Annotated in this window: 53 protein-coding genes and 6 pseudogenes (2 of these 59 cut by a window edge); 22 read left to right on the forward strand and 37 right to left on the reverse strand. The window is 68.1% G+C overall.

The annotated features are described in order from the left end of the window. From fxlM to ACGFY9_RS03180, 4 genes are all read left to right on the forward strand, one after another. A protein-coding gene (gene fxlM, locus ACGFY9_RS03165) for a methyltransferase, FxLD system (RefSeq protein WP_393751376.1) crosses the window boundary here: on the forward strand, nt 1-649 show its 3' end. 1,640 nt of this gene lie to the left of the window's left edge; 649 of the gene's 2,289 nt are visible here — the last part of the coding sequence; its start codon lies off the left edge, out of view; its stop codon occupies nt 647-649. Nucleotides 650-795: 146 nt separating this feature from the next. Beyond that, nucleotides 796-1,479, forward strand: coding sequence for a class I SAM-dependent methyltransferase (locus ACGFY9_RS03170; protein WP_393751378.1), 684 nt, complete (start codon nt 796-798; stop codon nt 1,477-1,479). Between the two features lie 86 nt (nt 1,480-1,565). Then, entirely contained in the window at nt 1,566-2,390 is an 825-nt protein-coding gene (locus ACGFY9_RS03175; protein ID WP_393751380.1) for an endonuclease/exonuclease/phosphatase family protein, read from the forward strand. Nucleotides 2,391-2,642: 252 nt separating this feature from the next. Further along, nucleotides 2,643-3,341 carry a hypothetical protein gene (locus ACGFY9_RS03180; RefSeq protein WP_393751382.1) on the forward strand — a complete coding sequence of 233 codons (699 nt, stop codon included), beginning with the start codon at nt 2,643-2,645 and terminating at the stop codon, nt 3,339-3,341. Here ACGFY9_RS03180 and ACGFY9_RS03185 read toward each other — a convergent pair. Continuing rightward, a complete protein-coding gene (locus ACGFY9_RS03185; protein ID WP_393751384.1) occupies nt 3,338-3,826 on the reverse strand; it encodes a hypothetical protein in 489 nt (162 codons plus the stop codon). The genes ACGFY9_RS03180 and ACGFY9_RS03185 overlap by 4 nt on opposite strands. 451 nt (nt 3,827-4,277) lie before the next feature. Continuing rightward, nucleotides 4,278-4,799, reverse strand: coding sequence for a hypothetical protein (locus ACGFY9_RS03190; protein ID WP_393751386.1), 522 nt, complete (start codon nt 4,797-4,799; stop codon nt 4,278-4,280). 388 nt (nt 4,800-5,187) lie between these two features. Between ACGFY9_RS03190 and ACGFY9_RS03195 the strand changes: the two genes are divergently transcribed. Then, nucleotides 5,188-5,649, forward strand: coding sequence for a hypothetical protein (locus ACGFY9_RS03195; RefSeq protein ID WP_393751387.1), 462 nt, complete (start codon nt 5,188-5,190; stop codon nt 5,647-5,649). A gap of 345 nt (nt 5,650-5,994) precedes the next feature. Here the strand turns inward: ACGFY9_RS03195 and ACGFY9_RS03200 are convergent, their stop codons facing one another. The 4 genes and pseudogenes from ACGFY9_RS03200 to ACGFY9_RS03215 form a co-directional block, all read right to left on the reverse strand. Continuing rightward, nucleotides 5,995-6,600: a hypothetical protein gene (locus tag ACGFY9_RS03200; protein WP_393751389.1), complete on the reverse strand. Its 606-nt coding sequence runs from the start codon at nt 6,598-6,600 to the stop codon at nt 5,995-5,997. Nucleotides 6,601-6,949: 349 nt separating this feature from the next. Further along, nucleotides 6,950-7,219: pseudogene (locus tag ACGFY9_RS03205) on the reverse strand (DUF6417 family protein); the annotation flags it as partial. A gap of 576 nt (nt 7,220-7,795) precedes the next feature. Continuing rightward, the gene (locus ACGFY9_RS03210) at nt 7,796-8,527 is read right to left on the reverse strand and encodes a hypothetical protein (protein WP_393751391.1); all 732 of its coding nucleotides are present in this window, start codon (nt 8,525-8,527) and stop codon (nt 7,796-7,798) included. Nucleotides 8,528-8,541: 14 nt separating this feature from the next. Further along, nucleotides 8,542-10,482: an Hsp70 family protein gene (locus tag ACGFY9_RS03215; RefSeq protein ID WP_393751393.1), complete on the reverse strand. Its 1,941-nt coding sequence runs from the start codon at nt 10,480-10,482 to the stop codon at nt 8,542-8,544. 117 nt (nt 10,483-10,599) lie between these two features. On the opposite strand from ACGFY9_RS03215, the gene ACGFY9_RS03220 reads away from it, so the two are divergent. Further along, the gene (locus ACGFY9_RS03220; protein WP_393751395.1) at nt 10,600-10,863 is read left to right on the forward strand and encodes a hypothetical protein; all 264 of its coding nucleotides are present in this window, start codon (nt 10,600-10,602) and stop codon (nt 10,861-10,863) included. Nucleotides 10,864-11,055: 192 nt separating this feature from the next. Here ACGFY9_RS03220 and ACGFY9_RS03225 read toward each other — a convergent pair whose 3' ends face one another. Both ACGFY9_RS03225 and ACGFY9_RS03230 read right to left on the reverse strand, forming a co-directional pair. Next, the gene (locus ACGFY9_RS03225; RefSeq protein ID WP_393751396.1) at nt 11,056-11,379 is read right to left on the reverse strand and encodes a hypothetical protein; all 324 of its coding nucleotides are present in this window, start codon (nt 11,377-11,379) and stop codon (nt 11,056-11,058) included. A gap of 10 nt (nt 11,380-11,389) precedes the next feature. Beyond that, nucleotides 11,390-11,782: pseudogene (locus ACGFY9_RS03230) on the reverse strand (NUDIX domain-containing protein); the annotation flags it as partial. Between the two features lie 224 nt (nt 11,783-12,006). Here ACGFY9_RS03230 and ACGFY9_RS03235 point away from each other — a divergent pair. Continuing rightward, complete coding sequence (locus tag ACGFY9_RS03235; protein WP_393751398.1) at nt 12,007-13,203, forward strand: NUDIX hydrolase; 1,197 nt, start codon at nt 12,007-12,009, stop codon at nt 13,201-13,203. A 126-nt stretch (nt 13,204-13,329) separates the two neighbouring features. Here ACGFY9_RS03235 and ACGFY9_RS03240 read toward each other — a convergent pair whose 3' ends face one another. The 6 genes and pseudogenes from ACGFY9_RS03240 to ACGFY9_RS03265 all read right to left on the reverse strand — a co-directional run bounded on the left by ACGFY9_RS03240 (nt 13,330) and on the right by ACGFY9_RS03265 (nt 25,696). Then, entirely contained in the window at nt 13,330-14,163 is an 834-nt protein-coding gene (locus tag ACGFY9_RS03240) for a DUF4240 domain-containing protein (protein WP_393751400.1), read from the reverse strand. A gap of 19 nt (nt 14,164-14,182) precedes the next feature. Beyond that, on the reverse strand, nt 14,183-20,311 hold the full coding sequence (locus ACGFY9_RS03245; protein ID WP_393751402.1) for a DNRLRE domain-containing protein: 6,129 nt from the start codon (nt 20,309-20,311) through the stop codon (nt 14,183-14,185). A 669-nt stretch (nt 20,312-20,980) separates the two neighbouring features. Continuing rightward, nucleotides 20,981-21,514: a DUF6262 family protein gene (locus tag ACGFY9_RS03250; RefSeq protein ID WP_393751404.1), complete on the reverse strand. Its 534-nt coding sequence runs from the start codon at nt 21,512-21,514 to the stop codon at nt 20,981-20,983. 29 nt (nt 21,515-21,543) lie between these two features. Next, on the reverse strand, nt 21,544-24,003 hold the full coding sequence (locus tag ACGFY9_RS03255; RefSeq protein WP_393751406.1) for a tyrosine-type recombinase/integrase: 2,460 nt from the start codon (nt 24,001-24,003) through the stop codon (nt 21,544-21,546). Then, nucleotides 24,000-25,178, reverse strand: coding sequence for a tyrosine-type recombinase/integrase (locus ACGFY9_RS03260; RefSeq protein WP_393751408.1), 1,179 nt, complete (start codon nt 25,176-25,178; stop codon nt 24,000-24,002). Before ACGFY9_RS03260 ends, ACGFY9_RS03255 begins: the two co-directional genes overlap by 4 nt. 189 nt (nt 25,179-25,367) lie before the next feature. Continuing rightward, a pseudogene (locus ACGFY9_RS03265) lies at nt 25,368-25,696 on the reverse strand (nucleotidyltransferase domain-containing protein). Nucleotides 25,697-26,135: 439 nt separating this feature from the next. Here ACGFY9_RS03265 and aspS point away from each other — a divergent pair. Beyond that, nucleotides 26,136-27,458, forward strand: a complete 1,323-nt coding sequence (aspS, locus tag ACGFY9_RS03270) for an aspartate--tRNA(Asn) ligase (protein ID WP_393751410.1) — start codon at nt 26,136-26,138, stop codon at nt 27,456-27,458. Between the two features lie 69 nt (nt 27,459-27,527). Here aspS and ACGFY9_RS03275 read toward each other — a convergent pair whose 3' ends face one another. Next, complete coding sequence (locus ACGFY9_RS03275; RefSeq protein ID WP_393751412.1) at nt 27,528-28,184, reverse strand: restriction endonuclease; 657 nt, start codon at nt 28,182-28,184, stop codon at nt 27,528-27,530. A gap of 379 nt (nt 28,185-28,563) precedes the next feature. On the opposite strand from ACGFY9_RS03275, the gene ACGFY9_RS03280 reads away from it, so the two are divergent. Beyond that, a complete protein-coding gene (locus ACGFY9_RS03280; RefSeq protein ID WP_393751414.1) occupies nt 28,564-29,019 on the forward strand; it encodes an NUDIX domain-containing protein in 456 nt (151 codons plus the stop codon). 30 nt (nt 29,020-29,049) lie between these two features. Here the strand turns inward: ACGFY9_RS03280 and ACGFY9_RS03285 are convergent, their stop codons facing one another. From ACGFY9_RS03285 to ACGFY9_RS03300, 4 genes are all read right to left on the reverse strand, one after another. Then, complete coding sequence (locus tag ACGFY9_RS03285; protein WP_393751415.1) at nt 29,050-29,907, reverse strand: hypothetical protein; 858 nt, start codon at nt 29,905-29,907, stop codon at nt 29,050-29,052. Nucleotides 29,908-29,948: 41 nt separating this feature from the next. Beyond that, nucleotides 29,949-30,932 carry a phosphotransferase family protein gene (locus ACGFY9_RS03290; RefSeq protein WP_393751417.1) on the reverse strand — a complete coding sequence of 328 codons (984 nt, stop codon included), beginning with the start codon at nt 30,930-30,932 and terminating at the stop codon, nt 29,949-29,951. A 175-nt stretch (nt 30,933-31,107) separates the two neighbouring features. Further along, nucleotides 31,108-31,308: a hypothetical protein gene (locus ACGFY9_RS03295; protein WP_393751419.1), complete on the reverse strand. Its 201-nt coding sequence runs from the start codon at nt 31,306-31,308 to the stop codon at nt 31,108-31,110. A gap of 685 nt (nt 31,309-31,993) precedes the next feature. Then, the gene (locus ACGFY9_RS03300; protein ID WP_393751421.1) at nt 31,994-32,818 is read right to left on the reverse strand and encodes a helix-turn-helix domain-containing protein; all 825 of its coding nucleotides are present in this window, start codon (nt 32,816-32,818) and stop codon (nt 31,994-31,996) included. 312 nt (nt 32,819-33,130) lie between these two features. On the opposite strand from ACGFY9_RS03300, the gene ACGFY9_RS03305 reads away from it, so the two are divergent. The 12 genes from ACGFY9_RS03305 to ACGFY9_RS03360 all read left to right on the forward strand — a co-directional run bounded on the left by ACGFY9_RS03305 (nt 33,131) and on the right by ACGFY9_RS03360 (nt 44,496). Beyond that, nucleotides 33,131-33,808, forward strand: a complete 678-nt coding sequence (locus tag ACGFY9_RS03305) for an SDR family oxidoreductase (protein WP_393751423.1) — start codon at nt 33,131-33,133, stop codon at nt 33,806-33,808. Between the two features lie 1,005 nt (nt 33,809-34,813). Then, nucleotides 34,814-35,137 carry a transcriptional regulator gene (locus ACGFY9_RS03310; RefSeq protein ID WP_393751425.1) on the forward strand — a complete coding sequence of 108 codons (324 nt, stop codon included), beginning with the start codon at nt 34,814-34,816 and terminating at the stop codon, nt 35,135-35,137. Nucleotide 35,138: 1 nt separating this feature from the next. Continuing rightward, a complete protein-coding gene (locus tag ACGFY9_RS03315; RefSeq protein ID WP_393751426.1) occupies nt 35,139-36,158 on the forward strand; it encodes a hypothetical protein in 1,020 nt (339 codons plus the stop codon). Beyond that, the gene (locus ACGFY9_RS03320; protein WP_393751428.1) at nt 36,158-36,865 is read left to right on the forward strand and encodes an ATP-binding protein; all 708 of its coding nucleotides are present in this window, start codon (nt 36,158-36,160) and stop codon (nt 36,863-36,865) included. Before ACGFY9_RS03315 ends, ACGFY9_RS03320 begins: the two co-directional genes overlap by 1 nt. Before the next feature lie 157 nt (nt 36,866-37,022). Continuing rightward, nucleotides 37,023-37,589: a WhiB family transcriptional regulator gene (locus tag ACGFY9_RS03325; protein ID WP_393751430.1), complete on the forward strand. Its 567-nt coding sequence runs from the start codon at nt 37,023-37,025 to the stop codon at nt 37,587-37,589. Next, nucleotides 37,586-38,644: a DUF2637 domain-containing protein gene (locus ACGFY9_RS03330; protein ID WP_393751432.1), complete on the forward strand. Its 1,059-nt coding sequence runs from the start codon at nt 37,586-37,588 to the stop codon at nt 38,642-38,644. Before ACGFY9_RS03325 ends, ACGFY9_RS03330 begins: the two co-directional genes overlap by 4 nt. Before the next feature lie 101 nt (nt 38,645-38,745). Further along, nucleotides 38,746-38,970, forward strand: a complete 225-nt coding sequence (locus ACGFY9_RS03335) for a hypothetical protein (RefSeq protein WP_393751434.1) — start codon at nt 38,746-38,748, stop codon at nt 38,968-38,970. Beyond that, nucleotides 38,967-39,623 (forward strand): plasmid mobilization protein, encoded by a 657-nt coding sequence (locus tag ACGFY9_RS03340; protein WP_393751436.1) that lies wholly within the window; start codon nt 38,967-38,969, stop codon nt 39,621-39,623. Before ACGFY9_RS03335 ends, ACGFY9_RS03340 begins: the two co-directional genes overlap by 4 nt. After that, nucleotides 39,623-41,392, forward strand: a complete 1,770-nt coding sequence (locus tag ACGFY9_RS03345; RefSeq protein WP_393751438.1) for a relaxase/mobilization nuclease domain-containing protein — start codon at nt 39,623-39,625, stop codon at nt 41,390-41,392. Before ACGFY9_RS03340 ends, ACGFY9_RS03345 begins: the two co-directional genes overlap by 1 nt. A gap of 104 nt (nt 41,393-41,496) precedes the next feature. Beyond that, nucleotides 41,497-41,898, forward strand: a complete 402-nt coding sequence (locus ACGFY9_RS03350) for a hypothetical protein (RefSeq protein ID WP_393751440.1) — start codon at nt 41,497-41,499, stop codon at nt 41,896-41,898. Nucleotides 41,899-42,401: 503 nt separating this feature from the next. Then, a complete protein-coding gene (locus ACGFY9_RS03355; protein WP_393751442.1) occupies nt 42,402-43,091 on the forward strand; it encodes an HNH endonuclease family protein in 690 nt (229 codons plus the stop codon). A gap of 232 nt (nt 43,092-43,323) precedes the next feature. Further along, nucleotides 43,324-44,496 carry a PIN domain-containing protein gene (locus ACGFY9_RS03360; RefSeq protein ID WP_393751444.1) on the forward strand — a complete coding sequence of 391 codons (1,173 nt, stop codon included), beginning with the start codon at nt 43,324-43,326 and terminating at the stop codon, nt 44,494-44,496. 206 nt (nt 44,497-44,702) lie between these two features. Here ACGFY9_RS03360 and ACGFY9_RS03365 read toward each other — a convergent pair whose 3' ends face one another. The 5 genes and pseudogenes from ACGFY9_RS03365 to ACGFY9_RS03385 all read right to left on the reverse strand — a co-directional run bounded on the left by ACGFY9_RS03365 (nt 44,703) and on the right by ACGFY9_RS03385 (nt 46,032). Continuing rightward, nucleotides 44,703-45,032, reverse strand: coding sequence for an esterase (locus tag ACGFY9_RS03365; RefSeq protein WP_393751445.1), 330 nt, complete (start codon nt 45,030-45,032; stop codon nt 44,703-44,705). 91 nt (nt 45,033-45,123) lie between these two features. After that, complete coding sequence (locus ACGFY9_RS03370) at nt 45,124-45,336, reverse strand: hypothetical protein (protein WP_393751447.1); 213 nt, start codon at nt 45,334-45,336, stop codon at nt 45,124-45,126. 53 nt (nt 45,337-45,389) lie between these two features. Further along, nucleotides 45,390-45,650, reverse strand: coding sequence for a hypothetical protein (locus ACGFY9_RS03375; RefSeq protein WP_393751448.1), 261 nt, complete (start codon nt 45,648-45,650; stop codon nt 45,390-45,392). Between the two features lie 34 nt (nt 45,651-45,684). Then, nucleotides 45,685-45,768 (reverse strand): annotated as a pseudogene (locus ACGFY9_RS03380) (DUF317 domain-containing protein); the annotation flags it as partial. A 24-nt stretch (nt 45,769-45,792) separates the two neighbouring features. Beyond that, a complete protein-coding gene (locus tag ACGFY9_RS03385) occupies nt 45,793-46,032 on the reverse strand; it encodes a hypothetical protein (protein ID WP_393751450.1) in 240 nt (79 codons plus the stop codon). Nucleotides 46,033-46,251: 219 nt separating this feature from the next. Here ACGFY9_RS03385 and ACGFY9_RS03390 point away from each other — a divergent pair, with 219 nt between their 5' ends. Continuing rightward, nucleotides 46,252-46,518: a hypothetical protein gene (locus ACGFY9_RS03390; RefSeq protein ID WP_393751452.1), complete on the forward strand. Its 267-nt coding sequence runs from the start codon at nt 46,252-46,254 to the stop codon at nt 46,516-46,518. Nucleotides 46,519-46,522: 4 nt separating this feature from the next. On the opposite strand, the gene ACGFY9_RS03395 is transcribed toward ACGFY9_RS03390, so the two are convergent. The 13 genes and pseudogenes from ACGFY9_RS03395 to ACGFY9_RS03455 form a co-directional block, all read right to left on the reverse strand. After that, complete coding sequence (locus ACGFY9_RS03395) at nt 46,523-47,011, reverse strand: hypothetical protein (protein WP_393751454.1); 489 nt, start codon at nt 47,009-47,011, stop codon at nt 46,523-46,525. Nucleotides 47,012-47,080: 69 nt separating this feature from the next. Beyond that, a pseudogene (locus ACGFY9_RS03400) lies at nt 47,081-47,967 on the reverse strand (DUF317 domain-containing protein). Between the two features lie 177 nt (nt 47,968-48,144). Then, nucleotides 48,145-48,990 (reverse strand): winged helix-turn-helix transcriptional regulator, encoded by an 846-nt coding sequence (locus tag ACGFY9_RS03405; protein ID WP_393751456.1) that lies wholly within the window; start codon nt 48,988-48,990, stop codon nt 48,145-48,147. A gap of 56 nt (nt 48,991-49,046) precedes the next feature. Continuing rightward, entirely contained in the window at nt 49,047-49,589 is a 543-nt protein-coding gene (locus tag ACGFY9_RS03410) for a hypothetical protein (RefSeq protein WP_393751458.1), read from the reverse strand. Between the two features lie 23 nt (nt 49,590-49,612). Next, nucleotides 49,613-50,440, reverse strand: a complete 828-nt coding sequence (locus tag ACGFY9_RS03415; protein ID WP_393751460.1) for a large ATP-binding protein — start codon at nt 50,438-50,440, stop codon at nt 49,613-49,615. Then, nucleotides 50,437-51,105, reverse strand: coding sequence for a hypothetical protein (locus tag ACGFY9_RS03420; RefSeq protein ID WP_393751462.1), 669 nt, complete (start codon nt 51,103-51,105; stop codon nt 50,437-50,439). Before ACGFY9_RS03420 ends, ACGFY9_RS03415 begins: the two co-directional genes overlap by 4 nt. Next, on the reverse strand, nt 51,102-51,578 hold the full coding sequence (locus ACGFY9_RS03425) for a hypothetical protein (protein WP_393751464.1): 477 nt from the start codon (nt 51,576-51,578) through the stop codon (nt 51,102-51,104). The genes ACGFY9_RS03420 and ACGFY9_RS03425 overlap by 4 nt, the downstream gene beginning before the upstream one ends. After that, complete coding sequence (locus ACGFY9_RS03430) at nt 51,575-52,360, reverse strand: glycosyl hydrolase (RefSeq protein WP_393751465.1); 786 nt, start codon at nt 52,358-52,360, stop codon at nt 51,575-51,577. The genes ACGFY9_RS03425 and ACGFY9_RS03430 overlap by 4 nt, the downstream gene beginning before the upstream one ends. After that, a complete protein-coding gene (locus ACGFY9_RS03435) occupies nt 52,357-52,959 on the reverse strand; it encodes a DUF4913 domain-containing protein (RefSeq protein ID WP_393751467.1) in 603 nt (200 codons plus the stop codon). The genes ACGFY9_RS03430 and ACGFY9_RS03435 overlap by 4 nt, the downstream gene beginning before the upstream one ends. Before the next feature lie 93 nt (nt 52,960-53,052). Next, complete coding sequence (locus tag ACGFY9_RS03440) at nt 53,053-53,952, reverse strand: DNA cytosine methyltransferase (RefSeq protein WP_393751778.1); 900 nt, start codon at nt 53,950-53,952, stop codon at nt 53,053-53,055. 115 nt (nt 53,953-54,067) lie between these two features. After that, nucleotides 54,068-54,370, reverse strand: a pseudogene (locus ACGFY9_RS03445) (hypothetical protein); the annotation flags it as partial. Then, complete coding sequence (locus tag ACGFY9_RS03450; RefSeq protein ID WP_393751469.1) at nt 54,252-54,833, reverse strand: hypothetical protein; 582 nt, start codon at nt 54,831-54,833, stop codon at nt 54,252-54,254. The pseudogene ACGFY9_RS03445 and the gene ACGFY9_RS03450, both read right to left, overlap by 119 nt. Before the next feature lie 49 nt (nt 54,834-54,882). Next, nucleotides 54,883-55,757: the 3' portion of a DnaB-like helicase N-terminal domain-containing protein gene (locus ACGFY9_RS03455; protein ID WP_393751471.1), read on the reverse strand. It continues 286 nt past the right edge of the window; the window shows 875 of its 1,161 coding nt (coding positions 287-1,161); its start codon lies off the right edge, out of view; it ends in the stop codon at nt 54,883-54,885.

Here is a 55,757-nt window from a genome sequence, read left to right on the forward strand (position 1 = left end):
CGCCATCACCTTCCAGAAGCACGGCGGCGTGCTGCATGCCCGCGGCTTCACGTTCTGCGGGTTCGTACGGGACCGCGGCAGCGCATCCCGCACCACCCCGGTCGCCGAGCTGCGCGGCGGGGAGCTGCAACTGCGCTTCGAGGACGGCGAACCGGCCGATGTGTCCGGCATCGAGGACGCACTACAAGGTGCACGGCACGAGCTGCCCACCGGCGTGACCGTCGGACCGCAGGAGTCCTTCGAAACCCTCCAGCTCTATCTCGCCACCACCCTGCCCGGCTTCTGCCGCCTCGCACTCGACCGCGCTCGGGACACCGCCATCGCCGCCGTGCCCCGCGGGGCAAACGCCCCCGCCGTGCTCGTCGACGGTTCCCTGGCCTACCTCACCCACGTCCCGGTCACCGGCACCGCAAGCTCCGACGAGGGATGGGCCGAGTTCATCGCCCACGCCTACGGCCCCGACGGCACCCGCCTCGCCGAACAGCTCGCCGCCGCGGTGCGCACATGGGACCAGCACTTTCGTGGCACCGGCTACCCCGAACTGGCCGTGTTCCCTGCGGGCACCGCCGACCAGGACCTGCCCGCCGGGCATGTGCTGGACAAGCCGCACAGCCGCCTCGTCTTCACCTGGAACACCGAGGGTTCCTGAGCGGATCGGATCACATACCTAGCCCCGGCCCAGGAGTTGGCCCCGCGTTCTCCATCCCGGCCGGCCAAACCAGGACTCACCCACTACGGCCCTGGCAGTCGGCAACCGCAGCACCACCTCGACCACGTCGGAAACGGAGAGTGCAGATGAACGGCGAGAAGATGAATCGTCAGGCGTGGACGGTCTACGGCCAGTACCAGCTGGACCGGGGATTCCGGACTCCGGATCCCGTCCAGATCCACTGGGGTACACCTGGTGATGCGGGGCCGGACACCGGTGTGCTCGGCGGCATCGGCGGCAAGCGGCTGCTCGACCTTGGCTGCGGCGGCGGCCACTACGCCGCCCACCTCGCCCGCGACCACCGCGCTGTCGTCGACGCCATCGACGTTGCGCCCACTCAGTATCAGCGTGCCCTACTCCAGTACGTCGACGTCCCCGGGGTCTGCTTCCTGCTCGGCGACGCCGTCGATCACCTGCGCCGCTGCGAGCCGTACGACCTGGTGTATTCGGTCCACGGCCTCGGCTACCTCCACCCCCACCGCAGCCTGCCCGCCTTGCACCGCGGACTGCGACCAGGTGGACGGCTCGTGTTCTCCGTCCTGCACACCGACCTCCACGGCCAGCCGCCCTCCAGCAGCCTCGAAACACGACAGCTGACGGTGCAGCTGAAGGGCCTTGAGCCGCAGGACGTGCATTTGTGGGTTCTCTCGCCCCAGTTGTGGGAGGACGTGCTCATCGACCACGGCTTCACCGTCGAGGCGATCGACCTTCTCCACCGCCAGGGCGACGACCCGGTCGTCGACCAGCTCATTCAAGCCCGCCGCGCCTGAACGGCCTCGACACCCCGAGCGCCAGGGCCGCTGGCCCACCATCCTTTCGCTTTCAACTCATTGGAGCTTGCGTGATATTGGACCTGATGAGCCAGAACTGCCAGATCGGTGCCGGCGATGACGGTCGGTGGGAGGGTCTGGTCCGCATCATCCGCGAGGTCGACCCTGACGTGCTGTTGTTGCAGGAGGTCGACTGGCTCACCGACGCCGACGAGGCGGAGGCCGCCCGTGAGGCGCTCGCGATGGACTTGTTCGTCGCGCCTTCCCGTCAGCTGAACACGGCGGTCGCCTGGAAACCGGACCGGCTGGAACGCGTGGGTTCCGACACCCGCTACAGCACAACGGACCTTCACCACGGCTACTGCGGAATCCAGTTCCAGCCACTGAGCCTCACCACGCCGTGGCCGGCGCCGCTTACGGTGATCAGCACCCACCTGACCCCCTACTCCACCGAGGCCGCCGCCATCGAGGCACAACTCCTGGTGGCCCGCGCCTACCGATTCGGAGGCATCGGCCTAATCGGTGGGGACATCAACCACCCACCCCTGGGCGACGAGGAGCCGCCTTGGTCCCTCGTCCCGGCCCACAACCGGGCCGCGCGCTGTCTCCCCCGCGAGAACCCCGACGACCCGTGGTTCGGCAACCCGGCCGTCGGCCGCGTCTTCCGGGAGGGGGACATGACCGATGTCGCGGCCCGCCTCGCCGACCGGCGCGAGGATCCCCAACTGCGGCTGCCGACCGGCAAAGTGGGCCGGCTGCGAGTGGACCAAGTGCACGTCACCCCCGCGCTCGTCCCCACGATCACCAACTACCGGCGGGTGGATCCAGGCGAGCACGCCGACCACTTCGGCACCCTGACCACCCTCGATCTGGCGCGCACAGACCTGTCGGCCGCCCACCCCTACGCCTGACCACGCTCTCCGATGCCCGGACTTCACCTGTCGAAGGGCCCTGAGGTGTGTACTCCGCCCGGGGCGTCTGGGTGGCCCTGACCCGTTCGGCGAACGCCTCACCGACCTGATCTTTACCACTCGTCGGGGCACTCGCGCCGCGTAGGCGTACAGCGTTCTCGGCAGGACGGCCGAGCCGGCTGGAGTCGACCACCGCGTCACCTGGGTCACCCACGAGTTCGCCGCATTTTCCACGAATGAGGAGAGAGGCCGATGAGACGGTTCATGAGCGAGGGACGGCTGTGGGTCCCGGAGGGCGGGCCCGAGGAGGACCGGGTCCGGCCGCACGTTCTGTGGCTGCCACACGGCCAGCCCCCGGTGCTGGACTATTTCGCCCGCATGCGCAAGATCCTCGCCGGTTACCCCGATGTGATCACCCCGGTCGTCGAGGCCGATCTCCACATGACGGCGCAGAAGATCGAGTACGTCGACAGCGGTGGCCGGCGCGTGGATGAGCAGCGGCTCCAGGAGGCCGCCCCATATCTTCAGCGAGAACTGGGCGCCCTGGCGCCGGTGGAGATCGAGATCGGCCCGCCTCGCGCCTCGGCGTCCGCCGCAGTGGCCGACGTGTGGCCTGAGCTCGGGTTGCACGAGTTCTACCTCCACGTCCGGGTCGGCCTGCTCACCGCCGGACTGAAGCTGCCGCCCACCGATCCCTTTTTCTGGGGACATGTGAGTGGCGGCTACGGACTTCAGAGCACCGATACCCCCGAACTGGCTGCGCGTTCGGACCGGCTCGCCTCCGAACTCGGACGCGGCCTTCGCCCCGGCAGCCGAGTCTGGGCCACCATTGCCTCCGTCTGGCTCGTCCTGGAACGACAGGACCCGGTGGCGAATCGCTACACGTTCACCCGTGTGTGCGAGGTCCACCTAGGCACTGGTGCGCCCGCCTCTGCGGATCCCCTCGGCTAGGCATCCTGCGCATGGGCGGGGAGCCCTAGGTCCAGCCACTCCAGGGCGGGTGCCAGCCGCATGCGGACATCGGGTGTGTCCATCGACGGCAGTTCCGCCGTCGCCCAGCCCTCCATCGTCTGGGATGTCGTCAGGGAGGTGATCAGGCGGCTGAGCGGTCCGCCGTCATCGGGCAGGCGGTCGGTGAAGAGCGCGAGCGTGGCAGCCACAACGTCCGTGGTGTGGAGGTATTCGGTGCCCGGCGTGTGCACGTACGGAGCGAGGGCGCTGAGCACCGCCGGATCGTCCAGCTGTTCATCGCGGTCGAGTGCAAAAAGGATCAGTGCCAGGCTCTGCAGGGCGTACGGGCGCTTCCACTCCCATCCCTTCCTCAGCCACTGCGGCTCGATGAGCCGCGCGGCCCGGGCAACGGCGCGCTTCCACCCAGGCTCGTCCCGGCCGATCGCCGAAGTCTTTTCCACGGACTCGCGCAGACTCGATTTCATAGGAAGCACGGTATTGGTTCAACGGCCGCCTCAACACGGTGCCCGGCAGATCCCGCAGTCGGCGATCGGGACCAGCCACCCCGCGGCCAAGGCAGAGGTGGACTGCCGCAATGCGCTGTGACGATGCCCTCGACATCCGCTACGACACTATCGGCATCGAGCGCTGCTGGGCTACCCGAGGACCACCGCTCAGTCCGTCCGCGCGACAACCCACGCCCCTGCCGGCACTCTGCGGGAACTACTTGGCGGGCCCGGCAGCAGCACTACCGTGGAGCACGGTGGCATCCGGCTGCGGATTCCCCTCACCGGCCGTCCCGAGGTCGGCAAGCCGCGCTCTGCGCGACCGTTCCGCCGTCCCCGGTGTCCTGAAGCGCGGCACCTTCCGGATCGTTATCGGACGGGCCGCCGCCCCGCTGGCCGCAGCACTCCGCTTCCCTGAAAGTCAAAGCCCTTAGGCCAGCACGGGTGCGCTGCTCAGCGCCTTGCGGGCCAAGGCGATGAATCGCTCTTCCCACTCCTCGTAGAGTTCGATGGCCTCGCCCGCCCATTGGGTATCGCCCTCACCTTGCGCAAGGAATGCGACCTCGCGGTGCCAGCCGGACATGGCGGAGGCCAAGTTGTCGGCCGCGCGTGCAATCTCCTCCGGCCCGTGCAGCTTGACGAGGCTCACGATTTCAAGGGCGGACTCGACGGCCAGGTTGAACTCCTGAAGCCTCTCCGCAACTCCCGGGGAAGGAGCTGCCCGACCGTGGGTGTCCTGGACCGCCACGTGCACGGCGTAGCCCAGTCTGTAGGTTCGGCTGCACGCACTGACGAGCTTCGTATAAGCCGTGGTCCTCTCCTGTCTTGCTGATTGATCGTTTTGAGTGCGTCTCTGTTCCGTTCCACCGAGACGGGTGGTAGCCAGCGTTCCGACCACCCCGCTCACCGCACCCACAACGGTTGCGACCAACCCGACGACCGCAGTGTCCATGCCCCTATTGAAGCCGAGGACGGGTGCGAGACGTCCGGATCCTCGGTACTTGGCCTTCCCAGTGGGTGCATCCTCCGTCCAGGTCGCCCTCTGCCCCGACGACTCTTCAAGGGGGCTGGGTCGGCGCCGAACAGTCGCCATCGCCGGTCCCTCAACTGGCCAACCCCCAGGGCCTCTTCGTCAAGCTCGTGGCACCGCTGGAATGATCACTGTGCTGCAATGGTCATTGGGGTCCAGTCTTCTCGCCGGTGCGCTGCTGTGATCCCCGTCGATATTCCGGGCTACCGGCCCAGTGGCCGGTCCGGATGACGCCAGGGAGCCGAGCACGCACGGTACGGCGCGAAAGCGATTCCCGGCGCCCGGCTGCGCGTTCTGGCAGGATCGGACAATGGGGTTCGGGGAAGTTGCACTCATCGCCGCGGTGGCGGCGGTAGCCGGCGGTCTGCCCGTTATCTGGTTTGCCAGACCTCTGCGGCACCGGGCAACGAGCGTGGCTGAAGTGCTTCCAGACGTGTTGCAGCTCATCGGATCAGCCGCGAATGAACAGCGGCAGCACGATGTCCGGCGCCCGGCGTATCTGGAGTTCCTCTTTCGCGTCGAGAAAGCGCTCGGCGCCGCCAGTCCCAGTGGGCCTGCTCCGCTCGACAAACGCCGGGCTGTCAGCAGCGCTCTGGACGCCCTGCGACTGGTGGGCCCCGACGATGTTGTCGACGCCGCACAGCACCTGGCGACGCTGGTACAGGACGATCAGCGCTGCCCGGCTGACGACATGGACCGGGCGAAGACTGTGTTCCTCGCTGCCGCACGCAGCGCCCTCGGTGTGTCTGCCGGTGGGCTCGCGCGCGAGTGATGCCGTGGAGACAACGATCTCGAAGCCGCCGGTCCCCTAGGATCCTTGGTGGCGCAGCCCTCGATCATCCGCACCGCATCTCCGGGGATCCCCATCACGGCGGAGGAGGCGGGGTTGTCGCCGTTGCTTACCTCATTGATCGTCGGCGGGGCGGGGATTGGGGCATGACCAGCGTTTGTGCGGTCAGGGCCGCGCGCAGGTTCCTCGCTGATTCCGTTGAGGTAGCGGCGGGCCCGCTGCCGGATCACCCGCACCCGCGCGAACTGAAGGCGCCGGTGTCCGGCCCGCAGCCTGCCGGCCGGGATTTGCCGGACGGGTCGCATCCCGCTGTCGGATATGGCACGGTCATGCCATGCGTGGCCGGATGATCAGGAGGGGAACGTAGTGACCAGCAGCCATCATGGTGGAGCGCACCGCCCCCAGATGGTTCCAGGCAGGCCCCATCTCCTCCCAAAGCAAGCACCGAGGAGACTCCTCCTCCCAGCTGGCAGCGATCCCGAACCGCAATTGAGCAGCGACATCCCCTGCCGAAGTGCCCGAATATCTGGTGCGGTGGGCGATTTCATCAGCGGTCGGCTCGGGCAGAGCCGCCGTGCGCCAGGCGGCCAGTACCGCGTCCGCGTGCCGCACCACCGGCTCCGCGCCCTGGATGTACAGGTTGACCAGCTCGGCCATGGGCGAGCCGTTGGGAAGGCGTTCGCGCCACTCGGGCAGGAACTCCCCTTGTAGCACGGTGACTTCGTCCGCCAGCGCGGCGACGTTCTCTGTATGCAGTCGCGGCGTCCACGGCTGTGTACTCCGGGGGAAACCGTGATCCTTCTCCTCCATGTTCTTCGCCAGCTGAAAGAACGCAGCGCCGCACTCGGCTTCCTCATCTACGGGCTGCCACTCGTAGCGGTTGAGTGATCGAGCGATCTCGATCAACCTGCGCTGGTCCGGGGTCTCGGTCATGGCCGTTACCGTACGAGCACGTACAGGACGGTGCCAACGCCAGTCCGTGGTACTGGTGTGCCGTGACGGCTCGTCGAAGTCGCCTGCGAGAACTGCCGGCAAGAGAGGCCCACACGCACCGGTGTGGACGGCTCAGGTCATCACACCGCCCGGTTCGCTCTGCCAGCCGGAGATCCCCGCCGCCACTGGAGTACCGGCACGGGAGCCAGCGGAGGTGGAAAGCACCGGCGCGTTCCTTCCGGCAAGACTTCCCGAGCCTCCTCACTAACGGACGGGTTCGCGACGCTCGCATCGCGCTACGCCACTGCGGACCATCCCGCTGCCGAACGCTGTGCCCAAACACCCCGGCTCATTCGCCGAGCGGACCTTCACCTGCTGTCCGTACCCGGGCGTGCCCGCTCGGCGGATGCGCGGATCTGCCCGCCACGGGATCGTGCCGACGTGAGGCTCGCGCAAGGACTGGTGTCGGCTCGCCTGTGGTCGGGGAGGGGCGGTAGACCACGCCGTAGTCGCGGCCGAATCGGTTGGCCTCGGCCGCCGACCCGCCCAGCCGATGAAGATAGAAACCGTAGGCGGCGGACGTGATCTGTTCCTCATCAGGTACAAGTGCCAGCGGTTGTCCACGGGGTTGAAGCGCGCGCTGCGGACCCGTTCGGCGAGACCCTCGGCCGGCGGGGTCGCCAGCTCGCGGGTGAGGGTGGTGAAGATCCGCAGGGCACTTATCTGTGCAGGTCGCAGCTCGATCAGCTGCTCGCCGGGCGCAGGGTGCGTGGCCTCCGGCTCGGGCTGCGGCCGAGCAGTGGCGTACACCAGGACATCACGGCCGTGTCCGGTAAGGCGAGCTGCCCAGTGCACCGGACGAGCCGCGTAGGCGGACAGTTCGGCGCGGGTGTCGCGATCAGCCAACACGGCCAACCATTCTGCAGCCACGGCCTCTACGCCCTGCCGAAAGGCGGCGAGTCCCTCGTCCTCTACAACCCAGCCGTGCTGAGCTACGCGCTGACGCGCGTCGAGACCCTCCAGCACAGTGATCCTCTTCTCCCAGTTCCTCATCCTCATCCCACCTGCTTAAACGGCCTGGTCCGTTGCGCCGTCGTCCGGCTCATCACGTCACGGTGCCTGAAGCTGGGGCTGTTCAGGTGGGAATCGGGTAATGCCCGACTGTCTTGTCCTGGAGGGATGTGGAGGCGGTCGTCTACCGCGTGGTGAAGACGAGTTGTGGGCAGTAGATGCGGCCGTTGACGAGGTAGGCGGGGGACATGACGAAGCCGACGGGGGCGCGGGCGTCACAGGTGGTCCAGACGTCTTGGCGTGTGGGGTCGGCTGGAGCGCCGCTGGGGGCGGCAAAGTCCCAGGCGTGGTCGAGGCCGGCGCGGTGGATGCGGGTGGCGAGGTCGGAGCAGTGGCCGCGCAGAGTGGTGATGGCGGTTTCGATATGCCCGTCGCCTTCCGGCAAGCGCAGAAAGCGGATGGTGTCCCGGCTCGCGGGGAGTGCGTCGGTGAAGAACTGCTGGCTGAGCAGGCTGATCAGCCGGGCGGTCTGCTCTGTGGCAGGTCGGTCCAGGACGCGGTCGCACCGGCTGGAGTAGCGACGGGCGAAGGTGAGGAAGTTCTGTTCGATGAGGGTGCGGAATTTGCGGGCGAGGGTCTGGTGGTCGCCGTGCGGGGCTGCGGCCAAGTCGTCTCGTCCTTCCAGCCGGGCGGCGAGCAGCACACCCAGCTGCCGTTCCAGGCGCTCGATGGAGCGACGCATCTGGGTGTGCTGCTGTTCTCCGGCCTTGACGGCCTGTTCTAGCTGGCCGATCCGTCTGAGGGCCTGCTCCAACGGGCCCTCAGGAAAGGCGTCGTAGGTGGCGCGTCGCGCGGAGGGAGGTGCGAGGCTGTTTCGCGCCTGTTCGTCGTGGCTGAAGATGTCGCCGAAGTCCATGGATCCTCTACCGGTTAGTAGTTGGAGTGGAAGCGGACCTGGGTGGCCACGCTCTGTCCGCCGTGGACGAGTTCGGCCCGGACCTTGATCTCGGTCTCGCCGAACTTCATGAAGACCTTGACCGACCGTTCCCGGCGCGGGAACCGCATGACGGAAGAGAGGTCCACCGTTACCGTGCCGATGAGATCGCAGCCCGGGTCGGTGACGTAGCGGGGATCGGCGTCGATGGTGGCGTAGATGTCGAAATCCATTTCATCGACGTCGTCCTCCAGCGGGATGTAGCTGTGCATCACCTCGGCCTCGGTGGGGATGGATTCCCCGGCGCGGGCGAAGATGGAGAACCGCTCACGGCAGGTGACCATGCCGTAGGAGGTCACATGCTGCTTGCCCTCGGGGTCGATGCCCTCCTCGAACCTCTCGTTTACTTCGGTGCCGTAGGTGAACCGGCTGCGGCGGGCGCGGGTCTGCGGGTCGTAGCAGAAGTGCGTGGCGCCGAACAACACGGCGATATCGGGGTTGGGGGGCACCATCACCAGGGCCCGGTCGCCGAAGCGTTCCTTGACGGCCTGCTGTAGGTAGGGGGAACTGCTGAAACCGCCGACGAGGAGGATGACGTCGGCCCGGGTGTTCTCGCCGCGCGTGGCGGCCATGGCCTGGAGCTGGGTGTCGATCAGGTCCAGGGTGCCGGGGACGACGGTGTCGAACAGGGCGTGGATGTGTGCCGGGGTCAACACGATGGCGTCGTTGACCTTGTTCTGGCGCCGGGCCAGACGCTTGCGCACGGCCGCGCCGATGCGGCGGTCGATGGCGGAGGGGATCAGCAGGTTGATGCTGTCCTCTTGTTCGAGGGTGACGTGCAGTTTGGCGCGCTCCCATTGGTCGATGAGGTTGAGTAGGGCGTCGGGGCAGCTGTCCCGGATCTCGTCCAGGATGTCCGTGTCGCCGAGGCACTCGGTCAAGTGGCTGGTCTCGAAGGCCCGGTTGAGGAAGTCGGAGCCGAAGCGGTCGCCGATGGAGCGGCCGATCTCGACCATCTTCCCGTCCGTGTCGTTCTCGTAGGCGGTGATGTCGACGGTGCCGCCGCCGCAGTCCACCACCATGAAGCGGGCCCCGGGCGCCATCAGGTCCTCGCCCGTCTCGTCGTCCTCGCCGATGACGCGCACGCCGCTGACGCGGGCATAGTGCGCCGCCGATTCCGGCTCCAGGGACAGCAGCACCCGTCCATCCTCGCCGGGAAGGCCGGCGTTCTTGGCGACGTCCCGCATCACCGCCTTCTGGTAGTCGCTCCAGCAGGCAGGGACGGTCAGACACCAGCGAACATCGTCCTCGTCGTAGCCGCTGGCGGTGATCTGGCCCAGCGTCGTTGTCACCACCTGGCGCAGCAACGTCGACAGCAGGTCCGGCGCCACCTCGTCGACGCCTAGGCCGGCAGTCTGCGTCGTTGGCAGCTCGCTCTCGCTCTCGGTCGCGCTGCGATCGGTCCCGTCCTCGTCCTGTGGGCCCGGCACCAGATGCGCGCCAAGATCCATTTTGAACCCTTGGTGATAGCGAGCACCCTGCTCGTGGAGTTCAGCTCCCCGAGTCAGCCACAGGCGGCGGGCTTCGTACCCCCAGGCGATCAGATCTCCGTTGGCGTCCAGCAGGAGAGCGGACAGGTTCTTCGCGGTCGGCGCGGGCTGGGACTCCCATTGATTTGAGAAATGGATTTTCCGGCTGGCCGGGTCGGCATTGGAGTCTGAAATGACACACCAGGAAGAACCGATGGCGTGCGTACCGACATCAATGGCCACGACAAGGCGAGGTGAGAACACGGGACTCATTTCGATCAGAGACGGGCATGCACGGTCTCCGCTGGCGGCCTGGTATCCCGGAAGTGCTTTGCAGAACTGCACAGGAAGCCGGGCCGAGAGTGCGGCGGCAGTCACAGATCTGACAGAAATACGCGCCTCGCTCAAGCATGTGAGCCCACAGCGGGCCGATAGCCACCCGAACGGAGCAATGTCCGTGTGCAATCTTGAACACGGGTGCGCAGAACTGCACATCCACAACACGACACGGGTTAGCGTGCCCGCATGCACACCGACGCAAAGAGACGCTCCCACCTCATCAGCACCTGCGATACGGGAGATCCCGGTGCACACCCGGCACAGGATCCCGGTCCCTCAGAAGATGAAATGCGGGAGCGGCTCGCTGAATACGGACGTATGCGTGCTTCGCGAGACCCCCTGGTAACCGGCGCGAAGGAAGCAGGATTGACCGAGGTGGAAATCGCCCAGCTCACCGGGCATTCTCGGAATACCGTTCGCGGTATTCTCAAGCGAAACGAGGCGGATTGAACACAGGTGATCTCCGGAGGGGAGCGGGATTCGGATATCCGGTGTCACCGCTTGCCGGGTCGTGATGCACGAGCAATTTGCATACTTCCTGACATGCGAGGCCCCGCGTGGTGTTCAGAGTGACACGGTGGATTTCATGCATCACGTGTCCTGCGAACGGTACGGCACGGGGCTCAGCTCTTCTCCGTACGGTCAGGTGGGCGGCAAGATAGGCGGGAAGGACGTCCCGGCGATGCCGGCCAGGCGGTCCAACATGGGCAAGAGCCTGACGAGTCGGGTGGTGGGAGAGTAGTCCCAGCGGGCGACCGTATCCCGCACCTCTCGGACCAGTTCAGGGTCAGAGCGGCACAACACGCGTTCGTGCTGGTTCAGTTGGTCGAGGACATCCTCAAGGTCGCCCAAGGACACGCTGTCATCGTGCACGTAGGTGGGGACCTGGCCGAGAACGTGACTGGCAGCGAGATTGTGCAGCGAGACGTACACCGCCCACGCTGCGCGCCGCGCCTCCTCGTCCATGGCGGTCACCCTATCTGCGGGTCAGTCCCGCGAGGAGGAGTGCGGTCACGCTTCCGGCTTCGGTGATCTCCCCGGTGCGTACCGCCTCGACGGCCTCGTGCAGTTGCCGCCACTGCACGGTCATCCCAACCTCCGTGCCGTCCCGGCGTACCGTCCCGATGCGGAGATCGGTCGCGAGAAAGAGATGTGTCCGCGCAGCGGTGACTGCCGGGAGCGGGTCGATGAACCCAAGTGGACGAACGCTGCCTGCGATCAAACCTGTTTCTTCCTCCAGCTCCCGGATCGCGGCCTTACGCGGGGGTTGGCCATCGCAGCCGCCGCCAGGAACATGGAGAATGCGGCGTCGTTGGAGGTAGAAGTCGTCCTCCACGAGAACGACGCGTCCTTGCTCGTCAAGAGCGACAACCCGGACTCCGTCGTCCGCTGCGACGTGTTCGTATGTGCCGGGGCTGCCGTCGGGCCTTCTCTTGGGGTGAGTCTCCTGTCGTCGGCAGAAACTCCACGTTCGCGCAGTTCAGAAGCGGTGAACCAGAGGCTATCGAGCACAACAAGTGTGGTGCAAGGATGCGAGCGGCAGGCCGACCGTGGTGTCGGCCACTCACGCTGTCCGCCGGGAGGACGCCTCTCTTGGAGCACGGGATTACCGTCGTCTGCGCAGGCGAGAGCCCGCCTGCGCAGTGGAATGCGAGCCTTTTCCTCGCCGGGCCAACGCCGCGTTCGGATGACGTCGCCAGTTGGCGGCCGGAGGCATTGGCCGAGATCGAAGACCAGTGGGGTGATAGGGGCGGTCTCGTCGTTTTCGTTCCCGAGCCCCGCGACGGTGGCCGATGGCCCGACTACGACGATCAGCGGCACTGGGAACTGTATTGGGGTGATCGGGTAGACGCCGTGCTCTTCTGGATCCCCCGCGGGCCCGGCCTGCCGGGGCTGACGACGAACGACGAATGGGGGCGCTGGAAGGACTCTGGGCGGTCGGTACTGGGGACCCCGCCGGGGGCGGATCAGGTCCGCTACCAACGTGACTACGCCCAGGAGGTACATGTCCCTCTCGCGGACACACTCGCTGCGACGATCAGTCATGCGCTCGGGCCGCTCGAGTCTGGTGCCCGTCGCATCGGCGGGCAGCGGCATGTCCCGCTGCAGATCTGGCGCACCGAGGCTTTCCAGTCTTGGCTTGCCGCGCTGGAAGGCGCCGGAAACGAACTGCGCGAAGCACGGCAGGAATGGATCCACCGCGTCGGTCCACGCCACGAACACATGCTCTTCTCCGTATTGCAGGCGGTTGTCTACGTCACCGCCGAGGACCGCTTGAAGACCAACGAGGTGGTCTTGAGCCGGCCGGATGTCGCCAGCGTGGTCGCCTATCGTCACAACGGGCCACTGGAGGACACTGAGATTGTCCTGGTGCGTGAGTTCCGAACGACCGGGTCGGCCGACGATGGGTTTGTACGCGAACTGCCTGGCGGTTCGCGCTTTGTCGGCATGGCCGACCCTCGCAGTGTCGCGGCCAACGAGTTGAGGGAGGAGACCGGGCTGGTCGTCGCTCCAGAGCGTCTGCGGAAGCATCATGTCCGGCAGGTTGCCGCCACGCTCTCCACGCACCGGGCGCATCTGTACTCCGTCGAACTCACCGGTCCCGAAACCGAGAAGCTGAGGTCTGACGCCGCCACCCATGGCGAGGCGGCAGATTCCGAGCGGACCTATGTGGAGGTTGCCCGTCTCAGCGACCTGACGGCGTTGAGCAGGATCGACTGGAGCACACTCGGCGCCATTCTTGAGGTGCTGCTGGAGGCGTCCCGCGTCGTTGCGGGCGGGACATGCTGAGGATCGGGCCTCGGTGGTGTTCCACGGGAATGGCTGCGGCTTGCGTCATCCACAGGCTTCGTGGCCCGGAACGGACGGCGGTGCCGCCCAGATCGCGCTGGGCGGCACCGCGGGTTGTCATCCGTGTCAGCGAGATTCTCTCGCTTCGAGAGCGTCGCGCGTTGTCTGGAGCAGCTCTCGGATCTCGGTTTCTGCGTTTTCCGAGTCAGTCAGACCGGGGCGCCGCAGTTCACTGGTTGAGCGCGTGAACTCCGCCGCGACCCTGCGGCGTCCTTTCCGAATCTTGGGAGGTTCGCTCTGTCCCGTTGTGTATAGTGGGAAGATTTCAACCTCTTCGACCCCGAGAGAGTCATACCATGTCCGCCATTCCGGATCGGCCTGGACTCGTTCTGCCGCTTCGTCGAGGAGTTCCTCAAGCGGGAGGCTGACGCCTTCGTCCAGCCCGAGCGAGAAGGAGAGCCACGAAGGCCCGTCGTCATCGCTTGGTGCGGGGCCTTGTTGTTGGACTGTCGGCCAGCCGTTCGGGTTGCTTCCCGTCTCTGGTGAGAGTTCGGTTTCGTGATCCCAGGCAAGCCCGGTTACTGCTTCATACGCCTGGGGCGCAGCTTCCAGCAGCAACTCGGCCTCGCTGAAATCCCACTCTCCGGCCAGCGCCGAGGGGTCGGCCAGCACCTGGTCGTAACGCTCACGGCCGGCAGCGATCACCGCGCATCTGAGGTAGAGGAACGTGTCGCTCGACAGCGGCAGTGGCTCGCCTTCCGGGTCGTCGATGTCGCGGACTGGCTGATTGAAGTGCTGCTCGGTGTCCAACTTCCACAGGGCTTCAGCGAGGGCCTCGCTGAAAGCCAGGATGTCTGCTTCCCTCTGCTTGCCGAGTTCGGCCACCAGGCGGTCGACGGAATCCTCGTCGGCTTTCCCGTCCAGCACTCGTAGCTGGTGCCAGATTGTTGCTTCTACCATTCCTGTTCTCCTGTGGAAGTTACCGGCAGCTTTTCAGCTGTCCCGGAGGGCAGTGGCCGTGATTCCAGGCGTACATAGTGATGTACCCCGCCTCCGCGATCCTGGCGTAATAGAAGCCCTTGACCGTTTTCTTGATCTTGTAGTGGCAGGTGCGGCCGGAGTAGGCTTTGCAGCTGCCGAGCTGCGACCGGGGCCGGCTGCCTCCCACTCTGGAGATCCCGTACTTGTACGTGTGGTGATGACCTTTGAATTTCCAGTAGATCTCGTAGACGATGTACTTCTTGTTCTTTGTCTTCTTTTGCGTCTTGCTGTGATACTTGGGGAGCGGAATCGGCCTGGCGACGGGGATGACGACGTTGCAGCCGACCGCCTTGCAGTACTGGTAGTACAGCCAGATGAAGGCTATGACTGCGGCTACGCCGAATATGAAGACGATTTCGGGGATCGCAATGGCACAGGCCGGGCACCGTCCTGACAGGTCGTTCTGGTTGAGTGGATCTTGGTTGGCGTAATCGTAGGCGTTGGCGCTGCCGCCGGGGACCGGGTCCGTGGAGAGGAAACGCCCGCTCGTCGGGTCGTAGAGGCGAACGCCCATGAGGATGGCGCCTGTGACGGTGTCGCTGGCGCGTTGTGCGGCTCCCAGCCATCCGTAGCGCGTGGCGGCGGTGTCGCCCTCGAGGTTGCCGAATTCGTCGAACGCCAGCGCCACGGCGCTCTTGCTGGTGTCGAGCGGGAGTTGGACTGTGACGTCGCCGTGGATGTCGGTCAGCTGCAGGACGGTGTTTCCTGTGCCGGTGGTGATGGCACCGAGGTCGTCGTCCAGGTCCAGAACACTTCGGGTGATGGTGCCGCTGGTGTCCTCGGCGGTCCAGTCAGGGGTGTCGTCGTCCCCGCTGAAGTGGTTGGTCTTGGCTCCTGTCTGTGTCCATGTGCTGTCGCTGCCCTGTGTCTCGGTGGTCCATGAAGCCAGACGGCCGGCGGCATCGAGGGTCCAGGTCTGCCGCTTGCCGTTCGCGGTCTGCTGGCGGACCAGGTCATTGGCGTAGTAGCCGACCGTGGTGCCGGTGGCTTGGGTGGTGGTGCGGCCAAAGGCGTCGTAGACCGTACCCGTTGTTTCGAGACGGTCGGCGCTGTCGTAGGTGTATGACGTCGTCGTGGCGCCGGTGCTGCTGCAGTCGGTGCCCACGTCACTGGTGGCGGTGGTCAGCGTCTTGCGGTTGCTGTTCTTGTCGAACGCGTAGTCCCTGCGGGTGCAGGAGCCGTCCGAGTTGGTCTCGTCGGCTCGGGCTAGGCGGCCCGTCATGTCGTAGCCGTACTGGCGGCTGCGGGTAGTCCCGCTGGTGTCGCTGTCCGCGATCTCTTCTTCCTGGACGGAGCGGTCGACGGTGTCGGAGGCGACAACTGCGCTGTCACTGTCGCGGGTGTAGACCCGTGAGGTCAGTGCTCCGGTTTCGTCCTCTCCGACGGTAAGCGTGTAGCCGCCGGGGAGGGATTCGGTGGCCAGGTCGCCGTCCGCATCGTAGGTCGCCGCGAAGGTGCCGGCCACCGAGTCGGTGCGCGATGTTTCGACGCCGCGTGCGTCCTTCGACGTGTCGTAGGCGTAGGTGGTCGTGGACGGAGCAGAGTCGGTGGTCTTCACCACACGGTTCAGCGTGTCGTAGGTGGCGGTGGCTGTGTTGCCCGCACCGTCGTTGTAGGAGATCTCCCTTCCGAGGTCGTCGTAGGTGTGGGTGATGGTCTGCCCGTTGGACGTCATCGTCGCGATCTGACCGGTCGCGTCGTCGTACGTACTTGTCGTGTCCGGCACCGCGGTGCCCACGCCGCCGCTGACGGTGGTGCGAAGGAGCCGTCCGCCGCCGTCGTAGGTCATGTCGGCCGTGCGGCTGACACCGTTGGCTGTCTCGGTGGACTTTTTGGGATTGCCCCAGCTGTCGTATTCGATGGTCTTGGTGGGCAGTTGGCTCGGGTTCGAGCCGCCTCCTGTGATCGTGCCGGCCGGGCCGGTGGTGCACACCAGATCGGCCCACTCGGGGCGGCCGTTACAGGTACCGGTTCCGGTCGCGGAGTAGTACGTCGTGACCGTCGTGCCGGCGTCGGAGCCGGTGGACTCGGGCTGGATCGTTTTGGTCACGCGCCCTTGCGAGTCGTAGGTGACGGACTCGGTGATGGCCAGGCCGTCTGGGTCGATGACTGACTTGGTCGGCAGGCCCTCGGTCCAGTCGTAGGTCGTGGTGGTGGTCCGGACATCGGCGTCGGACGGGTAGCCGTCCACGTAGGCGCCGACCTTGACAGTGGTCGGCTCGTCGGCCACCTCTGCGGAACCGTCACTCGGTCGACCCTCGTCGTAGCTCGTGACGGTGTGCTGTCTGGCCGGCCATCGGGTGCCCGCTGCCAGGTCGGTGCCGCCGGAGCCGGCTTTGAGTGCCGAGGTGAGGGTGATCTGGTGCAGCGGACCGTATTCGTCGGTCTCGCGCAGTCCGTCGCCGGAGTACACGGAGAGTGTCGACAGTTGGGCGGCCCGGTCGGCTGTGGAGTTCTGCGCGATGCCGAGCAGGTTCAGCTCATCCAGCGCGTCACCGCTCGTGGCCAGGGCAAGTTCCCGGTTTGCGGGGCTGAGTTCGCGTGTGGTGTTGCCGAACTCGTCGTATTCGGTAGTCGAAATGTCCCCGCCGGGAGTGGCGGTGTTGACTTCCTGTCCTGAGGCGTCGGCGTAGGAGATGGTGGCTCGTTTGTAGTCCGATGAGGTCAGGTCGGATCCGGTGTGGGAGGCGGGTACCGAGTCGGGCGGGAAGACGGCGGTGGCGTCCGTGGGGGCATCGCTCTGTCCCCAGGCGGCTACGTCGGAGGTGGCCATGCTGTAGGGCGCCTTGGAGCCGGACAGGGGCACGTCGTAGACCACGCTGCTGGTGGCGTTGGTCCCGTCAAGGGTGCTCTTGGTTCCCTGCGTAAGGTTCGGTCGCGAGAGGGAAAGGAGCATGCCGTCACCGGCTGTTGCGGCGCCCCCAGCCTTGCCGTACGTGAGTGTCCACGCCAATAGCCCCGGCGGTGTGAGAGTGGTGACGCGGCCGGCGCTGTCGTACGCGTATGTGGTCTTCAGTTTCGGGGTGACGCGCGGATCCCATTTCTCCCGCAGCCGCCCGGACGTGTCATAGGCGTACTGCGCGACGGGAACGGCGGTTGCTGTGGAGGCGCCAGGTGCGGTGGACCACTCCCGGATCTCCTCGACCTGACCGCTGTAGTTACCCAGCGTGGAGCCAGTAGCAGTTGTTGAAGGTGCGTAGACGAGTTCCAGGAGGCGGCAGCCTCTAGTCGAGGGTGTGGACTCGCAGGTAGCTGCTGAGACGGCCGAGGTCGGAGCGATCTCGTACTTGGGCCGCACGAGACTGCCGGACGGGTCCTTCTCCGACACCACGGTGATGGCGGAGTTGTCCGACGGGGTGTATATCGTCGATACCTGCCACGTGGAGGTCGAGGAGTCGGTCTTCTTGAATGTGGTAGCGGTTCCCTCGTCGTCCTTCAAGGTGAAGACCGAAACCTTGGTCAGGTCGTTTGTCGTGCTGCCAGAGCTGTTCTTGCTGGTCAGAGTCAAGTCTTCGGAGCCGGGCTCGGGCTTCCACCCGCCGTCAGCGGTGGCCGTGAAACCGGTCTCGTCGCCGTCGGCGTCGCCCACGGCTGCCGATGTGCCTGAGGTATTGCGCAGATAGGTCCAGTCTGTGTCGGTCGCATCATCGGTCAGACCGGAGCTCCACTGCGGTCCGAAAATCGCGGCCTGACCCTCTACATCCGATCCCGCGGTGGGCGTGCGCGACGATGCGCTTCGATCGACGGTCAGGCCGAAACCTGAGGCGTCGGTGGCCGACACGGTGAAGTCACCCGTCAGAGCGTTGAGCTCGCCCGGGCCGACCTCGGACGCGGGCGCGGTGCCGGCGTCGCGGTCGACCGAGATGGTGTGGGGCTGGGAGTAGGCGGTGTTGGTGCCGTCGGTGAAGGCCGCCCGGATGTCTATCGCACCGTCTTGCGACAGCGACGTCGTCACATTCCAGGTGAGCGCCGCGGGAGAGCCGCTGGTGACGCTGACCGGCCACGAAGGGACAGCCGAGGCGTCGGAGGATCGGGTCACGTCCGTGACCGGAACACTCTGCCAGGAGTCCGTCTCGCCCCGCCGGTATTGGTAGGTGACCCCGGTGTAGCTCGTCCTGCCTTTGGACGTCAGGCTGACCCGGCGGGCGCTGGTGTCGCCATCGCTAGGCGTGAGCAGCCCGGCACCGTCACCGACACCGAACTGGTATCCCGTGGTCGTTGAGGAAAGGTTTCCGCCGGAGTCCACGGTCTTGGCGTACAGCTGGTGCCAGTCCTCACCCGGCGCGATCGTGATGGTCAGCGGGTCGCCCCCGTTGCCGTCGGTGGTGTCGTAGATCCGCTTGGGCACCGAGGAGTCGTCCAGACCCCAGTAGAAGCCCATGCCGTCCGTCGAGGATGTGTCCAGCGTGCAGGTCGCCCCGTCGTCATCCTTGAGCGTCCAGGTGCTCTCGCTGTAGGGGTCACACGAGATCGTCGGGGCGGCGGGCTTGGCGACGTTCGGCACGAAGTAGATGTACGAGGACCAGGCCCCGTAGTCCGTGCCGTCATAACCGCGCACCCGCATGCGCAGGTGTGCCCCGGCCAGCTGGCTCGCGCTCGGGATGGTCAGTTTCGCGGTGCCGCCGGAGGCCACCGAGGCGGAGGTGCCGGTGTAGGAGTAGGTGGTTTCCCCGCTGTAGGACGGGTCGTTGGTGATCTCGAACTGGCCCTTGACGGTGGAGCCGTCCGCGTCCGTCACCTTCGCCGACAGGGTCGGGGTGTAGGTGGTGACGTACCGCTTGCCGCTGTAGGCGTTCACCGAGCTCGGCGAGATGGCCAGCGCGCTGGTGGTCGCGTACGAGTTGTAGGTGACTGTCAGCTTCGGCGCGTAGCCGGAAGTGGTGTAGTTCGCCGAGCGGAAGCGGCGCCATGTGGTGGAGTCGCTCTCGCTGGTGCCGTAGACCATGAGGCCGTAGTTGGTGCTGCCGTCGGCCCAGGCTTGCACGATGGCGTCGATGTCCCAGTTCGACCAGGCTGCTGCGCAGGACGAGTCGTAGCCGTGCGCACCGGTGTTGACGACGGCGCCGGTACCCGTAGACGAGGGCCGGGTGGCCCAGGTCAGCGAGGTGGAGGACCAGGTGGAGGTGATCCGGCGGACCGTGGTGCCGGTACCGGCCGTGGAGCACGTCGCGGAGTAGTAGTTGTAGAGCGCGAAGTTGGTGTCGGTGATGTGCTTGCCGACGAACTTCGACACGTCGAACTTGAGGTACGACCGCGCGATGTCTGTGCCCGAGTCGTAGGTGCCCGACTTCAGCTCCTGCGAGGAGACCTGGGAGTCGGTGTAGTCCGGGGTCTGTATCCAGGTGTCGGTGGTCACCGCCAGCGTGGTCGTCGGATCCACCGTCACCGGATACGTGGCCGTCGCCAGGAAGTCGGCATCCGGGGTGAGCACCAGGGACTGCGAACCGTCGTCAGCGGTCTCGATCTTCGTCGCGACCTGCTCCTGATGGGCCGACTCACCGGAGGCCGGGTCTTTGGATGCGTCCCACATCGCGGGCGCGGGCGCCTCGGCGACCAGGTCGCCGGCGCCGTTCTTCAGCAGCAGGTGCCCGGAGTCGGCCTGGGACAGCTTCAGCCCGTCCAGGTCGAGCGGGATCCGGTACGACACCGCATCGCCGTCGGGCTGCTGGGCAAGTTCGATGTTCTCCGAGAAGCCTTGCGCGAGAGCCGTGACGGACAGGGTCTGTCCGCTGCCGAGATTGTAGGAGGCGGTGCTGTTCTTCACCTCCGGGGTGGGCAGCTTGTCCGCCCAGCCCAGCCCGAAGGAGTCGTTGCCCTTGGTCACCGACGCCAGTTGTGTGTCCCCGCCGTCGGAGACCGCGATGTCCGCCACTGCGGCGGCGGGCGTCAAGTCCGCACCGGTGTCAGACAGCGAGGTGTCGATGTCCTTCCACTTGCCGTCCTGCTTCACCCGCACTGGGCCGGCGTACGCCTCCGTCTGCAGTTCACCAGTGGGCAGCGCGTACGTCGTCGAATCCGTTGCCCGCTCGGACAGTACTTCGATCTTCCGGTCCTGCAGACGAGCCATCAGCACAGCCGACGCTTCGTCCTCTGCCTCCGCAGGCCCCAACGCCGTGCTGGAGTCGGACGCTGCGGAAGCAGCCACCGTGCTGGTGTCGGCGGCGAATGCCAACCCTGTGTCTTGTGACGCCAACGCCACTTCCACAGCCATCGCCATCACCACGCCGACGGCTATCTGCCGCAGCCGACGCGATCGTCGCGCGCGCCCCGATCTCGATCTTCGATCGAACGCAACTTTGTGACGCATAGTCAAGCCTCTCCCAACGTCTGCCCTCTGATCGGTCAACCGATCGAGCTGATCATGCAGGTCAGGCAAGGAAGGGCTTCCGAAAACCTGTCGATTCGACCAAGAGGCAGTCAAAAGATGACGCCTGGAATCTCCTTATGGTCAGCGAACAACGTCACCGAATGCGCAGAACGCACCAATTCCCGCACCCTGCAGGCTTGATGTGCGGTTACAGGCAGATGTCGTCACGGGCCTGCGTCGAGGTCCATGATTTTTCAAAGAAATGAAGGAACATATGGACACAAGTGGCAGAACTGCGCAGATAGTGCGGACGGCGAGTGGGTGCAGGGTCGCTTCGTCATACCTCGCCGGCGGAGAACGGATGTACGGCAACGCTGCGAGAAGTCCCCTGGTAAGGGCGGACCCGCGCCTGGTACGACGCCTGGCCGTCTACGAGTTCGACGGAGTTGTCGAGCCCGCGACCCTGTTCAACTGCGCCATGAGCTCGCGGTTGGTGGACCGGGCGGCTTGCAGTTCCTCCTCTCGCTCGTCCAGCCTGAGGCCGATGTCAGCACACTCTTGCTGGAGAGCAGCGACGTGCCGCTGCAACGTGTCAACGTCGTCGCGGGCCTCCTCGCCGGCAGTGCGCCAGATCTGTTGGCCAAGTGCCTCGGAGAGCTTCTTCTCCAGTTGGCTGACGCGTCTGTTCAGCCGGGCCGCCCGTTCGTGGGCGTTGATGAGGTCGGCGCGCAGCGAGGCCGCAGAAACCTTGGGGCCGGTCGCGGAGGTCGTCGCCGGTGCCTGTTGCGCGGCGTGGACGATGTGAAGGAGGTCGCGGTGACGGTAGAGGAAGGTGCGGTCAACGTGGGCCTGGCGTGCGATCGATGAGGCGGTGATCTCTTCGCCGCGCTGCTGGGCTTGCTGGAGGGCTGCCAGCACGCGCTGGCGGCGGCGCTCGGAGTCGGCCTGGCGGCCGGCGGTCATGGCGGCGCTCCGCGCGGGGACAGAGGGGGTCATCGGGGGCGCTCCGGTCGCAGTTCGGGCAGAGGCGGGCGCACGCGCGGCATGCCCAGCAGGGTCGGGCGGGTCTTGCGGACGGTGGCGCAGGCGTGCTCGATCTGTTCGCGTTCCTCGGCGGACAGCGAGGACAGGTCCTGTTTGACGCGGCCGATGAGCCGGCGAATACGGCTGATCTCTTCGTCGGAGGGCAGGGCTTCGGCTTTGGCCCAGTCGTCGGCCTCGGCCATGGACAGGACACGTTCGCGGTTGCGCAGCAGGTCGTCGAGGTAGGCGTTCAGGTCGGGCAGGTAGGAAACGTCCGTGGTGAAGTGGTCGCACCCCACGCAGCGGTAGCGGATGGGACAAGCGCCGCCGCCGGCCTGGACGTTGCTCGGCTCCGAGCAGCGTCCGAAGGGGACCGCGGTCTGCTCCACTCCGAGCCGGACCCGGTCGGCGGCGAGGATCTGGACGGCTTCCCGCCAGGTCCGCTGGCCGTGCCGGTCGAACTGCATGGCGGTGACGCGTTCCACGGCCTGTCTGCGCCGCTGCTCGGTGACCCGGTAGTACGCCTGGACGGCGTCGTAGCTCTCGTGGTCCAGGAGTTCGCGCAGGACCTCGCCGGGCACGCCCGCGTCCGCGTGCCTTTGTGCGTAGCAGTGCCGGTAGGCGTACGGGACGATGCGGGCCTTGTCGAACTCGATGGTGGTGTCGCCGATGTGCACCATAAAGGGAGGCATCGCGTCGACCCATTGGCGGTGGTGGGCCGCGACGCCGCTCTCCAAGATGGAGCGGCTGCCGTCGGGGTTGCGGATGCGGGTGGGCAGCAGCCTGAGGTGGGACAGTGCGGTGTCGGGATACCGGCCGCGGGTGAGCCGCTGCTGGTCGGCGATGAGATCGGCGGTGGCCTGCGCGATCGGCAGGCGGCGGCCGAACCGGTGTTCCTTGTAGTTGTTGTAGACGAGGACCGGCTTGCCGTCGCGGTCGGTGCTCAGGCACTCCCAGGGCAGGGCGCAGATCTCGTCGGGGCGCCGCCCTGTGTCGATCATCAGCTCGATGGCGATCCGGGTCTGTCGGCTCGTTCCGTCGGGGTCGATCGCGGGCAGGTTCGCGCACAGCTGCCGCATCACCTCCTGCGGCAGGTCGCGCTCCTCGTCCCGGCGGTCGGGTTCCGGCGGGAGATCGTCGCGGAGCAGGTGGAAGTCGTCGGGCAGGCCCGCCAACGGCCCGCCCGGGCGGGTCAGTCCGAGCACCCGCATCCGTGTCAGCACCGCGCGCACCGAGCGGCAGGCCCGGTAGCGCATGTAGGCGGAAATGTCCCCCCGGTCCTGTAGAAAGACCAGCCTGGCCAGGAAGTTCTCCAGGTCGACGCGCCCGAGCCCGACCGGAACCTCGCCCCGGTCCGGGCGGTGTGCCCGCAGGCTCGCCGACAGCAGGACCAGACCGTCCAGTTGCATCCGGACCTGGGAGGTGGCCCCCTTGCCGCGTCGCTTGGGGAGGTTGTCGGCCGCCCAGCGCATGGCGCCCTGCCGCAGCCACGGCTGAGTGATGCGGGTGAAGTCCAAGATCCCTGCGTGGCCGAAAGCCCGGGTGTCCCAGCGGGTCTTGGAACGCTCGGTCTCCGGGTCGAGCAGCGCCCGGTGCACGTAGGTGCGCAGCATCCGCAGCAGGTTGAACTGCGGCTTGGGCAGACCGTGTTCCGACAGGTCCCCGATGGTCCCGGCTTGCTGCTGGCGCAGCAGGTCACAGACGATACGCAGCGCATCCTCGTTGGTCTTGGTGCCCTCGCGGGTACGCATCTGCAGCCCGAGCAGGATCTGAGCGACGACCAGCGGGGCCAGACCACGCAGGCTGATCACTCCTTCCTGCGCGATACCCGGGCTCGTGGCGCGCCAGTGCTCCTCGTCCACCGGGACCTCTTGCCGCCGCACCTTCGCCCACCGGTTCAGATGGGGCGTGCAGTACGGGCCGGCGCCTTCACGCACCCGCAGACAGGCCACCACCAGGCAGGGGCCGAATCCGGGCAGCGGGCGGGTGTCGGGGTGGGCGAGGAAGTCCTCCAGGGCGAGCTTGCACCGGGTGCGCTGGTAGTGGTGAACGCGGCACAGCTTCACCGGCGCCGTCATCTGCGGAAGCCCGCAGCCCTCCACCGGGCACATCACCTGCTGAGTGTTCCGGGCCTGCCGGGGCAGCACTCTGAAGGCGTCGAAGGTGAGGGTGCTCGCCGCGAAGCGGTTCTTGCACGAGTCGCACAACTGGAGCAGCCCCACGCCGTGCTTCCCGCAGGTGTCGACCCGGCACAGCGGCCGGCCCAGCAGCCGGTGCTCTGTGGGCAGGCGCAGCACCTCCTGCCCGGCGTCCCAGCCGGCCTCGTACAGGAACGTCTTGCCGATCAAGGACGTCACCCGGTCCAGCAACTCCGTGGCGTCCTCCGGCACTACATCCAACGGCAGGCCGCGCAGCGCGGTCGCGGTCACCGTGAACCCTCCACGTCCAGTCGGGGTGCCGGGACGCGTTCGACGGCTTCGCGCAGCCGGTGTTCGGCGGGGTGCTCGTAGGGAAGTGTCGATTGGGGCGAGGACTGGCCGAGCAGAGCTTGGAGCTCGTCCCTCGTGCCGCCCGCGTCCAAGACGTTCCCGCTGAAAGCATGCCTGAGCTGATGCGGCGTCACATGACGGTCCAGATCCGCCCGCACCCCGAGCGCGGTGACCAGTTCGTTGACCGCGCCGGGCTTCATCGGCTCACCCAGCGGCGCACGGAAGAGGTTCACGAGCACGAAGTCGCTCAGCGTGGCTTCGGGATGGCTCTCCCGCTCGAAGGCGTAGGCGTCGTACGCCTGCACCACCAGGAAGTCCGCCGGGACCACGCGGCTCAGCCGCGACTTGGACCACGCGCCGTTGACGTTCTGACGCCGCACCACATGCAGATGCGATCCCTCGACCCGGCATCCCAAGGCCCGGGAGTCGACCGCGAAATGGACATCCTCCCGCCGTAGCCCGGCCACTTGGCCGCGGCGCAGTCCCGCTCGGGCCATCAGCAGGATGATCAGACGGTCCCGGCACGACAAGCACGCCCGGAACAGCCCCAGCACCTCCTCGTCGGTGGCCCGGTCGACCGCCCGCGCCTCGGATCGCACCCGGTGCGTGGCGCGCAGCCGCGACCGCACCAACCCATCTCCGCACACCTCCGGCGCCAGATCGGCGGAGGTCGCCCCCTCGTACAGCGCCGGGATGACCGACGGCGGGACGGAGCGGGTCCGCGCGGCGTGGAGCAGGAAGCCGCGTACAGCCGTGAGAACGAGGTTGATCCGGCTGCCACCGCGTACCGGCTCCGCGCCGGCGCCCGGAACAAGCAGTCCTCCGCCGCCACGTTCGGCGTCGTACGCCGCCACCTCCCGCGGCGTGTGCCTCAGCCACAGGATGAACAACCCCAGATCGTCGGCGCAGGTCCGCCAGTCCCGGCCGGTGCGCTCGCACCACCGCAGATAGTGGGCAATCCCGTGCGCGTACGTCTTGGTGGTCAACTCCGCATGATCCCTGGCCAGACGCAGATGACGAAGGTGACTGTCCGCCTCCTCGACCACGTCGTAGTCCGCGTCCAGCACCGTCCAGTACCGCGCCCCCGAAGGCAGCGTGATGGGGAAAGCCCGCATGTGTCTTGCTCCATGATCCGATCGCCGTGTACGACAACCGCCACATGAACCACACGGGCACGGAACTGTTGCACGACCAGCCAGACCACCTGGTCACACAACGTCCCACCACAGAAGAAGAACCCCTAGGAAACGGGCCTGAGCACCGCGTCACGCCACACGCTGATGAAGGGTCCCTGATGGATCGCCTCAGTTGATAGTTGCCGCCAGCTCATGATCGGTGAACCTCCCGGGGCCCGATGTCGATGATCGCCGAACAGTAGAACCTCGCTCCTCCATAAACACGCACTCGGGGAAGCGGTGCCGAATCTCCGGGAACCCCGCCGCGGGCACCGCGATCTCCAGATCGCCATGCAGCCGCGACTGTTTCCCACGGAACAGATCCAGCGCCCACCCGGCCGCGACGCAGGGCGCACCGACCCCGTCCAACCGCTCCGCGAATGTTCCGGACGCCAGGCGTCCGCCCAGCGGGCCTCCAGTTCGTCCACAGCGCCGCCGGGCGGCAGGGATTCGATCATCGGCACAACTCACTGCCGCAACCCCACCCGGGCAGGGCTTTTTGTAGGCACCGGATCCACACCCGCTACCAGGACGGATACGACTTCATCGCCTTGGTCGCTCTGGAAGAGCGGTACCCGTCTGATTACTTGTTGCAGCCGCATTTGACGCCCTCCTATCCTGGGTTGCAACGCGTCGAAGGAGACGAGTAGCCGCGGGATCACGCGAGCAGAGAGAGCTGCCGGTAGCTGTGAAGGCGGTCTCGCGCCCTTTGGTGAAGACCCTCCTGAGCGCGGGGAGGAGCGGCCCCTGTGGCCTAATGCCCCGCCGGCTGGCCCCCGTCATCGGGCATGAATGAGGCCGCCGCTGTCTGGCGGTGGCAAAGGCGTGGTGGCACCGCGAGTACCCTTCTCGCCCACGCTCCCAAGGGATCATGACGACGCCCCTTGGAGGGCTGCGATGATCCACACGACTAGCCGTGTATTGGTCTCTGAGCTGCGGCAACACGTAGGTGAGACCGTTTCTGTCTCCGGCTGGGTGAACACGCTCCGGCTGCAGGCCAAGATGCAGTTCGTGGTCGTACGCGACCACACCGGCATGGTGCAGGTCACCCATCGCCGTGGCGGTGAGGACGACGAAACCGAGGCCGCCCTGGAAAGTCTGACTACCGAGTCCGCGGTCCGCATCACCGGGCGGGTGGTCGACAACGCGATCGTGAAGCTCGGTGGCCTGGAGCTCATCCCCGAAAGCGTCGAGGTGCTGAACCGGGCTGAGACGCCGCTCCCGATCGACGAGCAGACCGGCATCGAGCACCGTCTGGACTGGCGGTTCCTCGACGTACGGATCCGCCGCCAGACACAGCTGCTGTTCGCGACGCAGACCACCTTCGAGCAGGGCATGCGCGAGTACGCCTACGGCCAGGGCTGCACAGAGATGCACACCCCCAAGCTCATGGGCACGGCCTCGGAGTCCGGTGCCGAGGTATTCGAGCTCGGCTACTTCGGCCGCTCCGCCTACCTGGCGCAATCGCCGCAGTTCTTCAAGCAGATGGCGATCGCCGCCGGCATCGACAAGGTCTTCGAGATCGGCCCTGTGTTCCGCGCGGAGCCGTCGTTCACGTCCCGGCACGCGACGGAGTTCACCGGCGTGGATGTGGAGCTGGCGTGGATCACGGACGTCGAGGACGTCATGGGCTTCGAGGAACGCATGCTCGCGTATGGCCTGGCCAAAGTCGCCGAGCAGCACGGTGAAGCGATCCGCGAGGCGTTCGGGGTCGAGGTGGCCGTACCTCGGGTGCCGTTCCCGCGCATCACCATGGCCGAGGCTCAGGAGATCCTGCGGGGCAAGGGCTGGGACCCGGAGGGGGTGAAGGAGGACCTGGACCTTGAGGGCGAGCGTGGCGTTGCGGCGCACGTCAAGGAGCAGACGGGCCACGAGTTCGTGTTCATCACGCACTACCCGACGAGCATCCGGCCCTTCTACCACATGCGCCCCGCGGACCGGCCGGACCTGACGCTGAGCTTCGACCTTCTGTGGAAGGGCCTGGAGATCACCACCGGCGCGCAGCGCGAGCACCGCTACGACGTGCTGGTCAAGCAGGCCGCCGAGCAGGGCATGAGCACCGAGCCGCTGCAGGACTATCTGAACGCCTTCCGCTACGGCTGCCCGCCGCATGGCGGTCTGGGTATGGGGCTGGGCCGGGTGCTGATGGTGATGCTCGGGCTGGACTCGATCCGTGAGGCCACGTTCTTGTTCCGCGGCCCGAACCGCCTGACCCCGTAGGCACGTTCACGCAGGAGTGAGGTGCCCGGGTGGTGGGGTAGTCAGGTATGCACCGCCGCCCGGGCAGTGTTATGCGGTGTCCGCCTCCGGCTTGCGGCGCGGTCCGTCACCGGCTCCGTTGAGTGGGAGCAGGGATTCCAGGGGTGCGCCGCTGTTCCAGGCGCCGAACAGGTCGCGGTTGACGGCGATGATGTCGTGCCGCACAGCGAGGTTTCGGGCGGCTTTCCCGAACGGGCAGGTGGCGACGAACAGCGCCACATCCGCTTTGTGTTCGAGTTTCGCGGTGCCGACGAACTTCTGCATGTCCCCGCTGGGGACGTACCGGTGGGGTGCGTAGTGCTTGACCTGGGCCACCAGGTGCCGGCCGTCGGGAAGTGTGCCGACGACGTCTGCTCCGAGATCGCCTGAGCCTCCGGTGACGGTGACGTTGGTGCATCCGTCGCGGCGGCACAGTTCGGCGACGTAGTGCTCGAAGTCCTGCCAGCTCATGGCGTCGATGGTGGCCATGGAGCGTTCGAGTTCCATGCGCCGGTTCTGCTCGCGCCAGGCGCGGTCCCCCGTCTGCTCCCGCCGGTGCGCCTTCCACAGCACCCATCCCAGGCCGGCGAGCGCGGTGGCGCACAAGATGATGATCAGGAGCCAGGGCGACTGCCACAGCACGAACAAGACCGCCGCCACGACGACCGCCGCGAAACCGATGCGCTGCTTGGCTTCGCGGCGTCGCATGGCCTTACTGCGGCGTCTCTTTTTCGCAGCCATCGCGCCCCCTCGTCCGTGATCTTCCGGTCAGTGTGGAAGCGGTCCGACAGGTGGCCAAGAGGGCCTTCTCGGCCACGTCAGTGGCGGACGTTCCGAAGGTCGGTCAGCCACGGCTGACGCTCATGCTGAGCGCGTCTGCTCGGCGCCTGCCGTCAGCGGCGCGCTGCACGGAGAAAGGCGACCAGCGGGCGTTCGTGCCGCGAAACCTCGAGGCGGACCAGGCGGCTTCTGAGGCACACTGACCGAGCCCACGCACTGGGCGTATCACTCCCGTGCGTTGAGATCGTCTGGAGGAACGCGATTGACTGAGTCCGGCCAGTCGGCGGCCCGGTGGAAGAGCGAACCGATGACGACGCGGCTCATCGCTGCCGTTCTCGTCACGGACCCCGGCAACGGCAGACTCCTCATCCTGCGGCGGAGCAGCCACTTGGATTTCGCACCTGGCGAATGGGACGCCCCCAGCGGTAAGGGCGAACCAGGGGAACCGATCACCGCGACCGCGGTACGGGAACTGAAGGAGGAGACGGGCGTCGTGGCCGCCGAGGCGGACCTGCGCCTCGTCCACGTCGTCCATGGCTCCTGGGGAGCGGAGGCCCCGGGGATGTTCATGGCCCTGGTCTTCCACACCGACCAGTGGAGCGGTACTCCCCACAATGCGGAACCGCACAAACACGACACCATCGCCTGGGTGCCTCCGGACGACCTTCCGCAACCCTTCACACACACCACCCTCGTCGCCGTTAAACGGTTCCTGGACGGGGGCCCGATCCTTTCGTTCGACGGCTGGCCAGGGGCAGGATGACGGTCAGTGCGGGCAGCTGCCGCAGGGCCGTCATCCAGAGACGTGAAGCTCAGCAATGAGCCGTGCGGCTTCCCTCCTGGCCGGCTTCAGCCGGGGATCCTCGGGGTGCGCGTGAGGTCCTGCGACCTTCGCGCAGAAGAACAGTGCCATCATCCGGCCGGACCTGCTCTCCAGGTCCGACCGGCGCTCGCTCCACACACGCTCCGCCAGGTCCGGGACCGCGAGGGAATGGCCCCATAGGGTTGCCGCGTCCAGCCCTCGTGGCGCCGTGCCCCAGTCCTCCCAGTCGATCATGCAGAACTCGGGGCCGGTCACGTTCGCCCACGTCAGGTCGGCATGGGCCGGCCGCCACTCCTCCACCGTGGTGTCGGCCACCTTGGGAAAGACCCTCCCGAGGGTTGCCGTCACCAGCTCCTGGGTGATGGTTTCGGTGTCCGGTGTGGCGACGCGGGGTGCCGCCTGGGCAGCGAGCGCGTCCAGCGAAGTGTTCAGCGCGGACCACCACGCATCCGGAAGACGAGGGTATTCGATCACGAGAGCGGCTTGCCCGACTGGCGCGGCGTTAACCAGTTCCATCTCATCCGCCCGCCACATCACCGGCTCACCCGGCTCACGCCATGCGAACCCTGCGTACCACAGGGGCATGACGACCCCGCTCAGGACAGCAGCGGATTCGGGGCCGTTCCACCCCTGGGCGCCGATCCGGTCGAACCCCCGCCGCTCGATGCGCACCCATGTCCCGCGGTCCGTCCGCGCCCCGACGGTACGGCGCTTGCGTACCAGTGTCTCCCGGTCGAGACGCACCTGCAGCGACCGCTCCACACGGTCCAGCACCCCGTCCAGCGATTCCCGGCGTAGATCAACAGCACACGGCACAGGCAGCGTCATATGCGGGACCGTAGCAACCACGCGGAGCCGGATCCCACCGGTCAGGTCAGACCGGCGAGCACCTCGGCCATCGCACCGTAGGTCTCGCCGACCGAGTCCTTGCCCAGCCTGTGGCGCTCAAGACGGATCGCGCCCAGGTGCCGGGCCTCGTAGACCCCCGCCCGCCACACCGCCGCAGGTGAGCGGTCCAGGGCACCGTAGGACTCCCAGAACGCGGTCCGCTCGTCGTCCTTGGCCGTCGCCATACGGATGGTCCAGTCAGCGGAGCTGTCGCCGAAGAGGCAGCGATCGAAGTCCAGCACGCCGGTGATCGCCGGCTCGGGGGCTGCCGCGTCCAGCAGGGCGTTGACGGTCCACAAGTCCCCGGTCAGCAGACTGGGTTCGGTGACCTCATCCAGTACGGCGCTCTCCTGCACGGCCACTGCGGCAACCTTCCGCACATCGGCTGCGTCCAGGCCGACGCTGTCCAGGTCGGCGGCGATCTCCTCCAGCGACGCGATCACCGCCTCGCTCCAGGTGGCGTACCCCGGGCCGTTGACAGGCCCGAAGCGCGGTCCGTGCACGTCGTGCACGGACCGGGAGATGCTGCCGAGCTGCTGGAAGAACGCCGACCAGACCGTACGGGGATAGCCACTGAGGCGCTCGGGAGCCGGGACGCCCGCGAGGAGACTCTGAACCATCCAGTCCCGGCCAATCACCTCGTGCGACCAGTCCGCTGCGATGACCCGCGGCATCAGCGGCGCGATCACCGCGAGGTAAGGCACGGACGCGTACTCGTTGCGCATCAGCTGCTGCTCGGACCGGAACTGCCGGGCGGGTTCCGGGGCAACCCGGAGGATCACCGGCCGCTCCTGTCGGGCCACTGTCACGCGATAGACGTTGTTGTACATACCCGTGCCCAGCTCGATAGCGGAGGTGACCCGCGCATCGGCACCGTAGACGCGACGGACGATCTGCTGGATCGCATCGGCAGTCACCGACTGCTGGAACGTGCCGGAAGCGCGATTGATCGGCCGGAATTCCATACTGGCGTCTCCGAACTCGTCCGTGGGCGATCCCAACCACCCTGGGGCCGTTCAGCAGTTGATGCTAACGCGGTCGTCACGCTGCCAGTGAGCAGAGACGCCGTGCGACACCTGAGCGCTGAGACAGGTTGACAGATTGCATAACTTCGCGGACAACACCACCTCCCGCCGCGTCTCACAGAAGTTTGGATACGCGTCCAACGGCATACGGCGCCTCGCCGTCGACCAGCACCTCGTCGAAGCCCACGAGGCCGTCCTCACCATCGAGCGATGGCACGGTCAGGCCCAACAGCCCATCGTGGTCGAATGGTTCGACGCCTGCCGCCACATGTTCTGCGCTCCCGCCGCACCGGAGCCCGTCGACGTCGTACTGCACGGGTATATGGTCCGCAAGCCCACACGGAGCCGCCGTACCATCGCTCCACCGAAATCACCCGCCGGCGTTCGACACCGCGCGCGGGGGCCGAGCGGGCCGACCACGGGAACCGGAACCGTTGGTCGCTGTCCCTCCATACGACGAAGCCGGGGCGTCCGCCGACACCTGGCCTGGCAGCACCCCGGGCACATGGAAGTCCGGGTTTGCCATGGGCCGTTACGCACCGGGTACGACGGGGACAACGCAGAGGCGTCCTGGATGCGCGCAGCCGACCAGCTCTTGGCCCTGGCCCGGACACACTGACCGGGCACGAACCGGAGAGCCTCGTGGAGTTACACCCGTTCGAGGCGAACCGCGGCCTGTTCTTCTCGTCTCACAAACGCCTCTGATGCAACCTGGTTTGACGCCGAAGGCGCTGAAAGAGCCGAGAAGCACCGGGAGTTCAGCGCGATAGAAAGTACTCCCTGCAAGCCTAGGCCACAGCACACACCTGATCGCGCTGATTCTCTGTCATCCCTCTGTAGCGGAAACGGTTTTCAAGCAGAGTCGGGACGGAAATAACGCCGCACAGGTGCGAGATATACGCGCACTGTTGCCAGTCGCGCCGCCTGACATTTTCCTCGACTGCCGATCCGCAGCTCCGGCATCCGAATCAGTCGAGGACCAAAACCACGGAGGCCAAGACCTAGTTGCTCGATACAGCTTCTGCGGGCGTGACAACCATGAGGCGGCACGAGGGAAGTTCGTCGGGTGTTCCCGCCATGAACCGGACGGCGAATTCCTGGTCCCCTCGGCCCGCCAGGTAGAGGCGGCGGGGTTGTGCCGAAGCCGGGTGGGTGATGGCTGGCAGGTCGCGTGCGTCCCAGAGCTTGCGGGCGGTCGGGTCTGCTCGGACGGTTTCGACCACGGCCCGCATGCGCTCGTCGGTGCGCCACTCTTCGGCGTGCACGCGTAGCTGGGCCATCATGGGCTTGGCCCACTCCTCTTCCCAGTTGACGAGCTGGGTGCGCGCCTCAGGCCAGGCGAGGGCCCACTCCATGACGTTGAGGCCGTACTGCATCCACGGGAAGTACTCCAAAGCCTTGGCGTTGTAGGCCAGGACGTCCCAGCGGTAGTCATTGAGGTAGAGGGCCCAGGTGCGGCTCTCCTCGATGAAGGCGCGGAACGCGTCGGGAAGCAGAGCGCCGAGGTGGCTGACGGGGGCGGCTGCAGGGGCATGGCCGCGGATGACGCGGTAGACGATGCCCCATTCCTCGTCGTTCAGGTCGAGGATGCGCCGCACGGCCTGGAGGAACGCGTCGCTGTAGTTGGCGGGGCGCCCGGCCTCCAGATTGCCATACCAGCGACGGCTGACGCCGGCCAGGCGGGCCACCTGTTCCTGCGTGATTCCGGCGGGTTGGCCCGTCCCGAAAGCCGCTTCAAAGCCCGGGATGTCTGATGTGTCACGGCGTGCCCGCGCTTGCTGCAGAATGCGGGTGACTATCGGGGTCTGCATCTCACTCTCATTCATAACGCTTACATAACGACAGGTGCTGAGACCCAGGTCACATTGCCCGCGTATTCACGTCCCCCTTTCCCTGTTGGCCGCTCAGTGCATCGCGGCCCGCATGTAAGGGAGTTGACGTCGCGCATCGTGTCCAGCATTCGGAACGCAATGCCCCTTCATCGGGCAATGGGAACTGTCAGTTCCCATCCCCAGGATAAGCACAACCTTTGCGTCCCTTTGAATCACACAGCGACGTCCTACTGTCACTGGCACCGCCGCGGCGAGGCGATCTCCGCAACGGTGAACCAAGCCAGCTGACTCGTGTAAAGGATCTTCATGTCGCGCTCTGTTCTGATCACCGGCGGAAACCGTGGAATCGGGCACGCCGCGGTCCGCGCATTCACCCAGCGCGGCGATCACGTCGCGTTCACCCACTACACCGAAAGCGCCTCCTTCGATCTCGTGCACGACGGAGCCCTGCCCGTGTACTGCGACATCACCGACCCCGAACAGGTCGAGAGCGCCTTCAAGGAGATCGAGGCCGACCAGGGGCCGGTCGAGGTTTTGGTGGTCAACGCCGGCATCACCCGGGACAACCCGCCCCGCACGCCCGAGGAGGACTTCGCCGCGGTCCTGGACACGAACCTCACGGCCTCTTGCCAGTTGGCCAAGTGGGCCGCCCGCGGAATGCTGAAGGCCAAGCGTGGCCGGATCATCCTCGTGCCCTCGGCCGTCGCCCTCAAGGGCGAGACTCAGACCGACGACGCGGCCTCCACGGCGGGTCTTGTCGAGTTCGGTCGCTCGCTGGCCAGGGAGTTCGGCTCAAGCGGGATCACCGTGAATATCGTGAGCCCGGGCCCGGCCGGCACAGCCATGGCCGATGACGTTCCTCTGGGCCGAATCGGGAATCCGGAGGAGATCGCCTCGGCCATCGCCTTCCTGGCCAGTGAGGAAGCCGACCTCGACGCCGGCGGCAAGGTGCCGGTCGGCGGCGGCATCTCCATGGGGCACTGACTCCTCGACGCCGACCGTCTGCGTCGTCGTACGGCACCCACGTCGACGCGGGCAGATCAGTCCAACCTTCGGCAACTGGAGCGGGACGGCCACGCCGGATCTCCGGCCGCGCGGAAGATGACGTTGCGGGACCGCCGCGAGATGGCCGAACACTCCGACGGTGACCCTCGTCGGCTCAGGCTTCCGTAGCACCGGGGCCGGGAAGTCGCTGTTCGCATCGTCGCCTTGCAACCGCCATGCGTAGCGACTGTCGCAGAGTGATCGTGCGGATGGAAGACGGTCGAACCGGCAGTGTCTGATCGAGCCAGAGGGCCGACGCGCGCCGTGATTCGGGCGGGAATGAACTCCCCGCGTCGTCGAGCAGTGCGGGGTCGCCCGACTCGCCCAACATGCCTTCCAGTCGATGGGCCTAGTCGATCGCAGCGTTTGGCATGTCCAGGCCCGACGCGCTGAGCCCGTCGGCGTACACGGCGATCCGGCACGCCCTGGTCGCGTATGGCGGCAACCACCTGGATCCCCTCATGCCGCCGCTCGGCCTCCACCTCGTGGAAGAAGTAGACCAGGGGCACGTCGAAGAAGCGGGCCCGTGCCTGGACGGTCTGCCTCTTCCGGTTGTACCCCGGTGCGGAGCTGCTGGATGGCGCCTGCGGAGATGGCCACACGGGAGGCGTCGCGGATGCCTTGTGAAGCCTCCCCGGGCCGTCCAGCGCGGTGTTCCATGCCTGGTCAGGGCAGGTTTGAAGACGCTGGACTTGTGCCACGGGTCGCCATATGGTCCTGGTCCCCGCACAAAAGATCACCGGCCGGGGACGGACCAGAAGGGGAGGGGCGATGCACGCACGCGGGCCATGAAACCCGCCCGGGGAAATGAGACCGGCGCCCGAGAGCTACCAACTCCCAAGCGCCGGGCCGGCACCCCGAAGAGCGCCGATTCACATCTCGCGGGCGGCGGGGCCTCTGCACGAGAACCGCCGCACCGCGCTCCTACGAATCACGGAGTATCGCATGCTCGTCACGCCGAGCGGAACTTCGGCCTGCCCGGACGATCGCCCGCACCGTCTCGCCGCCCAGCTCGCCGACATGATCCCGGGCGCGGCCACCATCCGGGTCAGTCTCAGCGACCCGAAGGAGACCTGGCCTCACCCGCACGTCATCGTCAAGGACGAGGCCGGTCAGACCATCCAGCTGGGCCGGATCGCCGCCCGGGTCGCGGCCCGCTGGATTCTGCGGGTCTGGCCGGAGGTGGACTGGACCCGGCCGCACACCTTCGACCTCGCCGACGCGACCCTCACCCGCAGTGACCTGCTCGCCGCCCGTCGGGGCCGCTGACATGGCGCGGATCCGAACCGTCAAGCCGGAGGCCTTCGTTTCCGAGTCGCTCGCCGAGGTGAGCGTCGAGGCCGAGCGGACCTTCTTCGGCCTGCTCACCCAGGCTGACGACCACGGTCGTCACCGCGACAACGCCGCGATCATCGCCGGGCTGCTCTGGCCGCTGCGCGCCGAGCACACCTCGGTCCACGTCGAGGACGACCTCCATCAGCTCGCGAACGCCGGTCTGCTCTGCCGGTACACCGGCTGCGACGGCCGCCGCTACCTCCACGTCGTGACCTGGTCCGCGCACCAGAAGATCGACAAGCCCAGCCAGTCCCGTCTGCCCTCCTGCCCGCAGCACCATGGCGGCGACCGGTGCGGTGCCTGCAAGGGCAGCTGCACCAAGCAGATCGAGGAGTCGCCCACCCCTCCCCGAAGGCTCACCGAGGCTTCGCCGCATGCTCCCCGAGCCCTCGATCTGCCCGCGCAGCCCGCCGCGACGCCTCCCGGCCACGCAGACGGAGCCCCGGCCGCCCGGCAGGACACCCTCGACGGCATGGCCGACACCCCTCACCAGGTGGACACGAAAATCGCAGGTCAGACGGCATTCTCCGAGAACTCCCCGAGCCTTCCCCGAAGCCTCGCAGAGGGCTCGGCGCCTGGATCTAGGATCTTGGATCCTGGATCTTCTTTCCCTACGGGGCGCACGACGCCCGCAGCCACCCTCTCGGCCAACCAGCTCGTCGGCGAGTACGTCGCCGCCTGCGAGGAGCGCCCGCCCAGCGACGTGATCGGACACCTCGGCCGGATCACCAAGAAACTCCTGGGCGAGGGCATCGCCCCCGAGCACATCCGGGCCGGGCTGCAGAACTTCGCCGCCAACCCCAAGCACCCGAGCGTGCTGACCAGCATGGTCAACGAGGCCATGAACGCCCGCCCCGGCGGTTTGGCACGACCGGGAATCCGGCCTACCGTGCCCGCTCACCGGGCGTGGACCAACCCGGCCGACGCTGCCGCCGCCTACGCCGAGGAGCTGTGATGCGCACCCGTAACCGCGAACCGCAGCCCCTCGGCGGCACGGGCACCGTGGACCGGCTGGCGCGGATCCTGGCCGCCCGTAACATCGACCCGGCCGCCGTCACCGACCTGGTCGACGGGCCCGAGCCGTACTCCCCGCTGGCCGCCCTCCTGGCGGGGATGCCCCCGCGCTACCGGGCCGCCGTCGCCGACCACCCCCAGGTCCTGGCCTGGGTCCGGGACGTCGCCGAGGCGGCCGTAGCCCCCAGCCCGGGGGCCCGGCGGCAGGTCACCACCGGGCCCAGCCTGCTGATGGCCGGGGTCGTCGGCGCGGGCAAGACGCACCAGGCGTACGGCGCGGTCCGACGGCTCGTGCAGAGCGGAGTCGGCGTCCGCTGGCGCGCGACCACCGCCGCCGACCTCTACGCCGACCTGCGCCCCCGGCCCGGGGCCGACAGCGAGCGGGAGCTGGCGGCCGTCAGCCGCTGCCCGCTGCTGATCATCGACGACCTCGGCGCGGCCAAGGCGTCCGAGTGGGTCGAGGAAGTGACGTACCGGCTGATCAACCGCCGCTACAACCACATGCTCCCGACCCTGATCACCACCAACCTGGCGATCAAGGACCTCCGCGCCCACCTCGGCGACCGCGTCACCTCCCGGCTCGCGCAGATGACCACCCGGGTCGAGTTCGAGCCGGTCGACCGCAGACGGCACCGCACGACGGCCTGACCCGCCGCAGGCCACGCCCTCAGCGCGCCGCCCCATGCACCTCCCGACCCAGCGCACCCCTCCGCCGACGCCTCTGCGCGCCGCCCCATGCACCTCCCGACCCAGCGCACCCCTCCGCCGACGCCTCTGCGCGCGGAGAGCGATCGGAGCAACCCGCATGACCACCACGACGATCAGCCCTGCCCGCCACCGGTCGCTCGGCGACCACACCTGGCAGGACCAGGCCGTCTGCCAGAGCACCGAGTACAACCCGGTGGACCCCGAGATCTTCTTCCCCGAGCCCGACGAGACCGACAAGATCACCGCCGCGAAGTCGCTGTGCGGCCAGTGCCCGGTGCGCCGCACCTGCCTGGACGCCGCCCTCGAAAACGGTGACACCGACGGCATACGTGGCGGACTGACTGAGGAGGAGCGCAGGTCGCTGCACGCGAAGCTTGCGCACCGCCTCGACTACAGCCGCGTCAATGCCACCATCGCCGGGCGCGACGTCCACCTCACGAGGGACGAGCGCACTGCGGTCGTCCTCGCCGCTTACCACCACGGAGTGACCGAGCAGCGCCTGGCCTGGCTCCTGAAGATCACCGAGGAGCACGCGCAGAAGCAGTACCGCGAGCTTCGTCGCGCCTTGCGCAACCGGGGCCTGGAGAAGACCCGCACGACCACCCCGCCCCCCGAGACCGACGACGACCGCCTGGGCCGCGACGACTTCGGGACGGCGGCGTGACCGACACGAGCGCGCCGAGGACGGCGCACATCACCGGCTGGGACCGCGCGGTCGTCATCGCCCTGGGCGGCGCGGGATGCGCGCTGTCGTACGACGCCCTTCAGCAGATGGCCGTCGCCATCCACGTCCGCGGTCTCCTGACCTACCTCTTCCCGCTGGTGATCGACGGCTTCATCGCCTACGGCATACGGGCGCTCCTGGTCCTGCGCGACGCACCCCTGCGCGCCCGGCTCTACGTCTGGACGCTTTTCGGCACGGCCACCGCCGCCAGCATCTGGGCCAACGCGCTCCACGCGGTGCGACTCAACGAGGAAGCGGGCTCGGCCCCTGGGCTCCGGCTCGGGGACACGGTGGTCGCGGTGCTGTCCACCATCGCCCCGCTCGCGCTGGCCGGCGCGGTCCACCTCTACATCCTCATCGCCCGGGGCCCGGTCAAGGGCAGTGACCGCGAAGACCTCGGTCACCTGGGTCAGGCTGACCAGCCCGAGGGCATCACGGTCACCCGGACCGACCGAGTCGGTCAGCACGAGCCGCAGGCCGGTCAGGTCAGCGCCGGGCAGCCGGTCACTGCCCTGACCGACCGGCCGCGACTGTCCCTGGACAAGCAGACCCTGGGGCGCCGGTCACCGATCGGGGACAGCGCCACGGCGGTCAACGGCAACCAGGTCACCGGCGAGAACGGTCAGTCGCACGAAGCCGATGACCAGCCCGGACAGCCGGACACCGCGCCGTCGGTCACCGACAGCCCGATCGGAACCACGCCGGTCACCGGCAACCAGGACACCCTCGTGCCGCTCACTGACCGCCCGGTCACCCCGTCGCCGGTCACTGACCGGGACACCCGGACAACGAGTGACCGGAGGTCCGACCCGGACACCGAGGAGCTGCTGAAGATCGCCCGGTCGGCGGTCAGGGCCGAGGACAAGCTGACCCGCAAGGTGGTCGCCCAGGCGATCCGCGGTCAGCAGATCCCCCTGTCCAGCGACACCTTGACTGCCCTCATGGCCCAGCTCCGCGAGCAGCACGGACAGCCGGTCACCTCCGCCCGGCACTGACCGGACAGCCCGAAGCGGGTGACCGAGCCGCACACCCTCGCCGGTCACCCGCTCCCTGACACGCACCCCACATCCTCCAGAAGCGAACCGGAGCACACCTCATGCGTACCCACCCGGTCACACCCGCCGAGGTCGACTCCTGGCTGACCGTCCTGCACCAGCACGGCCACCTTCACCGTGCCCAGTCCGGCCCCGACACCACCTGGACCGTGCAACGCACCCGGGACAGCCGCCCCTGGACCCTGCACCACCCGGTCCTGGCCATGGACTGGATCGAGGAACTCGTCCGCGAAATCCGGCAGGCGAACCCGGAGACTCACCGGTGACCACCAACGACCCGGTGGCCACCACGGACGGACAACAGCGTGACCCCAACACGGCTCCCAGCGGAGCAAGTTGTCGCCTACGACGGTCCTACGGCCCGTCGTACGCACTTGCCCCCGCCCAGGAGGGCGGGGGGAGTCCGGTGGGTCCCCGAGCGAGGGCGCACGGGGACCCACCAGACGACCGGCACCAGGGGGCACCGGTCACAAGGGGAGAAGCCGACCAGCGCGAGCAGCCGAGCCCGAGCACGCCCGCCTTCCCCGACCGCAAACCGCGCCGCCGCAGCCGCAACCCGAGCGAGCGCACCCGCAAGACGACCACCCGCCTCTCCGACACCGAGAAAGCCGAGATCGTCGCCGCAGCCGCGCAGCGCGGCGTCACCGTCGCCCGATTCCTCGCCGCCGCCGCCCTCGCCACCGCCCGCGGTTCCACCACCCTGCACACCAACGAACAACTCGACACCGCCATCGACGAGTTGGCCGCCCTGCGCACCGCCCTCTCCCGCATCGGCAACAACATCAACCAGATCGCCTACATCCACAACGCCGGCGGCCAGCCCCGCCCCGGCGAACTCGACCACGCCCTCACGGCTTTGACCCGCGTCCTGGCCCGCATCGACGACACGGCCGACGCCCTGGTGAAGAAGCGACTCTGATGGTCCCCAAGATCCGACGCGGCTCACGCACCCACGGCCTGCTCGTCTACCTGTACGGCCCCGGCAAACGCGACGAACACACCGACCCCCACCTGGTGGGGAGTTGGGACGGCTTCGCCCCCGACCCCGGCCGCGACACCAGCCCCGACCCCAAGGTCACCCTCGCCCGCCTCACCGCCGCACTGGACCTGCGCGTCAACCAGCTCGGCGACAAGGCTCCTGCCCAGCACGTCTGGCACTGCTCGGTCCGCACCGACCCCGGCGACCGGACCCTGACCGACGCCGAATGGAACACCATCGCCCGCCGCCTGGTCCACGCCGTCAACCTCGCCCCCGAAGGCGATCCGGACGGCTGCCGCTGGGTCGCCGTACGGCACGCGGACGACCACATCCACATCCTGGCCACCATGGTCCGAGGCGATCTGCGCCGGCCGAGGATGAACTACGACTTCAAGAAGGCCCAGGCCGAATGCCGCCGCATCGAGAAGGAGATGGGCCTGCGCCAGCTCAAGCCCGGCGACGGCACCGGAGCCAAAACCCCCACCAGCGCCGAACGCTTCAAGGCCGAACGCACCGGCCGCACCGAGGCCCCGCGTGAGACGCTCCGCGAAGCCGTCCGCCAAGCCCTTGCCGGGGCCGCAACCGAGGCCGAGTTCTTCACCCGGCTGCACGAGGCAGGCCTGCGCGTGAAGATGCGGAACGCCCCGTCCGGTGACGCCCTCGGCTACAACGTCGCTCTCCCCGGCGACCGCAACCGCGAGGGAAAACCGATCTGGTACCCCGGCTCGAAGCTGGCCCCCGACCTCTCACTCCCCAAGATCCGCCGCCGGCTGGCCGAGGACATCGCTGACCAGACGACGCAGCCGGTGGCGATCAGCGGCCGACCGGGCTGGTCCCCGCCCGCCCGGGAACGACGCAACGCCACCGGGATAGTCGAGCGCGCCACCGTCCTCCTCGACAGCGATGACGACGAAGCAGCCGCTCAACTCGTCGGTGTCGGCGAACTCCTGGACGCGGTGGCCCAGACGTCCCCGGCCGTCACCCGCGCCGAACTGGGCGCCGCCGCCCGCATTTTCGAGCGCGCCACCCGCAGCCACGTCCGAGCGGAGTACGCCGACACCCGGGCCATCCGCTCAGCGGCCCGGGGCATCATCCAGGCTGGCAGTGCTCTCGGCCGGGGTGAGGACGGCGGCACCACCGCCATGCTCGTCTCCACCCTGGTCCTGGTCGCCCTCGCCGCCGCCCGCTGGCACTCCGCACGCGGCCACGCTCAGCAGGCCCACGCCTCCCGACAGACCGCCGACCACCTACGAGCCGCCTACCGCCAGGCTGCGGCCACGCCCATTCAGGTGATGCGCGACCAGGGCCGCGCCCTGCCCGAAGCCGAGCGCCGAACCCACGAGACCACCATCCACGCAACCCTGACGGAACGTGGACTGCGGGCAGACAGCACGTCGACGAAGACCGACGCCCTGGCCGCCACCTTCGCCCAGGCAGAGCAAGCGGGCTACGACCCCAAGACCCTTCTGCAGGAGGCCATCGACCTGCGCGAACTCGACACCGCCGACGACGTGAACGACGTCCTGGTCTGGCGCCTGCGCCGCCTCGCCCAACTCCCTGCTCACCCCGGCGAAGCGACTCGCCGCCCGCAGGCCGATACCGGCCACCCCAAGACCTCCACCAACCGCACCAGCACCCGGAGGACACCCACGCCCACAGCTCGCCCCACCACAACCTTCAACCCACGAGACCGCCCACCGCACCGCTGACCAGAGTGGGACAGGCCGCTGAACAGGCCGCCCGACGCCGCGAAACCCCTGGACAGCCGGTTACACGAACTGTTACGGATGAAAAGAAGGCCCTCGACCGGGAGATGACGCTCGTGCCCAGAACCACCGACCGCACCGCAGAGGCGACCCCCGCGCTCCCCGTCGTCGCCGGCACCGATCCCCTGCTTCAACTCGAATACGAGACGCAGCCGCCCAACGGCCCCGGCGTGACACGCTGTCTCAGCCACCCGCGTGAACTGGCACTCCGGGGGATCCCGGTGATGTGCTCGGCCTGCCGTGCACGGCGCGACTGGCTGCTCATCAACCACGGCCGCAACGTCTGGATCGTCTGCCGGTGCAGCAATCAGTGGCTCGAACCAGAGATCAGCCGCGCTGACTTCGACGCCCTGATCGCCATCCCGGACGGAACGATGTACCCCAGCGTCGAGCAGGGCCTGGCCGCGCTCGGCTTCGACGGGGCCTTCGCCGGCACCTACCTGGACTAGTCGAGCGACGGTGTGCCGAACGCCGAGGGGCGCCACCGACGTATCGGTGGCGCCCCTCGGCGTCGCGCGATGTTCAGCTACGGTTCCCGTTCTTGGGCAGGCTTCCTCGGAAGTCGCAGCCGGGGCACTCATCCTCGCCCTGGATGTGACCCTCATACCAGCCGTGGACGGCGGCGTGCAGGATCGCGTCCTCCACGGAGGCTTCGCCGTTGCGGACTGATGCGAGGGCATTGCCGACGACCACCCGGAGCACTGCATGGTCAGGCGAAGGAAACGGTGGAGAGGGCATAGGTGAGTCGGTCATGCCTTGAGACTAGGGGCGAACCTGGCGGTCATTCAGCGGAATCGGCGGCGTGTGAACGACGGCGATACGAGTCCTGCCCATACGATCGGGGTGACTTACCGCCCGCGCGGGTGAGACGCCGGCGGATCGCCTCACGGTACGGATGCCGTCCCGCTACGAAGATCGTGACCGTTTGTGATCTTCGAGAGGTATCCCTGTCGTGCGCTTCACCCTCGCTGCCCGTACGGCTGCCGCCACGCTGTCCGCGCTCACTGTCCTGCTCTCCCCCGCCACCGCCCACGCCGTCACACCGGAGCGCACGATCGCTCCCGGCGACACCGTGACGCTGCCCGTCCGCGACGCCCTGGCGGCGCTGCCCGTCCAGGACGAGAGCAGGGCCGGCTACGAGCGCAGCAAGTTCCGCCACTGGATCGACGCCGACCGCGACGGCTGCAACACCCGTCAGGAGACCCTCAAGTCCGAGGCGCTCATCGCCCCGCAGCAGGGGCCGAACTGTGCGCTGACCGGCGGCCGGTGGTACTCGCCGTACGACGACAAGTACTTCGATGACGCGCGCGCCCTCGACATCGACCACCTGGTCCCGCTCGCCGAGGCCTGGGACTCCGGCGCCTCCGGCTGGACGGCCCAGGAGCGCCAGGCGTACGCCAACGATCTGGACGACCCGCGCGCCCTGATCGCGGTCTCCGCCGCGTCGAACCGCAGTAAATCCGATCAAGACCCGAGCACTTGGCAGCCGCCCGCCCTCGGCTACCGCTGCCAGTACGTGACCGACTGGGTCGCCGACAAAACCCGGTGGGGTCTGACCGTCGACCCCGCCGAACACGCCGCGCTGTCCGAGGCGTTGAGCAGCTGCCCCGATCAGCCCGTCTCCGTCGTCTTCGCCCGCTGAAACGGGTCCGGCCCGCCGCTCGGGGGAAAGCGGCGGGCCGGAAGGCTGCCACGGTCCCATATCCGCCGCCTCCGGCACACCGAATCCGGCCGAATTCACCTCTGCCGCCTGCCAGTTGCCTGCCCGGCGCCTAAGCCGGGGGCCTGGCACTCGCCACCCCCAAACCTGGTGCGCACACGCACGAACTGCTGCGATCCTCAGTCAGGAACCATTGAGAGACGGGGAACCGCGCGTGATCATTCTGGACACCAGCATCCTTCGCTCCTTCAGCCCGGGGAGCAGCAGCGCCGACCTTCTGCGTGCGATCCGTGCGCTCCACATTCAGGAGGTCGCGGTGCCGTGGATGGTGCTGGAGGAACTCGTGGCCCAGCAGGCTGTCAAGTACCGCGAGAAGTACGAGAAGACCGTTCAGGCCGTGGAGGCTCCCCGCGCGGCAACTCCTTGGCGGTACGAGGTGCCGATCGGGTCGTGCGATCTGGACCGCGTCCGCTCTCACTGGCGTGCCGAGTGGCTCAATGTCGTGGACCAGATCCCGACCAGCGCCGATGCCTTGCGGGAGGGACTCTTCCGTGAGGCGAACAACCTTCCCCCGTGCAGGACGGTGAAGGACCTCAAGATCGGCGCCCGGGACGCGGCGATCTGGCTGTCCGCTGTGGAGTACGCACGTGAAAGACCGGAGGAGACGGTCTACTTCGTCAGCGGTAACACCAACGACTTCGGTTCGGGCGAGTCCTACCCGTTCCCCATGGACGAGGACCTCGCCGGCCTGGACGACCGATTCGTGCACCTCACCAACATGGACGAGGTAGCCACGCACTTCACTGAGCGGGTAGCGACAGACAGGGCCGCGGCCGAAAGCATCCTGGCCTCCGGCGAAGCCGCGAGTTCGGTCGTCTCTGCGACCTACGAAAGCCTCCCACTGCCCATGGACGGGACTTTCCAGGTTACGGTCCCGACCCAGTTCGTTGGCGAGTTCAACGTCATCCCCGCAGAGGGCTGGATGACCACGAGCGCGGCTTTCCGCTCGGCCGAGAACATCCAGACCTACCGCATCGGAAACCACGAGTGGTGCACGGCCGTGGTCCAGTGGCACCTCGGCGGTGTCGTGTTCGGTGGCGGAAGTCCCGTATCGGGAGGCTGCAGCTGGACAACTTCCGTGCTGTTCACGCTGAGCACGACCGAGCCGCGCCTTACCGTCCTTCGGGCCGAGACGCCCCAGCCGCTCACCGTGGAGGAGTTCGAAGCGCTCGGCCTACCGACGACCCAGATGACCTCGGCCGAGGCGAACACTCTGTACCAGCTCTTCGACTCCCACCGATGGGGCCTCCCCCGTGCCTACGAAGGAAGCCTGATCCGGAAGGCACGGAAGAAGCAGCACCCCAACGTCGACCCCGACATCATGTGAACGGAGCCCCAGCCACGTACGGCCGGTGTCGACTTGGGGCACGGCTTGGTCCACGCGGCGAGGAAGCCGCTGATCACCCCAGAGCTGCTGGTCGTCGGCCATCATGTCCTCACCGTTCGTCGGTGATGAGCGTACGCAACCATCGTCTGGGCGTACGGCAAGGCCGCCCCTGCCTGATCGGCGCGGGGCGGCCTTCTGCGGTTCGGTCAGACCTGGGCGATGCGGTTCGAGAGGTCGAGGGCTGCGGTCGCGACCGCGAGGGCGGCGCATAGGCCATGCACCTCGTGAAGGGTCGGGCGGACCAGGCGCGGCCAGTCGTCCGGGGCAGCGGGCCACGAGGCGAGATGCACCTCGCTGGTGGCCAGGCCCAGGTGGGCGGTGACGTCCCAGCCTGCGAGGGCGGCGGGCTCCCAGCGAAGGCGGATGCGGCCGAGGGGGAGCCTTGGCGTATCGAGGGTGAGCCAGATGACGTCGAGTGGCCCGTCGGGCTGCGCGGAGACGCTCTGGACCAGCGCGCCGCGCATGGCGGTCGGCATGGGACGTACGGCCAGGCCGTGCAGTGGAAGGACGTGCGAAGGGCGGGGTCGTGACGAGATAGGAGCCTCCAGGTCTTCTCGGTGGAGCGGGTCAGGCCCAGGCGAGGGCGTTGCTGACCGCGGTCGGGAGGTAGTCCTCCTGGCCGTCGTCGGCGATGAACGCCTTGCCGTCCCGGACGATGACCTCCGCCCCGAGGTAGTGGGTGAAGGGGAAGTCCGGGTTGATGGCAAGACGGATCGGCAGGCTGGGGTCAAGATCCTGGAGCTGGCGGAGCAGGTGGCCGACGGTCAGATAGTGGGGCACGAGATCCTTCGAGAGCGGTGCGGAAATGACGTTGCTGGGTTGATGCGTGAGCGTCAGGACACGTCGAGACGCAGCAGGTCGCGAAGGACCTTCGGCCCCTGGGCGTGGCTGGCGAGGTGCCGCTTCCGGCTCTCGTTGACGTAGCCCTTGCCGGACTCCTTCATGTCCCAGCCGCCGCAGGAACAGATGGCCTGCGTGTACGCGCGGCCAGGACAGTCGGGGTGGAGCGGCTTGCCGGAGCTGGTGTGTTTGTGGTCCGCCGGGCAGAGAGTGCCGTCGGCGTGGTGGTTGGTGAGCGGGGCGCGGTGTGCCACGGTGCTCCTCCGAGTCGGGAATCAGGTAGCGCGATCAGCGGGTGGGCGCGGCGATGAGCGCGGCGAGGAACCCGGCAACGGCTTCGGAGGGGGTGTAGATGCCGAACTCCTGTACCCACGGGTCGCCTTCGGTGGCCTGTACTCAGACCTGCCAGACGGTGCCGCGCTGCCATGCGGCGGGGTCCTCGGGGAGCCAGCTGATGTAGACGTGGCCGTTCGGGCTCGTCGCCTGGGCGTTGGCCTCCGGGGTGTCGACGATCGCCAAGTCGAGGGCGTTGAGGAGGTCGAGGACCGGGTCCGCGCAGTGGTCGGAGGCGAGCCAGTCGCGGTCCTCCACGGGCGGGTGGACGGCGGCGGGCAGGAGGGTTGTGGAGGCGTTCACGGCTGCGTGATCCCTTCGGTGACCTGCGGTTTTTCCAGCACCCGTACGTTGGCATGCGGTGTGCCGAAGTACGTAGTCGTTTCCCGGGGAGCAGTGTCTGCCGTGGGCGAACTGGCGGGCGTCGGCAGCGAGAACGTGGCTCCGGGAATGGATCGGTGGACGCGGTTGTCGTACCGGGGTCGCGGTGACGAGCCGCATGGGACCGGAGGGGGAACGCGGATGACGGAGTCGAGCAGACACTGGGATGGCGCAGGGCTGGAGCGCAAGATCCGTGCCGCCGGGCGGCCGTGGACGGTGGGCGACATCGTGATGGTCGCCGACGGCCAGTGGGCTGTCGGAGCGCAGCCCGACAGACGGCGGGTCGAGGGTGCGGTGGTGGAGGACCGGATCGCTGACGGGCGGCACGTCGAGTTGACGTTGGAGGAGTTGGCGCGTGCGGTGGGCTCCCGTCTCCGGAATGCCCACCGTGACGCGGACGGCGCCTGACCGGTCAGCGGTGCGGCCCTGGTCCGGCCACCGACGGGCCGACACTTGTCGACGGAGCGGGTTGATCGGGTGACTGGCCCAGAGCACGTGGAACCCGCGCGGAGCGGGCGACGGCGGCCTGGGTCAGTCGGACTGCTGGGGCTTGGTCGGGGGTCGCGGTGGCTTCACGTGCTTCGATCACGTACCTGATGGCCTGCAGAGAAGTCCGGCTCTCCGCTTGAGCGACGTGAAGGTCTGCCGCCGAGTTGGTGATCCGGTCCAACTCGTAGAAGGCCGGCACGTGGCCAGACCGGGTGAGGGCGTGCAGGCGGTCCTGGTGCACGGCCACGGCGTTGTCGGTGACGATCAGGGCCGAGCGGATGTGCATGACCGAGCGCAAGAGAGGGTCTTCGCTGGGGTTGCGGACCGCGATGGACTCCAGAGCTTCGATCGGGCGGCCCCAGGCTTTCTCGATCATGGCCGTGGCCTGATCGAGCGCGGTGGCGTCAGGCATGGTGAACTCCCGGCATTCGCAATGGTGTTTCGGGCGGAGGGGTTGTCGCAGAGGGACCGAAGCCGATGGTCAGCGGCGATGGCGTGAGGGCGTCGGGGTGGTCGGCGGCTTGAATCCGAGAGCGGGTGCGGGACTGCTCGACCGGTTCTGCGCCGAGCCCCCCGTACGACTGCGCGCAGCCATGATCCGCAGGTCGGCGGCTGTCCGAGGAAAACGTGCGGCGTGGTGGACTGCCTGCGTGACCGCGGTGCGGCGTACGTCAAGAGGGGTGGGAGCCCGAGGAACCTGGGGGACGGGCGGGCTGACGGGGGTGAGCGAGACCAAGTGCTCAACCTCGCGATGGATCATGTGCCGCTCGCGTACCGCCGGGGCTGGGTCGGCCATGGTCGCTGCCGTTGCGGCGATCAAATGGGAGGGGGTATGTACGGAGAAGACGGCCTCCGCGCGAGTGAGCCACCCTGGTGGCCCCGCCCAGAGCGTTATGGCTTCGGCGTCCGGACGGGAGCGGCGGTTGTCGATGAGGACGCCTGCCTGACCGTCCGGGGCGATGATCTCGACGGTGCCCAGCTCGGCGCCGCCGTCGCGGGTCCAGCCAGCATCGGTCAGCGGCCGAACGGCGTCGGCCCAGCGATACGACGGCCCGGCCAGGAAGCGTCCGTTGCCCTCGTAGGCATCCGCCTCGGCGTAGTCGTGGGCGAGAGCGGTGGTGAGGCCGGCGACGATCTCGGCCGGGGTGACATGGTTGAAGGCCGCGGACCATAGGGGGGCGGATACGGCCTCCTGTGCTGCGGTATCTTTCACAGCTCGAAGTCGTCACCGAACCAGCCGATACGGATCCGCTGATCGGGCGAGGTGACAAGAAGCTGGCAGGGGCCCTCGTCGAGGTAGTGGTGGGGCCAGTGAGCGACGGGGGCGAAGCCAGCTGCTCCGGTCCCGTTGGAACCGGTCAGGTACATGGGGCTGACCAGTACGTCTTCGAAGTGGTGCTGTTCGTAGGGCAGTTGGGCGCTCGTCGTCGGGACTCCGGGGCGTGGGAGGGCAACGCGCCCGCATACGCAGGGGATTGGCCTGCCGGACTGCACGCGGGCGCCGTGGCAACGGGGAGGCGTCGTCGATTCTCAGCGCCACGCGGATCACCGGCCCCGAGAAGGCGTCGACTGGGTGGTGACGGCTGTAGACACCCGCGGTTGCGGCTGCGGAGCGTGGCTGAACAGGGCGCTCGGCGCGGCGGCGCTCCGGCGCAGGGCCGCCGCAGCTCGAATGGTGTCCGACCCCAGCGGGACGCTGGCGTGGGTCCGGGTGGCCGCCGCAACAGGGGGCGGCGGTGCCGGGCGATGCCGCGTGGCGAAGGGGGCGCTCCAGTGCTCGACGGCTGCGTAGACGGGGCCCAGCGCCCGCCCGGCGTCGGTCAGGACGTACGGGTCGCCGTGGCGGGGCCCGGTACGGGCGACCAGTCCGTCGGCCTGAAGCCGGTTGAGCCGCTGCCTGATCCAGCCGTTGTCCCGGTCGGCTTCCTCGGCGATGTGGACGAACCGCATGGGGCCGCCCGCGTCGAGGACCTGGATCACGGCGGTCGAATCCCGCAGGTGCAGACGCCGCACAGCGTCCTCAACGCGTTCGGCACCGGCTACCCGGCCGCCGAGCGAGAGGTTGGCGTGGGACCAGTCGGAAAGGGTGTGGTGCACCCGGGACAGCGATTCACCGAAGGCGCTGAGCTGATACGGAGCCCCGTGACGGTCGCTGACTCGGGTGACCAGTCCATCAACGTGCATCTGGGCCAGCCGCTTGCCGACGAGTTGCTCGCTGACGAAGGGAAGCCTGGCGGCGACGTCGCGTACACGCATGGGGCTGTCCTGCTGCGCCAGGGTCTGCGCCGACCAGGTGGTCCACTTCGGTGCTATCAGGGAAAGCGCGTCCTCGACATGCTGGGCATCGACCGAGCCGATCGAGGCAGTGAAGGACGGAGAGGTGGCGGACATGGGGCGAACTCCATTAAGGCAAAGGGGGTTTGTGGATCTGTGGCGCGATCGAGCGGTCAGCGGAAGGTGCTCTCGGCGCGGAGGCTCTGGAGCACGACGCCGAGGCGGCGGTTGCTGACGGGGACGCCGCGTTCGCGCAGGCCCCGGCGCAGGGCATCGCGGTTGAGGCGGTGCAGGCCGGCAGCGACCTCGCGGGCGATGTCCAGCAGGTCCTGATCGTCAGGAGCCGGGGCGACTCGATGGGCGGACGGCCGCCGAGCGGAACCCCGGTCCAGGAGGAGGCGGACATCCAGCAGGTCCCAGACCGCTTCCGCCTCGCTCTGTTCCTGGCGTTCGAGGTCGACGACTTCGGTCGCGTACAGCAGAACGAGATCGTCGAGGGCGGGCTCGCCGGAGCGGTGGCCCCTCCAGGCCGATTCGAGGTTGCGGCGGGCTGACTGGGCATAGGCGGCGGTCTGAGTGAGTCCGTCGAGCCGTCGCAGCAGGATGGGCAGGACAGGGTCGTCGGAACGGTCGGAGGCGTTGCCGCGCTGCAGCTTCTCCAGGGGGCGGCCGTACCGGTGCTCGACCAGGCGGCGGGTGTAGATCGCGGTGGACATGGAGGGTGTCCTTTCGGCGGGTATCAGTGGGAACGGAGCGACTTGGCGGTCGGGTTTGTCCCTGGTGCGGGGGACGGGCCGACCTCGGGGCCGGAGATCGCTGCAGCGCCGCTGCGGCTGAGGGCGACGGCTACACGCGGCGTGGCTGTACGGGCATCTCGGAGGGCCGCCTCGCCCTGTGGTGTGAGCGAGAGGAGCTGTCCAGGCCGGTACAACCCCTCGCTGGTGTCCCGGACCAGTAGCCCGTCGGTGACCAGCCGCTGGATGGTTTCGGGCCAGACCCCCGGGTGAGGGCGCTGGCCCTGTCCATCGGAGAGGTAGATGTGGCCGTAGACCCCGCTCTGGTGGAATCGCAGTCCGCCGGCCTCGACGGCTTCCAGGGCCCTGAGTTGGAGAGCAGCGGACACGGCCGAGTCGTCGTCGCGGCCGGAGACTCGCCCCTTGTGCAGATCGTGGGCCTCCGCGTCCGCGCGCGGAGAAGCGTCCGGCTCGGGGAGGAGACCGCGGTACGCGGAGATCGACTGGACGAGCCGCTGGTAGGCCGTGTTCTGGTCCGAGACGAGTCGGCCGATTTGCTGGGCCGCGGACCGCAGTGGTGCGTACGAGCTGGGTGAACCGTTGAATTCGCCTCGTCCGACTGGTGCGAGCACTTCAAGAGCGGCCTGAGTTGCGCGAGTCACCCGGCCGTGCAGTTCGTCGAGTTCGTGGGCGGCCCCGATGACGAGCGTTGAGGCGCGGTACAGCGGATCACCCGGCCGGTAGGCGATGTTCAGGGTCCAGGGGTTCTCGACGCCGAGCATTTCGGCAACGAGGTGGGCGCCCGGCCGCTCGGTCGCGTCATGGGGGTTCACTCGGCGGCCTCCATCCGGGCGAGGAGCGAACGGACCAGGGTGGGCAGGCTGTCGGGGCCGTCGCCGGTCCAGACGTGGTCCGTTGCCTCGCTGAGGATGTACGCCGCGTCTTCGAGGAGGCCGCTGGAGATCTCCATGCAGGCGTCGGTGATCCGGGAGGCGGCGAGCAGGGACTCGGAGAGCACCTGGACGTAGTCGACCGGCGCGAGGCCGGCGGCCTCCGCCGCAGTGCGGATCGCCGCCAACTCCAGTGCGCTGAAGCCGAAGTCGAACTCGCCGTTCTGATCAACGCTGGCCCGTGAGACGAAGGCAGGATCCGGCGGCTCCGCGGGGATGCCGACGCGCGTACAGATACGGTCGACCGAGGCGGTCAGCTCGGCGAGGGACTCGGTGAGCCATCCCAAGGCCGAGGCGTAGGAGGCCAGGGTGAACAGACCCGCTGGCGTGGTGGGGAGAGGATCGTCGGCCACGAAGCCTTCGAAGCGGTCGCTCAGCTCGCAGACGACCTGGGGCCCGGCGGACAGTGCACCGAGCACGGGGTGCAGGTAGGAACGACTGGCGGCCGTCGGGTACTCGGCAGTGAGGATGCCGGAGACGCAGTGCGCAACCTCGGTGAGGAGGTCAGCCAGTTCGGTACGGGCCAGGGGCGTGCGGTCCGCGGTCATCGCTGGGGAGCCTTTCGAGGAGCGGCAGCAGCGGGTTGGAATGCTGCGGGAGGAGCTGCCCGTACCGCAGCCGGCTGGTCGACCGTGCGGGGCGAGCGGGACCGGGCGGCCTGCACACGCGCCTCGGAGGCAGACGCCGTCTCGGGGGCCTGGTGGGGGCCGGTGCGCAGGTGCGCCGCGCGGTAGACCGCGTAGTCGTTCCGGCTACCGGCGGCGACGAGATAGACCTCACGCTTGTGGTGCGAGGTCGGCGGAGCCGGGCGGAACTGGATGACCATCCGGTAGGAGACGGACGGGTCGACGTACACCTTGTGGAAGCCCGCGAGGCGCCCCTTCAACGGCAGGCAGTCATCGCTGCCGTGGACCAGGTGCTGAAGCTCCAGCAGGGCCAAATCACGTATATCGTCCGGCAGTTGTCGCAGATCCGCGATGGCGTCCGGGTGTGCGGCGAAGGCGAAGCGGGCGCGGCTCACAGCAGCCTCCCCTGGACCGGACGCTGTGCTGGCCCCGTCGGTGGCGTGCGGAAAGTGTCGAGCCCCGCCCTCGGCATCGCGGAGGAACCTGCCGACCGGGCGAGGGCGGTACGGGCGACACGGGCCCGGACGACGGCACCGTCGTGATCGCTGTACTCCGGCGGCTCCGGGAGCGGACCGCTGCGGTCGTCCAGCCAGGAGCGGGCGGCACCCTCATCGGCGAAGGCGCCCTCGCGCATCGTGTACGTGCCGGCGTCGTGGTCCAACTCTTCATGGAAGACACGAACCGGTGCCTGACCGGCACTGGAGTCGCGGGCCAGGGTCCACGTTTCGCACGGGTCGGAGTCCGAGGTGTGGGTGTCGAGGACCTCGTAGCGAGTGCCCGACGTCCGGATCTGCTGTTCGACCTGGAGCGTGAGGTCGTCGGCAGGCTTCGCGTGATTATTGCCGAGCAAGGCGATCCGCTCGGGCGGGCAGCCGCGTTCGGCCAGCCAGTTCTGGGCGAAGGGCACCGAGGCGTGGTAACTCGTTTCCAACGTGAACGTGAACTGGCTGAGATCCCGTGCCACCGCGATCGCAACCACTTCCGGCGCGCCCGGTATCCCCCACGTGGCCGACCGGTCGTGGGCTACCACGAAGCTGTGCGAGCCGTTGGGGGCGGAGTGATGATGGGACAGGGCCGTCAGGTCGCCGGACCAGAACATGTCCACCGCATCCTCGGAGGCGGCATCGGCAGGTGTGAGTTCGTCGAGGTCGAAATCGAAGTCGAAGTCGTCGTTCACGCTGCCAACCCCAGGTGCTCGGGCGCGGGGGTGGCCAGCAGGCGATGGTTGGGCCGGGTCGCGCTCGTCGTACACGCGGCGAAGGGGCCATCGGGAGCGCGGAGGTGAACCAGCGCCTGGTCCAGGTGGTCGCGGTGCCAGGTCGAAGGACCGGACAGGCCGGCCTCGGCGTCGGTGAGCTGCTGCCACGCGAGCCAGAGAGCGTGGAGACGGGCGACTGCCTCGGGGTGTTCGTGCCACTGCTCGCACCACGGGCGGCTGGTGCTGATCTCCCGGCCGTACACCGGGAGGAACAGGTAGTTCACCCAGTCGCTGAGCGCGGCGATCTCGATCGCGTACGCCTCACCGCCCAGGGCGAGGACGAACACCGAAGCGGGGCCGTCCTCCTGCGCGGAGTCGGCCGGGGCGACCGGAACGCCGCCAGGCGACGGAAGCTCGGCGGAGGCGGGAGCGGGCTCGGAGCCCAGGCGGTCGAGGATGACGCCGTGCTGCCTGACCTCGGCCATCGTCCTGGCGAGGGTGCTGGCGAGGTCGTCGAGATCCCCGTCGGGGACGCGGAACGGCTCCGGGGCGGGGGTGGTCGTGCTGGTGTCGGACATGGGGGCGTGCTCCATCTGTGAGACGGCGACATGCCGAAGAGGATCCGGAGGAACCGCGATTTGGCCCGGCCGGGAAAACCCGGTAGTGGGGCGCTACGCCGTCGCGCAGCGAGGGCAGCGCGGGAAGGGCGGAGCCAGCAACTGCACTGCTCGGGACGCCTGTTGAGGCACGACACCGTTGCCCAGTGCGGTGAGTTGAGCCGGTCGTCCGAGCCCCGGGGTGGCGGTGACCCAGCCGGGCTCCAGGCCTTGCATCCACTCCACGAAGTCGGCGCGCAGGCGTCCGGCGGCGTCGGTGGGCGACGGCGCGGGACGGGTGAGCGTCTCCCATCGGGCGATGGCGGCGGCGTATGCCCCCCATCGCCGGTCGGCTCCCTGGATTCCGGAGCCGATTCCGTCCAGAGAGGCAGGGCCTTTGCCGACAGAGGTGGGCGCCGTCCCTTGCCCGCTCGGCGTCCCGGCGTGCCCGTGTCGCTGGCCCTCTGGGTGGGCCGCAGCGACGCTGCCGCGCTCGGCAGGGTCATGTCCCCATTGCCGTGGCGCTGGTTGGGCGAGCCCTTGATTCCGTCCGACGCCTTCGGAGTAGGCAGGAGCCACTCCACCTCGTCGGCCAGGTTCGGGCCGTGGCCCCCGCTCTTCCTCTTGGACGGGTGTTGCGAGCCGCCGTTCTTCCCGATGTTGCTCGTCGGCGTCTTGAACAGGGTGTTCGGCGGGCCAGGCGGCGAGGAAGGTGCGCTCGCGCCGGTGCGGGGCTCCGATGTCGGAGGCGCGAAGCACGAGCCAGTTCGCGTCGTACCGGAGGTCGGCCAGGGAGCCGAGTACGGCACCAAGTGCCCGCAGAGGAGGCTGGGTTGGGTCGTCTCCCAGACACCACGGGCAGAATTCCACGTCGCCAGGGGAACCGGCGGGCGACGTGAGGAGTCCGCGCACATTCTCGATTACCACCAGGCAAGGTCGGAGGGCTTCGACCGCACGGGCGACATGCAGCCACAGCCCCGAGCGGGTGTGGGCGTTGAGTCCGGCCCGACGGCCGGCGACCGAGACGTCTTTGACAGGGGAAGCCCGCCGTCAGGACGCACACCCGGGGGACGGTGGACCAGTCGACGGTCGTGATGTCGCCCAGGTTCGGGACGTCGGGCCAGTGGCGGGCCAGGATGCGCGAGGCGTTCGGATCGACTTCCGAGTGCCAGGCCAGAGTGCCGCCGAGCGCGGACTGGACGCCCAGGTCCAGCCCGCCGTACCCGGAACAGAGCGAGCCGATCAACGGCGGGCGCGCGATGGTGGGTTGCATGTCATCGACCCCGAGCGGTCCGGTCCGCAGGAGCTGCGGCTGACGGGGGAGGAGTGGGAGGCGAAACGGGAGTTGGAGCTTTGGTCGTGGACCGGCTTCGGGCGGCCTGGAGCCGCACATTCGGAGCCGAAATCGTCGCCGATGCGGAGTGAAGGGAGTCGGCGGCTTCCCGCAGGGCGGTGTCGGCTGCGTCGACCGCGTCGCTGAGTACACGTGTGGCCGCTTCTCGCGCGTCCCGGGCATCAGGCTGGTCGCGGAGGTGCTCGGTCTGGTCCAGGAAGGAGAGTTGGTGGGCAACCGATCCGAGAGCGGATGCCGCCCGGCCCGCAGGTTCCAGGGCGGCGGCGAAGCCGACGATGGCCCGCACCGTGTGCGGTTCCTGGCCTTGGTCGGTGGTGCGGAAGAGGACTTCGTCACCCAAGTCCGTTATCAGGGCGCCGAGTTCGGAGATCTGCTGGGCGACGGCGACTGGGTCAGGCGAGCGCCAGGGGTCTCCGGGTACGGGGAGCTTGCCGCGCTGGGCGTCAAAGGCCGAGGCCATGGCGCGCAGGGCCAGGGTTTCGGAGACAGGGGTGCTGGTCACAGTGAATTCCAATGGAGAGGGCGAGCGCGGAACGGGAAGCGGGCTGAGTTCAGCCGTGGCCACGAGAAGGAGGTCGCGCGGAGGCCGGGGTGGGTACCGAACCGCCACGTGACGAAGCCGGTGGTCCGGGGAGGGACGTGCTGCGGATGAGGGCCGCGTGCACCTGTGCCGGTGAAGGCGCTGGTGCCGCCCGTGTCGTCGCGGAGCGGCCGTTCGCGGTCTGCCAGCGGATACGCACGTCGTCGAGCGGGCCCAGTGCGTGCAGGGCGTGATTGATGAGCTGCCCGGGTGCCAGTGCCTCGTTCTCCGCCAAAGACCGCACGGCGCGCGCGGAGGCGCCTGCGGTGCGGGTGATCGAGGAGCGTATGACCCGTTCGCCGAGCCACTCGGCGCTGCCGGCACCCACGCCGTCGCAGATGGCGGTGAGGTGATCGTCGGTCAGCGTGCCGTCGGCCAGGAGCCCACGTCGCTGGGCCTCCCAGAGCAGGGTGATCCGGTCGATGGGCTCGCCCCGGTGGTGCAGCGCGCCGAGGCAGCGGTAGAGCTGCTGGTGGGCCGGGTCGGCGAAGTCGTCCGGCCGCAGCCAGCCCACCACCTCGTCCACCGCACCGGGACGCTCGGCCAGGACGGCCAGAAGGAACTGCTCGTCCTCGGCGGCCCGGCTGGCGCGAACCGAGGATGGGGCGAGCGGTGCAGTGACCGGCACAGGGACGGGTGCGACGGGCCGTGGCTCGGTGCCCCAGCGCCGTGCAAGATCGCCGAGTACCTCGGTCAGGACGTCCGCGTGGTGCAGGGCGCCCTCGACCTCTCCCAGCAGGGCGTCGGCGCGAGCTGCTTGGTGCAGGCGGATGGCGTGTTCGGTGACGCTGCGGTGGATCGCGCCCTCCAGGACCATCCGGCCGTAGACGGGGGCGTGTTCGGAGC

The sequence above is a fragment of the Streptomyces sp. NPDC048504 genome, assembly GCF_043200035.1.
Taxonomy (GTDB): domain Bacteria; phylum Actinomycetota; class Actinomycetes; order Streptomycetales; family Streptomycetaceae; genus Streptomyces.

What these genes read in the sequence shown, in the direction of transcription:
- ACGFY9_RS03170 (WP_393751378.1), top strand. Translation starts at nt 796, where the DNA reads ATGAACGGCGAGAAGATGAATCGTCAGGCGTGGACGGTCTACGGCCAG.
- ACGFY9_RS03175 (WP_393751380.1), top strand. Translation starts at nt 1,566, where the DNA reads ATGAGCCAGAACTGCCAGATCGGTGCCGGCGATGACGGTCGGTGGGAG.
- ACGFY9_RS03180 (WP_393751382.1), top strand. Translation starts at nt 2,643, where the DNA reads ATGAGACGGTTCATGAGCGAGGGACGGCTGTGGGTCCCGGAGGGCGGG.
- ACGFY9_RS03185 (WP_393751384.1), bottom strand. Translation starts at nt 3,826, where the DNA reads ATGAAATCGAGTCTGCGCGAGTCCGTGGAAAAGACTTCGGCGATCGGC.
- ACGFY9_RS03190 (WP_393751386.1), bottom strand. Translation starts at nt 4,799, where the DNA reads ATGGACACTGCGGTCGTCGGGTTGGTCGCAACCGTTGTGGGTGCGGTG.
- ACGFY9_RS03195 (WP_393751387.1), top strand. Translation starts at nt 5,188, where the DNA reads ATGGGGTTCGGGGAAGTTGCACTCATCGCCGCGGTGGCGGCGGTAGCC.
- ACGFY9_RS03200 (WP_393751389.1), bottom strand. Translation starts at nt 6,600, where the DNA reads ATGACCGAGACCCCGGACCAGCGCAGGTTGATCGAGATCGCTCGATCA.
- ACGFY9_RS03210 (WP_393751391.1), bottom strand. Translation starts at nt 8,527, where the DNA reads ATGGACTTCGGCGACATCTTCAGCCACGACGAACAGGCGCGAAACAGC.
- ACGFY9_RS03220 (WP_393751395.1), top strand. Translation starts at nt 10,600, where the DNA reads ATGCACACCGACGCAAAGAGACGCTCCCACCTCATCAGCACCTGCGAT.
- ACGFY9_RS03225 (WP_393751396.1), bottom strand. Translation starts at nt 11,379, where the DNA reads ATGGACGAGGAGGCGCGGCGCGCAGCGTGGGCGGTGTACGTCTCGCTG.
- ACGFY9_RS03240 (WP_393751400.1), bottom strand. Translation starts at nt 14,163, where the DNA reads ATGGTAGAAGCAACAATCTGGCACCAGCTACGAGTGCTGGACGGGAAA.
- ACGFY9_RS03245 (WP_393751402.1), bottom strand. Translation starts at nt 20,311, where the DNA reads ATGGCTCGTCTGCAGGACCGGAAGATCGAAGTACTGTCCGAGCGGGCA.
- ACGFY9_RS03250 (WP_393751404.1), bottom strand. Translation starts at nt 21,514, where the DNA reads ATGACCGCCGGCCGCCAGGCCGACTCCGAGCGCCGCCGCCAGCGCGTG.
- ACGFY9_RS03260 (WP_393751408.1), bottom strand. Translation starts at nt 25,178, where the DNA reads ATGCGGGCTTTCCCCATCACGCTGCCTTCGGGGGCGCGGTACTGGACG.
- aspS (WP_393751410.1), top strand. Translation starts at nt 26,136, where the DNA reads ATGATCCACACGACTAGCCGTGTATTGGTCTCTGAGCTGCGGCAACAC.
- ACGFY9_RS03275 (WP_393751412.1), bottom strand. Translation starts at nt 28,184, where the DNA reads ATGCGACGCCGCGAAGCCAAGCAGCGCATCGGTTTCGCGGCGGTCGTC.
- ACGFY9_RS03280 (WP_393751414.1), top strand. Translation starts at nt 28,564, where the DNA reads ATGACGACGCGGCTCATCGCTGCCGTTCTCGTCACGGACCCCGGCAAC.
- ACGFY9_RS03285 (WP_393751415.1), bottom strand. Translation starts at nt 29,907, where the DNA reads ATGACGCTGCCTGTGCCGTGTGCTGTTGATCTACGCCGGGAATCGCTG.
- ACGFY9_RS03290 (WP_393751417.1), bottom strand. Translation starts at nt 30,932, where the DNA reads ATGGAATTCCGGCCGATCAATCGCGCTTCCGGCACGTTCCAGCAGTCG.
- ACGFY9_RS03300 (WP_393751421.1), bottom strand. Translation starts at nt 32,818, where the DNA reads ATGAATGAGAGTGAGATGCAGACCCCGATAGTCACCCGCATTCTGCAG.
- ACGFY9_RS03305 (WP_393751423.1), top strand. Translation starts at nt 33,131, where the DNA reads ATGTCGCGCTCTGTTCTGATCACCGGCGGAAACCGTGGAATCGGGCAC.
- ACGFY9_RS03310 (WP_393751425.1), top strand. Translation starts at nt 34,814, where the DNA reads ATGCTCGTCACGCCGAGCGGAACTTCGGCCTGCCCGGACGATCGCCCG.
- ACGFY9_RS03315 (WP_393751426.1), top strand. Translation starts at nt 35,139, where the DNA reads ATGGCGCGGATCCGAACCGTCAAGCCGGAGGCCTTCGTTTCCGAGTCG.
- ACGFY9_RS03320 (WP_393751428.1), top strand. Translation starts at nt 36,158, where the DNA reads ATGCGCACCCGTAACCGCGAACCGCAGCCCCTCGGCGGCACGGGCACC.
- ACGFY9_RS03325 (WP_393751430.1), top strand. Translation starts at nt 37,023, where the DNA reads ATGACCACCACGACGATCAGCCCTGCCCGCCACCGGTCGCTCGGCGAC.
- ACGFY9_RS03335 (WP_393751434.1), top strand. Translation starts at nt 38,746, where the DNA reads ATGCGTACCCACCCGGTCACACCCGCCGAGGTCGACTCCTGGCTGACC.
- ACGFY9_RS03345 (WP_393751438.1), top strand. Translation starts at nt 39,623, where the DNA reads ATGGTCCCCAAGATCCGACGCGGCTCACGCACCCACGGCCTGCTCGTC.
- ACGFY9_RS03350 (WP_393751440.1), top strand. Translation starts at nt 41,497, where the DNA reads ATGACGCTCGTGCCCAGAACCACCGACCGCACCGCAGAGGCGACCCCC.
- ACGFY9_RS03365 (WP_393751445.1), bottom strand. Translation starts at nt 45,032, where the DNA reads ATGCCGACCGCCATGCGCGGCGCGCTGGTCCAGAGCGTCTCCGCGCAG.
- ACGFY9_RS03390 (WP_393751452.1), top strand. Translation starts at nt 46,252, where the DNA reads ATGACGGAGTCGAGCAGACACTGGGATGGCGCAGGGCTGGAGCGCAAG.
- ACGFY9_RS03395 (WP_393751454.1), bottom strand. Translation starts at nt 47,011, where the DNA reads ATGCCTGACGCCACCGCGCTCGATCAGGCCACGGCCATGATCGAGAAA.
- ACGFY9_RS03405 (WP_393751456.1), bottom strand. Translation starts at nt 48,990, where the DNA reads ATGTCCGCCACCTCTCCGTCCTTCACTGCCTCGATCGGCTCGGTCGAT.
- ACGFY9_RS03410 (WP_393751458.1), bottom strand. Translation starts at nt 49,589, where the DNA reads ATGTCCACCGCGATCTACACCCGCCGCCTGGTCGAGCACCGGTACGGC.
- ACGFY9_RS03420 (WP_393751462.1), bottom strand. Translation starts at nt 51,105, where the DNA reads ATGACCGCGGACCGCACGCCCCTGGCCCGTACCGAACTGGCTGACCTC.
- ACGFY9_RS03435 (WP_393751467.1), bottom strand. Translation starts at nt 52,959, where the DNA reads ATGTCCGACACCAGCACGACCACCCCCGCCCCGGAGCCGTTCCGCGTC.